The 57,671-nt window shown below is 67.5% G+C and carries 52 protein-coding genes (1 of these 52 running past the window's edge); 28 read left to right on the top strand and 24 right to left on the bottom strand.

Features of this window, described 5'->3' with window-relative positions:
* The 3 genes from DQ384_RS38465 to DQ384_RS38475 form a co-directional block, all read right to left on the bottom strand.
* The coding region (locus tag DQ384_RS38465; protein WP_281274194.1) for a carboxyl transferase domain-containing protein at positions 1-715 on the bottom strand (715 nt) is incomplete at its 3' end.
* A 10-nt stretch (positions 716-725) separates the two neighbouring features.
* Positions 726-1,895, bottom strand: a complete 1,170-nt coding sequence (locus DQ384_RS38470; protein WP_114033822.1) for a type III polyketide synthase — start codon at positions 1,893-1,895, stop codon at positions 726-728.
* Positions 1,896-1,977: 82 nt separating this feature from the next.
* The gene (locus DQ384_RS38475; protein WP_342769495.1) at positions 1,978-3,759 is read right to left on the bottom strand and encodes an MFS transporter; all 1,782 of its coding nucleotides are present in this window, start codon (positions 3,757-3,759) and stop codon (positions 1,978-1,980) included.
* Positions 3,760-4,242: 483 nt separating this feature from the next.
* Here DQ384_RS38475 and DQ384_RS38480 point away from each other — a divergent pair, with 483 nt between their 5' ends.
* From DQ384_RS38480 to DQ384_RS38505, 7 genes are all read left to right on the top strand, one after another.
* Complete coding sequence (locus DQ384_RS38480) at positions 4,243-4,974, top strand: hypothetical protein (RefSeq protein ID WP_114033824.1); 732 nt, start codon at positions 4,243-4,245, stop codon at positions 4,972-4,974.
* A gap of 74 nt (positions 4,975-5,048) precedes the next feature.
* Entirely contained in the window at positions 5,049-6,989 is a 1,941-nt protein-coding gene (locus DQ384_RS38485) for an MFS transporter (protein ID WP_181871655.1), read from the top strand.
* A 189-nt stretch (positions 6,990-7,178) separates the two neighbouring features.
* Positions 7,179-8,042, top strand: a complete 864-nt coding sequence (gene aroF / locus DQ384_RS38490; RefSeq protein ID WP_114033826.1) for a 3-deoxy-7-phosphoheptulonate synthase — start codon at positions 7,179-7,181, stop codon at positions 8,040-8,042.
* Between the two features lie 1,109 nt (positions 8,043-9,151).
* Positions 9,152-9,805 carry a hypothetical protein gene (locus DQ384_RS38495; protein ID WP_220183371.1) on the top strand — a complete coding sequence of 218 codons (654 nt, stop codon included), beginning with the start codon at positions 9,152-9,154 and terminating at the stop codon, positions 9,803-9,805.
* 207 nt (positions 9,806-10,012) lie between these two features.
* Complete coding sequence (locus DQ384_RS40700) at positions 10,013-10,804, top strand: hypothetical protein (RefSeq protein ID WP_147269061.1); 792 nt, start codon at positions 10,013-10,015, stop codon at positions 10,802-10,804.
* Positions 10,805-10,977: 173 nt separating this feature from the next.
* Positions 10,978-11,571, top strand: coding sequence for a hypothetical protein (locus DQ384_RS40705; protein WP_147269062.1), 594 nt, complete (start codon positions 10,978-10,980; stop codon positions 11,569-11,571).
* 195 nt (positions 11,572-11,766) lie between these two features.
* Complete coding sequence (locus DQ384_RS38505; RefSeq protein ID WP_114033828.1) at positions 11,767-12,042, top strand: hypothetical protein; 276 nt, start codon at positions 11,767-11,769, stop codon at positions 12,040-12,042.
* A gap of 3 nt (positions 12,043-12,045) precedes the next feature.
* Here the strand turns inward: DQ384_RS38505 and DQ384_RS38510 are convergent, their stop codons facing one another.
* The gene (locus DQ384_RS38510; RefSeq protein WP_114033829.1) at positions 12,046-12,540 is read right to left on the bottom strand and encodes a hypothetical protein; all 495 of its coding nucleotides are present in this window, start codon (positions 12,538-12,540) and stop codon (positions 12,046-12,048) included.
* An 80-nt stretch (positions 12,541-12,620) separates the two neighbouring features.
* The gene (locus DQ384_RS38515; RefSeq protein ID WP_114033830.1) at positions 12,621-12,824 is read right to left on the bottom strand and encodes a hypothetical protein; all 204 of its coding nucleotides are present in this window, start codon (positions 12,822-12,824) and stop codon (positions 12,621-12,623) included.
* A gap of 227 nt (positions 12,825-13,051) precedes the next feature.
* Here DQ384_RS38515 and DQ384_RS38520 point away from each other — a divergent pair, with 227 nt between their 5' ends.
* The 3 genes from DQ384_RS38520 (at position 13,052) to DQ384_RS38530 (ending at position 15,246) form a co-directional block, all read left to right on the top strand.
* Entirely contained in the window at positions 13,052-13,417 is a 366-nt protein-coding gene (locus DQ384_RS38520) for a hypothetical protein (protein ID WP_114033831.1), read from the top strand.
* A gap of 614 nt (positions 13,418-14,031) precedes the next feature.
* Positions 14,032-14,565 carry a hypothetical protein gene (locus DQ384_RS38525; RefSeq protein ID WP_114033832.1) on the top strand — a complete coding sequence of 178 codons (534 nt, stop codon included), beginning with the start codon at positions 14,032-14,034 and terminating at the stop codon, positions 14,563-14,565.
* A gap of 372 nt (positions 14,566-14,937) precedes the next feature.
* On the top strand, positions 14,938-15,246 hold the full coding sequence (locus DQ384_RS38530) for a hypothetical protein (RefSeq protein WP_147269063.1): 309 nt from the start codon (positions 14,938-14,940) through the stop codon (positions 15,244-15,246).
* Between the two features lie 82 nt (positions 15,247-15,328).
* On the opposite strand, the gene DQ384_RS38535 is transcribed toward DQ384_RS38530, so the two are convergent.
* Together DQ384_RS38535 and DQ384_RS42550 are read right to left on the bottom strand one after the other, a co-directional pair.
* Positions 15,329-15,817, bottom strand: coding sequence for a hypothetical protein (locus DQ384_RS38535; protein WP_147269064.1), 489 nt, complete (start codon positions 15,815-15,817; stop codon positions 15,329-15,331).
* 289 nt (positions 15,818-16,106) lie between these two features.
* The gene (locus DQ384_RS42550) at positions 16,107-16,547 is read right to left on the bottom strand and encodes a sigma-70 family RNA polymerase sigma factor family protein (RefSeq protein WP_220183372.1); all 441 of its coding nucleotides are present in this window, start codon (positions 16,545-16,547) and stop codon (positions 16,107-16,109) included.
* Between the two features lie 1,296 nt (positions 16,548-17,843).
* Between DQ384_RS42550 and DQ384_RS38545 the strand changes: the two genes are divergently transcribed.
* The 3 genes from DQ384_RS38545 to DQ384_RS38555 are packed head-to-tail and all read left to right on the top strand — an operon-like array spanning position 17,844 to position 20,889.
* Entirely contained in the window at positions 17,844-18,977 is a 1,134-nt protein-coding gene (locus tag DQ384_RS38545; protein ID WP_114033835.1) for a bifunctional DNA primase/polymerase, read from the top strand.
* The gene (locus tag DQ384_RS38550; RefSeq protein ID WP_114033836.1) at positions 18,974-20,485 is read left to right on the top strand and encodes a DNA primase family protein; all 1,512 of its coding nucleotides are present in this window, start codon (positions 18,974-18,976) and stop codon (positions 20,483-20,485) included. Before DQ384_RS38545 ends, DQ384_RS38550 begins: the two co-directional genes overlap by 4 nt.
* A 2-nt stretch (positions 20,486-20,487) precedes the next feature.
* Entirely contained in the window at positions 20,488-20,889 is a 402-nt protein-coding gene (locus DQ384_RS38555; protein ID WP_114033837.1) for a DUF6009 family protein, read from the top strand.
* 146 nt (positions 20,890-21,035) lie between these two features.
* Here DQ384_RS38555 and DQ384_RS40710 read toward each other — a convergent pair whose 3' ends face one another.
* The 7 genes from DQ384_RS40710 to DQ384_RS38580 all read right to left on the bottom strand — a co-directional run bounded on the left by DQ384_RS40710 (position 21,036) and on the right by DQ384_RS38580 (position 29,609).
* On the bottom strand, positions 21,036-21,584 hold the full coding sequence (locus DQ384_RS40710) for a hypothetical protein (protein WP_147269065.1): 549 nt from the start codon (positions 21,582-21,584) through the stop codon (positions 21,036-21,038).
* A gap of 999 nt (positions 21,585-22,583) precedes the next feature.
* The gene (locus DQ384_RS38560) at positions 22,584-24,275 is read right to left on the bottom strand and encodes an RNA polymerase sigma factor (protein ID WP_181871656.1); all 1,692 of its coding nucleotides are present in this window, start codon (positions 24,273-24,275) and stop codon (positions 22,584-22,586) included.
* A gap of 537 nt (positions 24,276-24,812) precedes the next feature.
* Positions 24,813-25,211 (bottom strand): hypothetical protein, encoded by a 399-nt coding sequence (locus tag DQ384_RS38565; RefSeq protein ID WP_114033839.1) that lies wholly within the window; start codon positions 25,209-25,211, stop codon positions 24,813-24,815.
* A 407-nt stretch (positions 25,212-25,618) separates the two neighbouring features.
* Entirely contained in the window at positions 25,619-26,629 is a 1,011-nt protein-coding gene (locus DQ384_RS38570) for a tetratricopeptide repeat protein (protein ID WP_114033840.1), read from the bottom strand.
* Between the two features lie 608 nt (positions 26,630-27,237).
* On the bottom strand, positions 27,238-28,365 hold the full coding sequence (locus DQ384_RS38575; RefSeq protein ID WP_181871657.1) for a methyltransferase: 1,128 nt from the start codon (positions 28,363-28,365) through the stop codon (positions 27,238-27,240).
* 259 nt (positions 28,366-28,624) lie between these two features.
* A complete protein-coding gene (locus tag DQ384_RS41905; protein ID WP_181871658.1) occupies positions 28,625-28,771 on the bottom strand; it encodes a hypothetical protein in 147 nt (48 codons plus the stop codon).
* A 31-nt stretch (positions 28,772-28,802) separates the two neighbouring features.
* Positions 28,803-29,609, bottom strand: coding sequence for an SAM-dependent methyltransferase (locus DQ384_RS38580; protein WP_114033842.1), 807 nt, complete (start codon positions 29,607-29,609; stop codon positions 28,803-28,805).
* 310 nt (positions 29,610-29,919) lie between these two features.
* Between DQ384_RS38580 and DQ384_RS41910 the strand changes: the two genes are divergently transcribed.
* The 11 genes from DQ384_RS41910 to DQ384_RS38635 all read left to right on the top strand — a co-directional run bounded on the left by DQ384_RS41910 (position 29,920) and on the right by DQ384_RS38635 (position 43,205).
* Positions 29,920-31,479: an NsdA family TPR-like regulatory protein gene (locus DQ384_RS41910; protein ID WP_181871660.1), complete on the top strand. Its 1,560-nt coding sequence runs from the start codon at positions 29,920-29,922 to the stop codon at positions 31,477-31,479.
* Positions 31,476-32,324, top strand: a complete 849-nt coding sequence (locus DQ384_RS38585; protein WP_181871661.1) for a DMT family transporter — start codon at positions 31,476-31,478, stop codon at positions 32,322-32,324. Before DQ384_RS41910 ends, DQ384_RS38585 begins: the two co-directional genes overlap by 4 nt.
* A 513-nt stretch (positions 32,325-32,837) precedes the next feature.
* Positions 32,838-34,040 carry a helix-turn-helix domain-containing protein gene (locus DQ384_RS38595; RefSeq protein ID WP_114033844.1) on the top strand — a complete coding sequence of 401 codons (1,203 nt, stop codon included), beginning with the start codon at positions 32,838-32,840 and terminating at the stop codon, positions 34,038-34,040.
* A gap of 238 nt (positions 34,041-34,278) precedes the next feature.
* Positions 34,279-35,526: a methyltransferase, FxLD system gene (fxlM, locus tag DQ384_RS38600; RefSeq protein ID WP_114033845.1), complete on the top strand. Its 1,248-nt coding sequence runs from the start codon at positions 34,279-34,281 to the stop codon at positions 35,524-35,526.
* Positions 35,526-35,657, top strand: a complete 132-nt coding sequence (gene fxlA / locus DQ384_RS38605; protein WP_114033846.1) for an FxLD family lanthipeptide — start codon at positions 35,526-35,528, stop codon at positions 35,655-35,657. The genes fxlM and fxlA overlap by 1 nt, the downstream gene beginning before the upstream one ends.
* Positions 35,658-35,736: 79 nt before the next feature.
* Positions 35,737-38,499: a lantibiotic dehydratase gene (locus DQ384_RS38610; protein WP_114033847.1), complete on the top strand. Its 2,763-nt coding sequence runs from the start codon at positions 35,737-35,739 to the stop codon at positions 38,497-38,499.
* Complete coding sequence (locus DQ384_RS38615; RefSeq protein WP_114033848.1) at positions 38,496-39,569, top strand: lanthionine synthetase C family protein; 1,074 nt, start codon at positions 38,496-38,498, stop codon at positions 39,567-39,569. The genes DQ384_RS38610 and DQ384_RS38615 overlap by 4 nt, the downstream gene beginning before the upstream one ends.
* 10 nt (positions 39,570-39,579) lie before the next feature.
* Complete coding sequence (locus DQ384_RS38620; RefSeq protein ID WP_114033849.1) at positions 39,580-40,380, top strand: thiopeptide-type bacteriocin biosynthesis protein; 801 nt, start codon at positions 39,580-39,582, stop codon at positions 40,378-40,380.
* Between the two features lie 276 nt (positions 40,381-40,656).
* The gene (locus tag DQ384_RS41915) at positions 40,657-40,818 is read left to right on the top strand and encodes a transposase (protein WP_181871662.1); all 162 of its coding nucleotides are present in this window, start codon (positions 40,657-40,659) and stop codon (positions 40,816-40,818) included.
* 882 nt (positions 40,819-41,700) lie between these two features.
* Positions 41,701-42,459 carry a hypothetical protein gene (locus DQ384_RS40715; protein ID WP_147269066.1) on the top strand — a complete coding sequence of 253 codons (759 nt, stop codon included), beginning with the start codon at positions 41,701-41,703 and terminating at the stop codon, positions 42,457-42,459.
* 20 nt (positions 42,460-42,479) lie between these two features.
* Entirely contained in the window at positions 42,480-43,205 is a 726-nt protein-coding gene (locus DQ384_RS38635) for an MBL fold metallo-hydrolase (RefSeq protein WP_181871663.1), read from the top strand.
* A gap of 92 nt (positions 43,206-43,297) precedes the next feature.
* Here DQ384_RS38635 and DQ384_RS38640 read toward each other — a convergent pair whose 3' ends face one another.
* From DQ384_RS38640 to DQ384_RS38660, 6 genes are all read right to left on the bottom strand, one after another.
* Positions 43,298-44,428, bottom strand: coding sequence for a cytochrome P450 family protein (locus DQ384_RS38640; RefSeq protein ID WP_245967073.1), 1,131 nt, complete (start codon positions 44,426-44,428; stop codon positions 43,298-43,300).
* Positions 44,413-45,750: a cytochrome P450 family protein gene (locus tag DQ384_RS43460; protein WP_245967074.1), complete on the bottom strand. Its 1,338-nt coding sequence runs from the start codon at positions 45,748-45,750 to the stop codon at positions 44,413-44,415. The genes DQ384_RS38640 and DQ384_RS43460 overlap by 16 nt, the downstream gene beginning before the upstream one ends.
* Before the next feature lie 138 nt (positions 45,751-45,888).
* Positions 45,889-46,464 carry a GTP-binding protein gene (locus DQ384_RS38645; RefSeq protein WP_114033853.1) on the bottom strand — a complete coding sequence of 192 codons (576 nt, stop codon included), beginning with the start codon at positions 46,462-46,464 and terminating at the stop codon, positions 45,889-45,891.
* Positions 46,445-46,720, bottom strand: coding sequence for a DUF742 domain-containing protein (locus DQ384_RS38650; protein WP_245967075.1), 276 nt, complete (start codon positions 46,718-46,720; stop codon positions 46,445-46,447). Before DQ384_RS38650 ends, DQ384_RS38645 begins: the two co-directional genes overlap by 20 nt.
* Positions 46,721-46,797: 77 nt before the next feature.
* Positions 46,798-47,244 carry a roadblock/LC7 domain-containing protein gene (locus DQ384_RS38655; protein WP_147269067.1) on the bottom strand — a complete coding sequence of 149 codons (447 nt, stop codon included), beginning with the start codon at positions 47,242-47,244 and terminating at the stop codon, positions 46,798-46,800.
* 5 nt (positions 47,245-47,249) lie between these two features.
* A complete protein-coding gene (locus DQ384_RS38660; RefSeq protein ID WP_114033855.1) occupies positions 47,250-48,500 on the bottom strand; it encodes an ATP-binding protein in 1,251 nt (416 codons plus the stop codon).
* A 726-nt stretch (positions 48,501-49,226) separates the two neighbouring features.
* On the opposite strand from DQ384_RS38660, the gene DQ384_RS38665 reads away from it, so the two are divergent.
* Positions 49,227-49,862, top strand: a complete 636-nt coding sequence (locus DQ384_RS38665; protein ID WP_114033856.1) for a hypothetical protein — start codon at positions 49,227-49,229, stop codon at positions 49,860-49,862.
* On the opposite strand, the gene DQ384_RS38670 is transcribed toward DQ384_RS38665, so the two are convergent.
* From DQ384_RS38670 to DQ384_RS38680, 4 genes are all read right to left on the bottom strand, one after another.
* Positions 49,859-51,991 (bottom strand): B12-binding domain-containing radical SAM protein, encoded by a 2,133-nt coding sequence (locus DQ384_RS38670; protein WP_220183374.1) that lies wholly within the window; start codon positions 51,989-51,991, stop codon positions 49,859-49,861. The two genes, DQ384_RS38665 and DQ384_RS38670, sit on opposite strands and share 4 nt — an antisense overlap.
* A gap of 85 nt (positions 51,992-52,076) precedes the next feature.
* A complete protein-coding gene (locus DQ384_RS38675) occupies positions 52,077-52,913 on the bottom strand; it encodes an endonuclease/exonuclease/phosphatase family protein (RefSeq protein WP_181871664.1) in 837 nt (278 codons plus the stop codon).
* Positions 52,900-53,052, bottom strand: a complete 153-nt coding sequence (locus DQ384_RS41920; RefSeq protein WP_181871665.1) for a hypothetical protein — start codon at positions 53,050-53,052, stop codon at positions 52,900-52,902. Before DQ384_RS41920 ends, DQ384_RS38675 begins: the two co-directional genes overlap by 14 nt.
* Before the next feature lie 166 nt (positions 53,053-53,218).
* The gene (locus DQ384_RS38680; protein WP_181871666.1) at positions 53,219-53,680 is read right to left on the bottom strand and encodes an aldo/keto reductase; all 462 of its coding nucleotides are present in this window, start codon (positions 53,678-53,680) and stop codon (positions 53,219-53,221) included.
* A gap of 649 nt (positions 53,681-54,329) precedes the next feature.
* On the opposite strand from DQ384_RS38680, the gene DQ384_RS38685 reads away from it, so the two are divergent.
* The 3 genes from DQ384_RS38685 to DQ384_RS38695 all read left to right on the top strand — a co-directional run.
* Positions 54,330-55,196, top strand: coding sequence for an SAM-dependent methyltransferase (locus tag DQ384_RS38685; RefSeq protein ID WP_114033870.1), 867 nt, complete (start codon positions 54,330-54,332; stop codon positions 55,194-55,196).
* Between the two features lie 122 nt (positions 55,197-55,318).
* Positions 55,319-56,119: a protein kinase family protein gene (locus tag DQ384_RS40720; RefSeq protein WP_147269068.1), complete on the top strand. Its 801-nt coding sequence runs from the start codon at positions 55,319-55,321 to the stop codon at positions 56,117-56,119.
* A gap of 1,134 nt (positions 56,120-57,253) precedes the next feature.
* Positions 57,254-57,671: the 5' portion of a CPBP family glutamic-type intramembrane protease gene (locus DQ384_RS38695; RefSeq protein WP_147269069.1), read on the top strand. It continues 170 nt past the right edge of the window; 418 of the gene's 588 nt are visible here — the first part of the coding sequence; the start codon lies at positions 57,254-57,256; the stop codon falls past the right edge of the window.

Raw genomic sequence — 57,671 nt, forward strand, 5'->3', positions numbered from 1 at the left:
GCAGGCCGGAGAAGTCGACGTCCTCGACCGAGTCGGGACGGATGCGGCCCTGGTGGCCGAGCAGCACGGCGAGGCGGCGGGCGTGCAGCACGGCGTCGGTGTCGGTCTTGGTGACGACGTGGACGACGCCGCTGCGCTTGCTGTGCGGCTCGGGGCCGCCGAGCCCGGCCATGTCGATCTTCTCGCCGGTGACGCTGCGGACGACGTCGGGGCCGGTGACGAAGATGCGGCCCTGGTCGGAGAGGATCACGAGGTCGGTCAGCGCGGGCCCGTACGCGGCGCCGCCGGCGGCCGGGCCGAGGACCACGGAGATCTGCGGCACGATGCCGGAGGCCCGGGTCATCGCCGCGAAGACGAGTCCCACCGCGTGCAGGGACTCGGCGCCCTCGGCGAGGCGGGCGCCGCCGGAGTGCCAGAGGCCGACGATCGGCACGCGCTCGCGGACGGCGACGTCGTAGGCGTGCACGATGTGCTCGCAGCCCTCGCTGCCCATCGCGCCCCCCTGGACGCGGGCGTCGCTGGAGAAGCCCACCACCGGCACGCCCTCGACGCGCCCCATGGCGGCGAGGACGCCGCTGCGGTCTTCGGGGGAGATCAGGTGGATCGAGCCCTCGTCGAACAGGGCCGACAGACGTATCAGCGGACCCCTGGGATCGGTCTGGGCGGGAGCGGATGGCGGGGGGTGCTGGCTGGACATCATGACCAGTCGCGTCATTGTCGGTGTCCTAGGCCAACAGGTCGCCGGTCAGCGGGGGCATGGCGGGCGCGGGGTCATGAGAGCCGTGGGAGAGGGACAGCGGGCGGGTGTGGTGCTGATCGGCGAGGGCGTGCATGTCGGAGTGGGGGCTGTGCGTGACCCAGGTACCGATACAGGCCTCGGCGGTGATGCCGGGGCCGAATCCTGCCAGCAGGCATGTGTCGCCGTCGGTGACCGCCTGGTCGTCGAAGGCCCGGGCGAGCGCGTCCAAAACCACGGCGCTGGCGATGTTGCCGCAGTTGGCCAGGGTCTGACGGCTGTAGGTGAACGCCTCCGGCGGGACCTGCAGGTGTTTGGTGAGGTCGTCCAGGATCCGGGGTCCGCCCGCGTGGATGATGTACAGATCGAGTTTGGAGGCGTCCCAGCCGTAGTCGGCGGCGAGTCGGTGAAGTGGCGGGGCGAGGCCTTCCATGGTGCGGGGGACGCGCTTGTCGAGCTGGAAGTGGAAGCCGGTGTCCTTGACCTGGTAGCTGATCCACGATTCGGTGCCGGGCATCAGGTAAGAGGCGCTTTGGTGGATGCGGATGCCGGTGCCGTCCTGGCCGCGGACCACGGCGGCGGCCACCGCGTCGCCGAAGAGCCCGTTGGACAGCAGGTTACCGATCGCGGTGTCGGTGGGTTGATAGCACAGGGAGCACAACTCGCAGGAGACGATCAGCACGTTGGCCAGCGGATGCGCGCGGCAGTAGTCGGCGGCGCGGTTGATGGCGGCTCCGCCTGCGGCGCAGCCCAGCTGGGCGATGGGTAGCTGGGTGGTGTTCAGGCGGAAGCCCAGGTTGTTGATCAGCCACGCGGTCAGCGAGGGCATCGAAAAGCCGGTGCAGGAGACATAGATGATCATGTCGATGTCGTCGGGGCCGAGGTGTGCGTTGGCGAGTGCCTGTAGGACGACACCGGGGACGCGTTGTTCGGCCTGTTGCTGGTGGATGCCGTTGCGTTGCTGAAAACCGGGATGGGTGAGGGTGTCGGGCAGGGGTTGGACCAGGTGACGGCGTTGGACTCCGGTGTTGGCGATCAGTCGAAGTGCCAGGGGCAGCTGCGGGTGGTCGGCGTGGAGGCGGCGGCACAGCTCGAGGGTCTGCTCTTGGGTGATCTGGTGTTCGGGGAGGTGGATGGCCGGTTTGCACAAGATCGCCATGGGAAACCTGCTTCGATGAGGTGGCGGGCCGGGGGGGAGAGGGTGTCGGCGGGGGGCCGACTCGGGCTGTAGGGGGATGTGATCACCCGGTGAGATCCGGTAGGGCTCGGCGGGCGGCCGCGGAGCTGGTTGCGGAGCTGGCGGGGATCGCGGGGGTCTGGGCGCGCGGGTGCGGCGGCGGTGTTTGGGTGAAGGCGGGTATCGCCGTCACCGAGCCGGTCGATCGTGGTCCTTGGGCTGGGCGTGACCGTGCGGGATGGGTTGCCGCTGGCTCGGCGCGGCGTACCAGCAGCAGGCCGCAGAATCCGGCGAGTCCGGCACATGCCAGGCAGCCGAGGATGACGGAGGTGTAACCGGCGGCGGGGCCGGTGAGGACCGGGTGCTGCAGCACCGCTGCCATGCCGGCGAGGCCGAAGGCTCCGCCGAGCTGGCGGCCGGTCATCACGGCGCCGGTCGCGGCGGCGTAGCGTCCGGCACCGGCCGAGAGGGTTGCCGCGGCGGACAGGCTGGTGGCGATCGCGCCCATGCCGGCGCCGAGCGGGATGCTGGCCGGGATCCAGATCGCCGACAGGTGGGGGACAGGTCCAAGGGCGGTGGCCACCCACAGATAGCAGGCCACGACCGCCACCGAGCCGATGTAGATCATCCATCCGGGGCGAAGGTGTTTGCCGGCTCGCCCGACGGCGATGCTGGTCAGCGCCATCGCGATCGACATCGGTGCCATCGCCAGGCCGTAGCCGGTAGGTGTGCGGTGAAGGGTGTGCTGCAGGTACATGGGGATGGCGGTCAGCATGGCGATGGACATCGCGCCGTGCAGCAGCGCCACCAGAGCGGCCAGGGCGAACGCCGGCCGGGCGTACACGCCGGTCTCGATGGCCGGGGTGGGGTGGTGACGGGATCGCCATGCCGTCGCCAGCAACCCGAGCCCTGAGGCGGCCAGGGCGGCTACCAGGATCGCGGTCGGTAGGCGGGAGGCCTGGCTGAGGGCGTATGTGGCTGTGAGGAAGACCGTGGCGAGCAGGGCCAGTCCGGCGAGGTCAGGCCGGTGCCACCGGGTGGCGTTGGACGCGGAGGATGTGGAGGTTGCGGTGGGCAGGCCGGTTACGCCGAGGAGCAGCGTCATGCCGATGACGGCCTGGGGAAGCCACAGCGCTCGCCAGCTCAGTAGGTCGGCCAGCCATCCGCCGCCGGCGTGCATGGCGGCCGCGCCGATGCCTGACGCGGCGTTCCACAGGCCGATCGCGGCGGTGCGGCTGGCGGGCAGGGTGACCAGGATGAGGGCGAGGGAGGCGGGGATCATGGCGGCGGCGCCCAGCCCCTGGGTGGCGCGGGCCGCCAGCAGCCATCCCAGGTTTGGCGCCAGGCAGGTGACCGCGGCGCCGAAGGTGAACACGGCAAGCCCGGCGATGAGCACAAGACGTGGCCCGGCCAGGTCGGCCAGACGCCCGGCTGTGGTGAGTCCGGTGGCCACGGGCAGCGCGTAGGCGGTGATCAGCCATGTCAGAGCGGAGACGGGTGTGCCGGGAAGGCCGTGTGGACTCTGCAGGACGGGGATGGCCAGGGTGGCGGCGATGGTGTCGGCCATGGCGATGGCCGCCGTTGCACACCCGATTAGCAGGATCAGCCGGGCCGGGCGCGGTGAGGCGGACCGGCGGAGCGACGAGGGCCCATGCGGGTGCGGTGTGCGGTTGGGCAGGGCCGGGATGGCTGCCTCCTGAGGGTCGCTAAGGCCCGCCGCGATATGTCGATGAGGCGATTTCGCGGTACGGGCGCGGACGCCGGAAATGCGGGCGGTAATGCTGGGAGGGGAGCTTTGGTGTGGTGCACGGTCTCGGGCAACAAATACGGCAGCGTTGTAATCGATTCGTGATCTGACGCGGTGGCTGCGTGCGGACTCTCAAAGGGTGCGCGTTGATCAGGACGGCCGGGGCGGCGCGGGCTTTCCGGCAGGTACGGCCGTGCGGGCTCGGAGCGGATCGCCTGTGACTCGTTCTGACTGGCCGCCTTGACAGGCACGGAGGCCCCGACTGGTGGGCCCCGCAGCGGTGCGACCACCTGCGGGCCGCATTCGCAAGCAGGCGGCCGGGCCCGACTCTCGCAGTCGATCTACTTAGAAGCCCATATTGGTGTGCATATCGGGCGACATTTGGTTACAGATTAGTCACGGACGTCGTGAAAGCGGGCGAGTGTAGTGACAGTGCGCAAGCCGGGTCTTAGCATCCATCACGTCTTGACAAGCTTGACGCGACACTTGTCAAGATGCTGGTGAGGCAAGTTGGGGCCTGCTGTCCGGGGCGGAATCCCCACCCAGGCTCCCGGGCGGCAGGTCTCCTCTGGAGGGCGAGACGTGAAACCGATCGACGTGATCACACGGGTCGTGACCCGCGCCGTGACCGATCCCGCAGCCAACCTGAGGGTCCGAGCGGACATGAGCGGAGTCACTGTGACCGTGGCCACCTGGCCCGCTCAGCAGCAGGCGCTGCGGGCGCTGATGCTGCAAGGCTGGGACGTCACCACCCGGACGCGGTCGGGCCCCTACCCGCTGAAGGTTCGTGGGTGGAGTGTGCGGCATCTGCAGCACCGGCGGGCGGCGCTGGCCTTGGCGCAGGAACGGCTATCGGGGGTACACGCCACCACGGCGCACCTGGCGATCCAGGCGGCAAGCCGGCACCTCGGCGAGGTGCCCGAGTCCACCTCTGCTCAGCTGACCTCCCATGCCCTGCTGGCCGTGGAGCGGCACCTGCGCTGGCCGCAGTTGCTCGCTGACATCTGCGGCTTGCGCCGGGAGTCAGAGGAACCGCACGTCGCGAACCTGCTGGCGACGATCAAGACCGCCGAGGGGGAGGTCTTGGCCTTGTGCCTGGAACATCAGCACGTCGCCGAGCGCGCGGTCGCCGTCTACCTGCGCTGCCTACGGCACTCCGGGCTCAGCACCGGCACCGCCGAGCAGACCGCCCTGGCAGAGGCCTTGCTGTATCACCAGGCGCTCCAGCGGCAGCCGCCCGCCGCCGCCGGAAGCCATCTCACCTTGATGAACGCGAACGAGCCTGCCCGCACGCTGCCGGCCGGGGCGGCGTAACCATGCCAGCCTCCGGCGCTCCCCCCGTCGCCCCTACCGTTGGCGACGATTCGCCGGCCCCCGGGCATCGGGGCATGCGACGATCGGGATCGCTGCGCCACCGCCGCTCGCGCCACCGGCGCATCGCGGTGGTCTGCGCCGGTGCCGTCGCCGCGGTCGCCTACGATGCCGCCGCGGTGTCGCGGTCGCTGCCCGCCGCAGGCAGGCTGGCCGATCCCTCCGTGCTGTCTGCCGTCTACCTCATCTCGGCGGCTGTCGTGCTCACCATCTCCGGGCGCCTTGCCGATCTCCTCGGGCGACGACGGGTTCTCCTCGCGGGTCTGGCACTGTTCACTCTCTCCTCCGCCGTCATGATCCCTGCGGCGGACACGCCGATGGTGGTCCTGGCACGACTTGCCCAGAGCGTGGGCGCCGCGACGATCGCCCCAGCGACGCTCGGGCTGCTGGGCGTGGAGTTCCCCGCTGAGCGACACGCATCAGGGATCGGCATCTGGAGCGCGGCCGCCACGGCCGGGGCGGCGGTGGGCTATATCGCCGGTGACTGGGCTTGGCCGACGCAACCGGTGCTGAGCGCCGCCCTTGGAGGGATCGTGCTGGCGGGGGCCATCACGATCACGCCCACGCACGCCGGTGGCAGCCTTCGCTGCGCGAATTGGCCAGGCACGGTGCTGGGTGCGGCGGGGCTTTCTATGCTGGCGCTGGGCTTGATGCGGGGGCCGTACTGGGGCTGGCTCTCCCCGCTCACGCTGGCCAGCCTCGGGGCCGGGGTCGCCGTCGCTGTGTTGGCCCTGCTGTTCGCCGTGCCGGGGTCGTCTCGACGCGGCAGACCGGGCCACCGTACCTGGCGTGATCCGATGTGGCTGCGCCTTGGGGGGGCCTGCGTCTTGTCCGGTGCGGCGCTGTTCCCTGCGCTGGTCATCGCGACCCGATACGCCGCCGCGGTCCGAGCCGACGCCGAGCTCGGTGGCCCGGTGGCGATGACCCCGCTGTGGGTGGCTGTGCTGGCGGGCCTTGTTGCCGCTGCCCTGATCCGGCGCCAGGGGACCGGACCGGTGATGTACAGCGGGGCGCTGGCCGTGGTGAGCGCCTGCGTATGGCTGCTGGTCGCGGACATGCGGGCCGCCACGGGCCTGTTATGGCTACCCGGAGCAGTCACGTTGGGTATCGGCGTGGGGGTCTTGGCCACCGGGCTGGTCCTGGCGGTCATCGCGTGGGCACCGCCCGGCCTGGTGGCGACCGCTGCAGGAGCCGGGCTGAGCTTGGTGGAGTTCGGGGCCGTGCTCGGCCTGGCCGTCGCCTCCCCGGTTCTTGAGCGGTCCTGGCAAGGCATGCCCCTTCCCGACGTTTCCTGGACATTGGTCTTGTGCCTGGTCGCAGCAGGGGCGGCAGGACTGATCGGCCTGGCCTGCCGGATCGGACCGGGCGGTGCGGCCGGAGTCGGCGACAACGCGGGCACCTTGGCCGACTCCGCTGCGGCTCCTGCCACAGCCCCGCAACTGTTGCGCGTTCCCGCCGAGGTACTGACACAGCTGACAGTCATGGCCGAGGGGCTGATCGTGGCATCTGACGCCTTGCGACAGGAACGGCGGCAGCAGTGCCCATGCCACTCCCCGGCCACCTCGCAACCGGCCGAGCATCGCTCGATCGGCGCTGCGGCGGGCCCACCGCCTCCCGAACCCGACCTCGATGCCACCACACCCTTTCCCCGCCCGCTTCCTCGACCCAGCACGATGACGGGTCCACAGGCTCAGGCGACGACGCGCCGCGTCGATCCCTACGCCACCCACCGGCATCGACAAGCCCGCCCCCTCTCCGCCTCACCCCCGCATCCGAGCCACACATCCCCACACGCCGGCGTGAGCACCGAACTCACCCCAGGGCACCAACGCTTCGAATCCGCCGCCCTGGCTCTGGTCTCAGCAGTTCAGTCCCTGCTCACCGCCCCTCTCGCCGACCAACCCCCCGTGAAGCCGCGCCGCCGGTCCGACCACAGCAAACCGGCGACCTCGCCATGACCGCGGCCGCCACCCCGGGGCAGCTCTGCGCCACGCCCTCTGCCCGCCACCTGGAGGCGGCAAGCACAGGGTCGCGGCGTAGGCGACCGGTGCCGCGCGGCACATCCGCCGACATGGCATCAGCCACCCCACCAGCGCGGGGCACCGGCGGCCGCCGAGGTTGCTGCCATCGACCGGGCCGACGCCGCCATGACCGATAACGCGTCCCTCCCCGCCCCGTACACGCTGGTGAGCAGGGAGAACCATCCGGAACGATCTACCGTGCGGGTGGCCGGGGTGCCGATCGGGCCCGACACCGTGACCCTGATCGCCGGCCCCTGCGCCGTGGAGACGCCCGAGCAGACCCTGGAGGCCGCGCTGATGGCGCGAGCCGCGGGCGCGACCCTGCTACGCGGCGGCGCGTACAAGCCGCGCACCTCGCCGCAGGCCTTCCAGGGGCTGGGCGAGCCGGGCCTGCGCATCCTCGCCGACGTCCGCGCCGAGACCGGGCTGCCGATCGTCACCGAGGTCGTCGACGCCCACGACGTCGAACTGGTCGCCTCCTACGCCGACATGCTTCAGGTCGGCACCCGCAACGCGCAGAACTTCGCGTTGCTGCAGGCCGTGGGCGCGGCCGGGATGCCGGTCATGCTCAAGCGCGGCATGAACGCCACCATCGAGGAGTGGCTCATGGCGGCCGAGTACATCGCGCAGCGCGGCAACCTCGACATCGTGCTGTGCGAGCGGGGCATCCGCACGTTCGAGACCGCCACCCGCAACACCCTGGACGTCTCGGCGGTCCCCATGGCGCAGCGCCTGTCGCACTTGCCGGTCATCGTCGACCCGTCCCACTCGGGCGGCCGCCGCGATCTGGTGCTCCCGCTCACCCGCGCGGCGATCGCCGTAGGCGCCGACGGCGTCATCATCGACGTCCACCCCCACCCCGAACAGGCCCTCTGCGACGGCCCGCAGTCGCTGGGCGAGCGGGATATCACCGAGCTCGGCCGCGTGATACGGCTCTGGCCGGCCATGATCGGCCGAACCCGCGCCCAAGCGGCACACACGCCCGCCTGAACCCCCGGCACAGGTCCCTATCGACCATGCCAAAAGCTGGCCCCCGAAGCCGACCACCAGCCCGCCGCGCTTCACAGCCTTGCTGGGTAGGCCTCGACACAAGCCTGACGCCTGTGCCCTCCATGCGCGCGGTCAGGGCACCGGCCGCCACACCTGACAAGTGCTCCCCGTGCCCGGCCGTTCGGCAGGCATACCCCGGGTTCACAGACGATCCGCGCTCTGGGGGGTGCCAAGCATCACCCCAATCATCGCCACCAGCACAGCGGCCTGGTCACCGATTCTTGCCAGGGCAGCGTCCACAGGTCCGCGCGCGCAGCTGCAACGTGCACACCCCTCGGCGATCCCCGTCATAACCTGCGTGGGGGCGTCATCGATCGCCGAAACGCTCGGCGCCGTCAATGCAACCCCTTGGCTCGATGAGGTACCGGGCGAACCGGACTCCCGTCGACCACCGCAGTGCTGCGCAGGAACAGTCATCATCGCTCCAATGTGAGGGCCGACCACCACAGCCAGTCAGCAGACCCGGTACCTCTCGCCACCGGCCACGGCGCTGATCGCCGGGGGGCCGCACGACCGGCCCAGTGCCCTCCTGGCCTGCCCGCTCCTGCCGACCACGGGGCCGCGAGTCGCTTCTAACGTCGTAGCGGAGCGTAGACGACCAAACCGCCGCAAACGCTCCCTACGGATCAGGGCGTTGCCGAACTGATATCGACCACTGCCACAAGGGCCCGATCAGATTCCGTAGGCCCGGCAGCGAGAAATCCCGGCATGGCAGACACGGGTCGTTCACCTCCCGGGTAGCTGTCCCACGCCTCTCTCAGTCGCGCCACTGCGCGCAGGTTCAATACTGGGCCCTCGTTCAAGCCGTGAACACCCTGTCTATCAAGGAAGGACGGTGCCTGAACCGATCAGGCTCACGCTTCTCATTCCCATCACGAGATACAAATATGGCTAATATATAGATACCGGTTTCTTGATGGCACTCGAGGTGCCGGTGCGTTTACAAATTCCGATCCGATTGGTCCGGCGAAAACATGACCGTCACCCCCCAGCACCCGGGCCGGGCCACTCAATGGCCGCCCGCAAATCCGAGCCCATCACCCGTTTCCGTGGCGTCCACCAAGGGCGGGTGCCCCGCCCCCTTGTACCTCACGCCACCCTCCACCGCCCTGATCAAGGACGCCATCGCACTCGGGCACCTTGGGATGATCACCACCCCCAAGCAGGGCAACCGCCTGCTCGCCGGTCATCCCTGGTGCGCCGACAACGGCGTCTACACCGGCAGATACCCAGGCGACGAGGCGTACCTGACCTGGTTGAGGCGACTGCGTCCCCTTGCCCACAACTGCCTATTCGCCGTCGCGCCCGATGTGGTTGGGGACCACTTGCGCACACTAACTCGTTCACGCAACATGCTCGTTAAAATCCGCGAACTAGGGTATCCTGCCGCCTTCGTCGCCCAGGACGGCATGCAATTTAGTTCATGGGATCCCTGGGACGAGATCGATTGCCTCTTCATCGGAGGCGGCGACGAGTTCAAACTCTCCCGCGACGCGGCCGAATTGGTGGACGTCGCCAACAGCCTCGGCAAATGGACGCACATGGGCCGAGTCAACTCGCTGCGCCGATACCGATACGCCGCCGCCATCGGCTGCGACTCGGTCGATGGAACCCACCTGACCTTCGCTCCGGACCAGAACCTGCACGAGGTCCTCCAATGGCGGCAGATTGTTGCCGCCAAATCAGCGCAATGCCGCCCATAGCGCTGCCACCTAGCGCCGCCACACCGATCCCGCTGTTCGCCCTCTAGTGATGCAGCCCTCAAAGCGGAGACACCGCACTGGATCGCCTACCCGTCCCGCCCCCAGAGAGCACGACGAACAGGCCCTCAGCGACCGCCCCCAGCGATGGCCGCGACCATCGTGAGCCCCCGGCAGCGGCGCATCGTCCTTTAGGGGCACAATGACGTGGTGAAGATCGACCCAGCGTACGCGCGGCGCGTCGCCGAACGGAATGCCGGCAGAAGTCAGATCACCGAGGAGGAGATCACCACAGCGGGCGTGGCCGAACTCGCCCAGGTGAACTCCGGCACGGTTAGGCGATGGGCCAACAACCCTCACAACCAGTTTCCCGCCCGGCTTCGCCACGGCGTCTACCCTCTGCAGCCGGTACTTGAGTTTCTGAAACGGCGCCAGCTCCCCCAGGAGATCAGCGACCCGGAAACCACTGGTGAGGACGCCCTGCTTTCCCTGTACGACTTCGCGCGGCTAAACGGCCTTGCACCCAAATCGGTGTACCAGTATGCCGACCACCCCTACCTCACCGGCCTGCGCGACCCTGACAACGTCGACCACAAGGGCGTGCAACGGTGGCGCAGGGCAGACCTCGACCACTTCTGGCACGAGGTACGCCCAAGCCCAGGCATGCCACGCGGCCGGCCTGATCCACTGCGGGGCGAGGTTCTGAAACTGGCACGCCAGGCCACCCCCGGTGAGCCGTTGACCGAGGTCACGGTAGCCAAGCTCCTGAAGGTTCCACTCGCTCGAGCTCGGCGCCTTTTGGCGGCCGCCAGCCTGGCTGACGCAGACCCCCACCTGGATCCGCTGCTCGATGAGGCAGCGCGGCTGGCGCTGCGTGTCGAGAAGAACAACGCCCCCCTGACCGCCGTCGTGGTCGCCGAGCGTTTGCAGATTCCGGTGGCGCGCGCACAACGTCTGCTGGCAGCGATCCGTGATCCTGCCTTCGGCAAAACGGCTGAATAGGAAAAGCCAGCCGCCGATCGGGCGGTGCGAAGCAAAGGCCAGACGCGGGACTCCTACCTCGATCAAGATCGCGAAACGGCCGGGTTGCTGCGCCGTACGCAGGCTCACCGCCAAGCTCTCACGGGCGAACAGGTGGCGGCGCACTTCGTATCGGTCGGCGCACCGGCTTTCGCATGCTCGACCTGGCGCGGCGCGAATTACCGAGGCAAGGGGCCAGCGTTGACCGGAAAGACGAGTTGTTGTCCCTATCATCGGCCGCGGCCGCGTACCGAGACCTGCTGACCCCCTCAGCGGCCAACCTGCACAAGATGTACCTCCTCGACAACCCGGCGCCCATCGTGGCCAGGACGTACAAGCGGATCACTCACCCTCGCCCAGGGGATCTCGTCGCGGTCCTGGACATCGGTCGATGCGCCACCCGGACCGGCGGATGCGTGATTTCGGCATCCTGTTGGAACACCGCACGGGCCCCCCAAGCCGCCGATGGTCTCACCGACGCGGAGAGGGCCGATTTCGCGCACCGTCAGGCGCTGCGCGAGGTCCAGGGCGTCGGCCGCGAGGCGAACAGGCGCCGCGCCGTCTCTCCGGAGACAGCGAGCCCATACGACAAGGTCGCTGACGCCGTGCTGACCGCGATCGGTGACGTCCCGGTCCGGGCCCTCGGCTCTCCCGAGTTGGCCAACGAACTGCATCGGCGCGGCACGCGGGCCCGCGCTCCAGGACGACCCGCCGGTCGCGCCGCAGGAGTGGTCCAAGGACGCCATTGACCTGGTGCCACCGGAGTCCAAGCCCGTCGACCCCGTTGAGTTCGTCGATGAGCTGTACGGCCGCGCGTGGCGGGCGGGATGGGAAGCCCGCGCCGCCACGACAACGGCTGAAGACAATGGAAAGGCCGCCACCCCTTGCGTTCCCGGGGTCGTCGCCGAGAGCCTGGAAGGCCCGGTGAAGAGAGAAGGAACGTCATGGATTCTGAGGCCCGCCGTTTCGCGGCCGAGTTGCGCGCGCCCGCCCCGGAGGTCCCCGTGGGTCAGGCGGTGGTGCTGCTGACCAAGGGGGAGCAGGCCAAGCTCATCACCGCGATTCACCCGGTCACGGCGCCGCTGGTCATGCCGGCGGCGCGGATCGCCGGGCAGGCCGGCCTGCCCGCCGGGGAGTTGTCCGGCCGGAGGTTCGCCGTTGACGTCGTCAGTGAGGAAGACGCCAACGGTTTCACGCTCCTGGACGACCCGCGCCTGTGACGGTCACCGGCCGATGCGTGGGCGTCCGGTCCTGGCCTCCCAGTTCCTGCCGAACTCCAGGACGCTGGCGAGGGTGAACACCGGCCCCATGCTCAGCCGGGCGACCGGCGCGGGGAAGTCGTCGTGTTCCTCGGCGAGCTCGCGGGCGCGTTGGCGGCTGAGGGGCTTGCCCTTCATGTGCCCGAGTAGCGCTGCGATCTCGGTGTATCCGACCAGTTCCGGACCGCGCGGCGCGGGATCGTTGTCGCCGCGTGCCACGCGGATACCGACGTATGGCACCACCTCGCCGAGCGTCGTGCGCGCTACCTCGGCGAACCGCGCGGAGGCGGCGCGCACGGCCTCGGCCTGCGTCTTGGCGTTCACCGCGACGCGGACGCTCACGGTGCCGGTGTCCTGGTCGTAGGTGAACGCCGCGCCGACGAGGGCCTCGGCGAGCTGGCCTAGCTGCTGGTCGTCAAGGTGTCGGGGAGTAATGATGATTTCGACCTGCCAGGTCATGATGGTTGTGTCCTTTCCTTGTCGCCGTCGTTGATGAGGTCGGATGGCCGGGGGCCGCGCCGTCACGCGGCCCCCGGTTTTCACTCCCCGCTGTCCGGGAAGTCCAGCCCGGCTCCTCGCAGAGCGCCGATGAGGGTGATCCACTCGCTCGCGTCCACGGGGGTGCGAGCGCTGGTCACCGTGATCGGGCCCCGGCGGAAAAACCACACGCCGCGCTCGTTCTGCCAGACCTTGAAGTGCTGGCGAACGGCCGCTGCGATGAGCTGGTCCATCCTGTCTGCCATCTGATTCTCACCTCCTTTCCTTGTCGCCGTCAAGGATTATCCTCTCATAAATCCTTGTCAGTGACAAGATTTTTTGGTGAGATGGACAGCCGGGCGGCTTGGGTAAGAAGAGTGAATAAAGTCTTGTCAGTGACAAGGATTATGCGTCATAATAGACGTGTCGGGACGGGGGGTCGGATCCCCGGACCGACAGTCAGTTGACAACTCCAGAGCGAAAGGCAGGACCGATGGAAGATCGGTTCGCGGAGCTGATCGGCCACTGGGTGCAAACCTATTGGCTGATCGCCAAACTCCTCCAGCGGTGCGGGATCACCATCCCGCAGGCAAACGCCCAGACTGCCCCCGGCGTCACCCGCGCGGCGGTCAAAGAGGCGGTCGAGGAGGTGAAGGGTGACCCTGCCATCCCCAAGGCCGCTCGGGCGGCAGTGACCTCGGCCACCGTCAAGTGGCTGGCAACGGCCGAGATCCTCGACAACTTCGAGGACGACCCGGCGGGCTGGCGGGAGGAAGCCATCCGGCGATTCCTGGTCGAGATCCACCTGGGCAGCGAGTACGCCCACGAGGAGCTGAACAAGAGGGACCAGGTCAACTGAGCAGGAAGCCCCCCGGCACCCAGCCGGGGGGCTTTCCCGCTTTACGAGACCGGCCGATGGGACGGGCGCGAACGCCTCAAGTCGGATGCCCCACCGGCCGCCAGTCGACAACCCCGCCATCGTACCCCGGCCCCGATCAGCCTCACATGGACGACAGTGACTAGTCCCCATGCGAACGTAGGGCAATGGTGCCGACGTCACGGTCCCCTTTCCCGCGGGGGGCTCCGACGTCACGGTCTGGTCGCTGGCGTGCGCCAGCGACCAGCACGACGCGTGCCCCGCGGATCAACGCCGATCGCGGCTGTTCCGGCGAACTGATCGCAGCCCGGGAGAAGGGCCCCGGCATGACCGGTACCGCCAAAATGTGCGGAATCGGCCGCCGAGGAAGCAGGAAACCCGCCTCATTGACCTTCAGCCGGGCTAAAGCATTCGCGCGCCCAGGCGGTGAAGTATCAGATCTTTCATCGGACATGGCGGCATCTCGCCCGTAGTGCATTAACCCGCGCGGGAAACAAGACACCACATTTCAAGCGTGCAATTAGTGGTTAAATAGATGTCAGAGGCCCGGTGGCACCCGAGCCTCATGTCCCACCACCGATCCGAAGGACACGTCAATGCCAACGGAACACCTCACCGACGGATTCTCCGGCCACAGCCTCAGCCCTCAGCAGATCGCGGAGGAACTCCTCCGCACCCTGCGGCTGATCCGCCAGGCTGAACACCCCTACTTGCGCAACAACACCGGACGTCTGGTCAGACTCGCCTATCTCGACGCCCTATCACACATTCCGGGCCTGCTTCTGGCCCGCGTCGCCGACGTCGCCGCGATGACCACAGTGGAGGGGATGAACCTCCCCCTCGCGCTCGCCCGCGCGGCCGAGATACCGACCACGCCCGCCATCACCACGGCCGAGGTCGAGGCGGCGCAACCCTTCACCCCGGCGCGCGGTCCTGCCTACAAGCCGGGGGACTTCCAGCCAGGAGACGTGGCACGATTCGCCTCCCATTGGTACCGGGTCACCGGAATCAGCAAGACAAAGGTCATCATCACCCCGGCGCAGCACGGAAGCGACGGAAGCTTCCCCGTGTTCGCGTCCGACATCACCGAGGCGCGGCGGCCCTCGCCGAGCGCTGAGCAATCCGACTAGCCGCTAGATCTCGGCGGTGTGCCCGCACCTGGTGGGCACACCGCCGAGACCCCCACCAGGGGACGCCGGTTCAGCACGGCAACCCATCGCGGCGGCTTCGGCGACTGATGGTGAGGCACCGCCGGACAACGCGGGCGTCCCCGTCCCCACCTACTCACTGAGCAAAGAGCAACTTGGGAACACCAAGACGCCTCCGCCGAGCGAATCACATGCAGGCCGCCGCCGTGCAAGCCACTGAGGCCGGTCCTCCCTGCCCACCGCGACAACAGCGCACTTAGAGGTAAAGCGTAAGCGGGCAGCCGAAGCGGATGGCATTCCGTCTCGACAACCCGATCCACCGATCCGAAGGCATACCCAATGCAGCGTCCCCCCGTGGCCCGGCATCTGCGCCGTGCCCACCAGCGACTCGTCGAGGTCGCGAGTGCCTACCGTTTGCATTACCTGCGCCTGAGCGAGGAGTACGCGAAGGCCATTCCCCTCAGTCGCCGCCGCCGGCGGCTACGCCGAGAGCTGCACGCGGCGAAGATCCAGTGGCGCACAGCCAGGGAGATACTTGAGGCGGACATAGCCAGCAGCCTGCCCTATGCGACCGCGCCTCAAGTCGCCACCAGAGCTCGCCAGCAGGTCGACGCGATGATCGCACGTCAGGCGGCGCCGATCGACCCGCGCAGGCAGCGCTAGCCCTCTCTGGGAGGGAACCGGAGCCCGTAGCCTCCGGCTCCCTCCCAGCCCACCATCATCGTGCCTCAGCGCACGGAACGACTCAGCCCCAGGCCCCTCCACCGGCCTGGGGCGGGTCGCTGTTGCCTGCCCCCTCCGGTCGCTTTGGGCCAGCATCGGCGCCGGCCTCGCCGGAGCCGGGGGATTGGACGCCAGCCGGGTCCGGCACGGCTTGGCTCGGCTGGCTGGTACGACGCGGGCGGCGGCCTCGGCCCGCCCTGGACGGCTCGGTCAGGGCCTGTTCGGCCAGCACTCGCTCGGCTTCCTTGACCATGGCCCCGTCCGCTACCCGCAGAGCCTTGCTAATGACCGTCGCCGATTCTGCGGCCTCGCCGAGAATCTCCTGGAGAAAGGCGGCAGCAGCCTCGGCCGACCCCAGCACATTCGCCAGGGTCGCAAGGGCGACGTCGTAGTCGGTGGTAACGGACGCCAGTCGATCTCGCGCGTCGTCGAGCCGTTCTCTGCCGCTCAAGACGGCGGTTACGGCCAGTTCCTTATGCCGTGCCTCCCGTAGAGCCCGCTCTTGCAGCATCCTCCGCAACTGGAGTCCTGACATATGTCTCACAGATTCAGTCATGCAGTGATTTCAGACCATCAGCGACTCATTGAGCAAGGCATGGTCATGAGATCGAGACCTACAGCTGTCAGCGAGAGTCGAGCAGAGATGGACAGGGCAGCGATCCAAGAGCGATACGGAGCACAGCCACAAGTCAGTGCTAAGGTATCGTCACTTCGCGACGATACGTCCACACCCGCGCACGCTCTGTAGAGCCGAAAGCGGACCGCGCCGTGACCCGACCGGCGCCCTCGTTCCGCAGCCCTTACGCCAGCCGTCGCCGACAGATTTCCCGGCAGCAAGATGATGGATAAGCCGGTCTTCTCGGGGCCCCAGCGCCGACTGAGGCGCGGGAGCGGCACGGTCCACCCCCGTTTCCCCTCGCCCGTTTCGGCGCCGTCAGTGGCCACCAGCGCGACGCGCCCGCGCTCCTGGCGGCGGTTGTTGAGCGCCAGGAGAACGCCAGCAGGTGCTGGACGGCGACGATGAGCGCCAGCTCGATCGTCTCCCACGCCACCACCGATTCCTGCGGGCCCTCCGGGAGCATCCGGTCCGGGTAGGGCTGCAGGTAGCGCACTTCCGAGCCCGCGCCCGGCAACTGGGCAGGCACGAGTGTGCGGTCGTTGCGTTTCTCCAGGAAGTCGAGGCAGGCGTTCGTCGCGATCCGGTACAGCAGCGAGGTGAAGCCGATGCCGCGCTCGCGCATCGTGCCGCTCGGCGTCGGCGGGGGTAACGCCGGTCATGTCGCGCTTGGGCATGGCTAGGAGCTCTCCTGGTCTTCGTCGGGAATGGTGTCTCCAGGACTTCGAGCACCTGGAGGCAGCGGGCGGGAAGGATGTGGGAGGCGTCGATGTCGTAGCCGGTCCACCAGGCGTCCCGGTTGATCGGTCGTCTGGCCCGCCCCACTGGTGCAGTACGAGCTCCTCGCCGACCGTCCAGCGGTGGCCGCGGGCGGGCCAGGGTCGTCGGGGGCGCCGGTGGTGGTCTCGGCGATGACGCGCACCCGGGCGGTGATGTGCCATGCCAGTCCCGGGCGGCCTTGGGCTTGGCGTCCTCGGCGGCCTCGCACGCGGCGCGTTCGGCGTCCTGGCGGGCCTGGCGCTCAGCCTCGATGGCGACCAGCTGGATCGCCGAGACCCAGGCGGGCCGGTCGCTGTGGCCGTCCCGGCCGCCGGTGGCGGGGCTCAGCGTCTCAGCGGGCACCGGGAGCCTACTCCGCAGGCCATACCCGGCGGGCGGCACGAAGTAGGCGTCCGGCCGGTCCGAACCGGTGGCCCAGCCGGCGCCGACCACCACGGCGGTGCGGCCGTCGGGGAAGGTGACGACGTCGCCGGGCGCGGGCACTGTCAGTCCGCCGCGGTGAATCCACCAGCTAGTAGTGCCCGAGGAAACGGGATGTGGTGTGGCTCTTCGGTCTCGGCCTGCCAAGCCAAGCTGACAGCTACTGAGGAAAATGTCGGTCGCTGTTGCTCGGTCGCTGGCAAACCCCCAGGTCTGAGGGGGGAGACAGGAAAGTCAGCGACCAAAGCGACTCCAGGATGAGACATATGACGAGCTCTCCCATGCGCACGGGCGCGTGATAAGTGGAACTCTTGAGTCGCTTCGGTAGCTGCTGGGTGCGGTGAACCGCCATGACCTGGGGTCCTTCAGGCGCATCGGTACGAGCGACCGAAGCGATTGCGCGCGGACATCCCGCCACGGACATGTGATCCCACGCCGTCCAGAGGATCTCCGCTAACCTGTCCTCGCCATGTTCCAAAGCACAGTCGCTTCGGTAGCTGCTGGGTGCGGTGAACCGCCATGACCTGGGGTCCTTCAGGCGCATCGGTACGAGCGACCGAAGCGATTGCGCGCGGACATCCCGCCACGGACATGTGATCCCACGCCGTCCAGAGGATCTCCGCTAACCTGTCCTCGCCATGTTCCAAAGCACAGTCGCTTCGGTAGCTGCTGGCGGGAATCGGCCTCTCGGCCCGGGGAGTTGGCAGAGGCTGAGTTCCGTATGGCAGGCCCGCCCGGGACGAGAAGGGATGACGTGTCGCCGCCCCACGTTGAGGTTGACCGTCCCGCTACGCACGCCCCTGGGTCGCTGGCTATCGCCCGCTGGTGCGCTGCGCAGGGGTGGCCAGTCCATCCGCTCGCCCCACGGGGCAAGACTCCCGCGGGAAACTGCCGGGCATGTCGGAACGATCGTGACCATGTCCCGGCCGGCTGCCCGTGCCTGGCCGCTGGTCGCTGGTGCCATGGTTTCCACGCCGCCACTACCGACCCTCAGCTCATCGCCCGGTGGTGGAGTGCGCGGCCGGACTTCGGCGTCGGGATCGCTTGCGGCCCGGCCCGGCTTGTCGTCATCGACATCGACGCCCACCCTGGCCCCGTCCCCGCCCGGGATCGGATCCTGCCAGGCATCCCTGTCGACGACCGGGTCGACCTCAACGGGCTCGCCTCAGGGTTTCACACCCTTGCGCTACTCTCTGCTTTGCGGGGCGCTCCTGACCCCGCCGGGGATGAGACGACCATGCGCGTGCGCACCCCTTCCGGCGGCCTGCACGTGTGGTACCGCACCGGCGCTCCTACCTACCTGTGTTCCACCGGGTCGAGCTCCGGCCGGGCCCTGGCATGGCAAGTTGATGTCCGCGCCGCTGGCGGCTACATCATCGCCCCCGGTACCCAGACCAACGCGGGCACCTACAGCGTGCTCGGTAGCTGCCGTCACCCCGCGCCGTTGCCGGACTGGTTGGCGCAGGAGCTGACACGCACGGGACACCTGGCCACCGCAGCGCCGGAGCAGGCCGCGGCGCACAACCTGGTGCCCCCCCGTGCCCGTCAGGCTGTCCTCAGCGTCGGTGGTGGCCGCACTGCGGTCGCCCGAGCGCTCGACACCGTCCTTGCTGAGGTCCTGGCCTGTGCCAGCGTTCCCGAAGGCGCCGGCTTCACCGGCAAACTCAACCGCGCCGCCTACACCGCCGGCGGGCTTATCGCCTCCGGACACCTGCAGGAGGACCAAGCCGAGCAGCTTCTCACCCAAGCCGCCGCTCACGCCCGCCCCGGCCAGGACCGGCGCTGCGCTCAGATCATCCGCAACGGCCTGATCGCCGGTGCCCGGCGGCCACTCACCCCTCAGGGACGCACATGAACGTCCCAACGGGACACGGCGGCTTCGACGCCAGGGCGACCGCCCAGCAGATGCTCGACCTATCCCTCCCCACGGCCCAGCCGCAACCGCCACCGCCTCGCGCTTCCCTCGAGACCATCACCAGCCATGGCCTGCTGCCTGACTCGCTGTCCGACCGAGGTAACGCCAAGCTGTTCGTACGCCTCTACAGCAAGGACTTCCGGCACGTTCCGGGACTGGGCTGGTACCGCTGGGCTGACCACCGCTGGCAGCTCGACGACAGCGAGACCGTGGTGTGGTCAGCCGGGGAAATGGCCGAGAACCTCGCGCTCAAAGACCCCCGCGGTCACTACACCGACACAGACCTGCGCCGGCACCGCCGCCGCTCGTTGTCCACCTCGGGGATGAACGCGCTGTTGATGCAAGCCAAGGCCGCTCCTGGCATGGCCCTCAACGCTGCGCAGCTGGACGCCGACCCTTATGCATTGTGTACCCCGGCCGGCGTCGTCGACCTGCGCACCGGTCTCCTCACCCCGCCGGATCCGACCCGGCATTTTCACTCACGCTCGACAACCGTCGCCCCGGCGCGCATGGACACCCCACGCTGGGAACGCTTCCTGGGCGACATCTTCGGCAGCGACCCCGAGGGCCGACAAACCCTGAACTTTTTGAACCTGCTGCTCGGCTACTCCATCACAGGTGACGTCGGCGCCCAGGTCCTGCCGTTCCTCTACGGAGAAGGGAAGAACGGCAAGTCGGTCCTGCTGGAGGTGATGCTCCAACTTCTGGGCGACTACGCAGACGCCGCTCCGCCGGGCTTCTTGATGGCCAAAACCTTCGACGGTCACCCGACTGATTTGGCAGAGCTCCACGGCAGGCGCATCATCGTCTGCTCGGAGCTCAAGCCCGGCGACAAGTTCGACGAGGCCCGGGTCAAACTACTGACCGGCGGCGACAAGATCAAAGCGCGGCGAATGCGACAGGATTTCTTCTCCTTCGATCCGACGCACCACCTTTGGCTGCTCGGCAACCACCGGCCCGAGGTCACCAGCGGCGGGTTCGCCTTCTGGCGACGGATCCGGCTCATCCCATTCACGCGCGTCGTCCCAGAAGAACGCAAGATCGACAATCTGGCGCGTGTTCTGGTGAGCGAAGAAGGCCCGGGTATCCTCGCCTGGCTGGTCGACGGGGCCCGCCGCTATCTGGCAGGGGAGAAAGATCTGAGCGGACCAGAGAGGGTCCTGGTGGCCACCAACGCCTACGCCGAGACGGAGGATCACGTGGGACGGTTCATCGCCGAGGCATGCAAACTCGATCCTGCCCATCGAGAAGAGCAAGCGCACCTCTACACCGCCTACACCCGATGGTGCGGCTTTGAGGGGGCCAATCCCGTCTCCGCCCGAGCCTTCGCCGCTCGTATCCGTGAGGCGCTCGGATTGGCCTCACCCAAGTCGATGGTGTTGTCCAACTCGCGTAAGTACTACCCAGGGATCGGCTTGATCCCTGGCCTCGACCCTCAGGAGCCGTAGCAGTGAGCGCGTTGATCGAACGGGCCGATCTCGTGCATGAGACTGAAATCGTCTGGCTGGAGGACATCGACTGCCTGGACTATGTGCGCCAGAGCTTGGATCGGCTGCCAAGCCGCCGCACCAGGCCGGCCTACCATCGTGACGGTCGCATGGTCGGTTATGCCATCTTGGGCAAGCAGGCCAAGGCCTCAGTCTCAGGTACCTTCCGTCGACGGGTGTTCTGGCTGCTGCCGCACGACCGAGATGAGCAGCCTGATGGTGTCTACGCGACCGGCGCTCCCTTGGAGGCCGTGGACCCCCGCACACTGGCCCCGAAGGTGGAAGGCCACAAGACCGAGCGTTCCCAAGGAGGGCCGCCGTCGCAGGCCATGGTCGAACTCGGGATGACGCTGCCTAAGTCGTGACCCGGCTCGGCTACGGATGCCGGCGGGTTGTCGACTGAGCGTTGCACATCGTTGGAGCTACAGCGGGGGTCCCCCGGCGAGTGTCCATTGCTGTCGGGATGGCCTGAACCCGGTCCGTCTTATGCCAGGGCGACCGGTCCAAGCCGTCAGGTCCCGGCTACCAGCGGCCCCCATCTGGCGCCCTGCCACATCTGCCATTCCTGTCGTCCTGCGACGCGCTGGAGGTATCGCACGGTGGCCAGCCGTTCTTCGGGTGTTCTGGGACAAGTGCGAAGAGGGAAATAGAGGATCGTTCCCTCGTGACGCAGGCGTGCCAAGGCGCCGCCACGTGCCTGGCATTTGGACACCATGCGATTCACCAGGTGCTCCTCCATCAGATCGGCGAGCACCTGTTCGGGAGTCACGCGACCGCGTTGTGAACGGCAGCGGCCGGTGAATGTGTGTAAGTCTGCCCAACCGAATCGGTGTGAAATCGGCTCGAAGGACACATGGGATCGCGGTGGCGTGGCCTGCACGTTGCCGCTGTGGGGGTGAATCGGTAGAGCGTCGTTCACCGTTACCCGTCCCACCCGGCGGGTGTTCAATCGCAGCACGCCGATATACCTGTCACCGTCACTGCCGTGCACGTCAAAGCGATGGCTGGTGATCCGCAGCCGCGTGTGGGGCACTTCAAGGTCGGTGTGGGGGAGCTTCATGGCGGCGGCGGCGGAACGGATGGGCCGGTCTGCGGCGGCGCCGAGGATGAGGGCGGGGGCGGCGGCTCGGTAGGGCCGGTGCCCGGCGGAGTAGGTGAAGCCGTCTTGGGTCGCCGCCGCGGCTGCGGTGAGGGCTTATGCGAGGGCCTGGTCGATTTGCTGGTATATCGAGGTCGAGGGCTCATGCGGCGAGCTGGCGTCCGGAGCCGGATGCTGACCTGGCTGCGGCTTACCTGCGGGCGCGGCGCGGGCGAGGAGGCCACGGGACTGGGCGAGGAGGGCGCAGGCAGGGGAGAAGCCGCTCGGGAAGGCTGTGGCGGTGGCACCTCCATCACCGGGCTTGGAGGCTCATCGACGGCTGCTGGGACCGCGGAGGACGGATCCCCGGCAGCGGATTTCGGTGCCGGGCCACCGGCCCAGCCGATCGCAGCCGCAATCGCAGAGGCGACACCCACGGTCGCGACGATGCCGATGGCCACCCGGCGAAACCCGCTTCGGTGTGCACCGGACGGGCCGCCTGCTCCGGTGGGCTTCGGAAGATCGCGAGCAGATTCGGCTGTCTTCGCAGGCGGGGAGTACGGTCTTTTCCGTATCGCGGCAGAGGACGGTTCGTTGGTCAAATCCAGCAGGTCGACTGCGTCTAGATCGTCGTCACGCCGATCCATGATCAGGGCCCTCCCCGGGGTGGAAGCGGTGCGGCGTGACCGGGGTCGGCTCGCTCGCGGCACCGCACTGTCGCCGCGCACCTTTCATGCCATTTCCCTTTGAGATCGGCGGGACAGAACCGCTAGGAGAGTGATCTACACTGTAAAGTACTGCGATTTGGTGCCAGAAATTTTTAAGGGCTGGTACACGCGGATCAGCCACTGATGTATGAGTCCCCGTAGCCAAAACCGTCCCTTGTGATGCGCCCATGACGTCCTCCCTTGCTTGTTTAGCGCGAGAAACACGGCCCATTCGCGTTTGTGAAGTCGGCCCAAACGTGATGTCTCCTCGCTGCTAGAGGGGATTGGGACAGTGCTTCATGTAGGTGATGGTCACGCCGACGGCTCCAGAGCCCTTGGTGCCTTTGTTGTCACCGGACCATGAGATCGACATATAGGTGCTTAAGGGCTTGCCGCAGTCGCCCACGTCCCCCGGGCTCACCTGAAGCGAGAAATCGATGGTCGAGCTCTGGCCGCTGTCGAGGGTTCCGCTACTGGGTGACGCGCTGACACCCGAGCCGCCGACACGCCAGGTGATCGACCCGGTCTGGCTGCTCACGGTCACCGAACCCTGCCGGCCGGTCCCCAGGTCGACCGAGGCGGTGGACGCAGAGAACGAGGGAGGCGGAGGGGGGGAGGTACTGGTCGGCTTGGACTGCGACTTCGAGGTGTGCTCGGGCGAAGGCTTCGGCGGCGAGGTGTTAGGCGGAGGAGGAGGGGTGTTCGGGCCGTTGTCGGCCGCTGGCGGGCCGGAGCGCTTCGGCTTGGCGACTGGTCTGCTGGAGGGCTGGGAACGGTGGGGCCGCGGCGACGCGAGCGGCACGGAGTCGCGGGGCCGGATGGCCGCACGCTGGGTATCGTTGGGTGCGGCGGCGTCGACGGGACCACGAGCGCCCGCTGGGCTGTCGGTGCGCGGGGGAGGCGGAGGGGGTGGCGAGTCGACCAGGGGCGGCAGCGAGTCATCGGCCGTGAGGCCGACGATCGTGTCTCCGGCCGCCTTCATGTCGATCGGCTGTTTGCTGCTGGAGTTGAACAGCAGTGACCAGATCACGGCCGCCGAAGCCACCGACACCATGGTGACCAGGCCAACGCGCCCCCAGCGGATGCGGCTCTCGGGATCGGCGGCCTCCGGGTCGGGCGCCCAGAAGTCCGTGGGCGGCTTTTGCCCCTCGGCTCGATCGGGCGCGAAGCCCTCCTCCACCGTCAACGGCGACTGTGGGGGCGGAGGGTCCTCCAGCGCGTCGGGTTGCACGGGGAAACCGTCCGGGTGCCAGCCCTCACTGCGGGTCTCCGCGGCAGTGACCGAGGCATCCAGGCCAGCGGAAAGCCGTTCCGACGGAGCGGGGCTCGCCAGGATGGGCATGCGTGACAGCAGGGTGGTGATGGATCGCTTCGGTGGGGCGTCCTGGCAGTCCTTGCAGGCGCGCACGTGTCGGCTGATGTGCGCGCGTAGCAACCGGGTCGGCGATTCCACCCAAGACTTCACCAGGTCGGCCAGCACCGAGCACCTTGGGGTAGCGCTTCTGGCGCCCATGACGGCGGCCAGCCACTGCTCAGCGTTGTGCCTGCCCAAACGCGCTGCTGACTCCACTGCGTGCACCGGGATATCGAGTACCCGGGCCATTTCATCCGGCGAGAGGCCGTGGCGCAGGGCCAAATCGAGAATCTCGCGCTCACGCGGCTCTAGGCAGGCCAGCACCTCGACCGCCAGCTCCGGGCGTCCGCCGCGTCCCTGCCGGGCATAGGAACCAGTGCGCGTGACGCTGGCCAGCCTGGCCTGACACTCGGCGCGGGCCAGGGAGTACAACCAGGCACGTAGACGCCTGGCGTCGTACAACCGGTTGGCGTGGGTCACCGCCCCGTAGATGGCGCCCACCGTAGCCGACAGTGCATCGTCGTCGTCCAGCAGGGAACGACAGTAGTCGTAGAGACGATCGCCATAGTCGCGGCACAGACGCTCCAGGGCGGCGGGATCACCCCTCAACACACAGATCAGCGCTCCTGCCGTAGGTCGGTCGGACGACAAAATCGGGAAAGCGGCTTGAGCCGTACGGGTTGGCCCCAAATACGGCGACGAGCCGTCCACATTGCAACAGAGCGGTGGGCACGGCGCGTCGTGCCTTGAGGGATCGGCGCCGACGGACTCACGACAAGGCGATCACCTTGGTCGCCGGGACCGCGACCGGTGATGCGGGCGCCGTCTGCGCCAGCGAGCGCTGCAGTCGCGGCGATCGCGGGGCCGCATATTTCCACCTGAGTGCCCTCACGGACGGTCCCATCGGCGGCGGCCGAGAGCCGGCCTGATGGTCGAGCCAGTTCCTACGGCGCCGATGACCGCCGACTACCGGGTGCGGGGAGCAGCAGCCTCCATCCAGACTGCAAGTGGCTCCCAGACCCGTGAGGCAAGGCATCGTGATGACCGCGCCCTGCGCGTCACGAAGGATCACCCTCAAGTACAGCTGCCGTGCGGAGCTGGCCGAGTCCGTAACGCTGAGCGCAGTCGGCTGCCACATTGTCACGGTGATCACGGGCGGGGCGCCCCTTCGGGAACCCATAGCGCGCCGTCCAGACTGCTCCAACAGGCCAGCCCATCAGGATGCTCGGCGTTGTATGCGGGGGTCCACCAGCGGCCTTTGACACCGACCTTCTCCCGGAACTGCCGGATGTGCTCCTCCCAGTCGCCGCCTGGGACGACATGGTGGTAGTACTCCTTCACTTCCATCTGCCGTCGCAGCATGGTCGCGGCGTCGGGCCCGGGCTCATACCAGCAAGGCCGGGGGCGGTTCTGGTCCCGTTTGCTGTCGCGGTTGTCAGCGATCTTGCCGACCGGGGGCGCTGATGCCTGGTCCCGGGGGATCGGGACGGCAGCGCTGGTTGAAGTGGCCAGGAGCGAGAAGATCACGATCGCCGTGAGAGCTCTCATCAGATTCCTTCGCAGAGGACGGCAGCAGGGGGTGAGGGCTAGCGTTCACCCCATGGAGGTCAGAGGCCTGCGAACCTAGGACAACGGTGACGAGCTGCGCCCAGGGGCGGTGTAGTTCTGTCATCGAGTTGTGATCGAAGGTAGCCGGCGAGTTCATCTACCAGCGGCGACGCGGATAGCCCGCCCTATTTTGGTGGGCCGTAGTGGGAGTAATAGGTGGTACCTAAATGGTCGCCCGTTGCTGTGAGGCCAACCGGTGTTGGCCGCTGCCACGGGAGGAGCGCCGCTGGCGCATCCTCGCACTGGATGGTTGCCGACCGACCGTGCTGTCGCCCGGCGGTCCCCAGCCATGGCGGACCGGTGAGTGCTCAGCTCTGACCGCCACGGAAAGCCTTAGGTCGAGCAGGTCAGGCCGGGGATAGTTCCTCCAGCAGCATCTGGACCTCGTCAGCCTGAGGAGAGCCCATCTTCGTCAGCAACTGGCAGGCGTGGGATAGATGGCGCTGCGCCTCGGCCCCCTCGTCCAAAGCGATGGCGATCTTGCCCAGCCACGCCGAAGCGGTTGCTTCCATTGCGCGGGCGCCGACCAGATAGGCGTATTTCGCCGCGGTCTCCAGTTGGATCTTTGCCCGCTGAGACTTGCCCTGCACCGCAGAAACCTTGGCCCACTCGAGCAGCACACCCGCCTGATTGAACAGGTCGTTGTCCTGCGCGAAGCTCTGGAATGCTTCGAGCAACATGGTGGTGGCCTGCTGGTAGCGACCCGCATCGCCCAGCGCCGCGCCGATCCGCCGCGTGATCAACGCTTCACCCTGGGGGTGGCCTAAGTAAGCGAACATGGCGTGCGCCCGCTTAAACACCTCCAGCGCCTCATTCACCCGTCCGAGTTCCACAAGGGCGGCACCCAGGCCCTCCAGCGCCAAGGCTTCGCCGCGCAGATAGCCGGCGTCGTGCTCCAGGCACGCGGCCTGCTCGTACAACGCCGCCGCGTCGGTGAAGCGGGCCACCCCCTGGTAGGCCGCAGCCAGTGCCCGCATCATCTGCGCCAACGCTCGCGCGGACGTGGACAGATGGGCCGACTCCAAGGCGAGTTCATGGGTGCTCACCCAGACGCCGTAAGCGGGGCGGTAGAGCAGAAGTGCGCCCAGAGTCTCGCACAGTTGCCAGGGCAGGTGATGCATGCCTTGCTGATGGGTGAGGTTGATCATGTGCTGGATCGTGGGCAGGTGCTGTTCGAGCCAGTCAAGAGCCGCTGTCGCGCGGTCGAAGGCTGGCCGCTGGGTGTGCAATGCCGCGTAGGCAGGACCGAGGTGCTGGCGGTGGGGCATGACCACCAGGTCCGCGCGTGCCGCGTCACGTATTAGGTCCTGCGCTTGCACGGGGAGCGGACGGGCGTCGGCCTGGGGTGCGTCGTTCATTTGCTCGTTCCCTTGTGGTCGTCGCGGCGTAAGTAGGTGGCGGCAGGGGTAATGACCCGTGGCTATGCAGGCGAGATCGAGCACCGGATGTTGCCCACTTCCGGCACCGCTCCGCGATCTCGCAGCAAGATCAATGTTGGCGAGCTTGGGCACCACCGCGTCACCCAGCTTCAAGCGGCAGCGACGAGAAGCGTAGAAACGCGCCGCGACCATCGGCCGGCCGAGTGGTGCTCGAACTCATCGACACCACCTCGCGGCCGGGCAGGGTGGTGTCGGCACTCACCAACATCTGGTGCCCGCACTCGGCGACGAAGCCAGACCCGTCAGTGTGGCGTGTCGACGAACAGGCGCGCATCCTGCTGCTTGCGGATCGACAAGACGGACGCTGGCGCCTGTCTAGGACGAATCAGTGATCGAGAGAGGACAGGTCAGGCGCCTTCTCGCCACTACCTGCCCGGCCGGTTGATCCTGACCCGCTACATCGGCAGTCGTCGTCGGGCGGCGGACGACTCTGTCGCGGGAATCGGCAAAGCCAGCAACAGAGGGGTCACGGTGTGTGACATCGGTCGGGGATCCGCGACTCACCGGGTGACCATCCTGCGGGTATCTCATAGGGTCATCGTGATCAGCTGCAGGCCGGTGCGGTCACCAACATCGGTGATCTGCACCGTCGCACCCACGCGTTGTGCCAGGGCCATGTAATCGCTGTGAGTACGCTCCTGTCCGCCCCATAACATGACCGCGCCTTGCATGTCCGTGGCCAGGACCCCCTCGGGTATGAGCCGGTCGACCAGTACCGCGATGGCGCCCGTACCACGAAGGTGTCCCAGCAAACGCAGCACAGCGGCGCCGCCCGCGTGGCTACGGATGGCGCTGCCCAGCAGATAGACCCCCGCGCCGCGAGGGCTGAGGGCCATCAGGTCACCGCCGGCCACCCGCACGCGATGGGCCAGCTTGCGGTACCAACGGCGCGTGGAGAGCATCTCCGGCCGATCGACCAGCACTGCGCTAAGGGACTGCTGAACCTGCAGGATGTCGGCCAGCAGTAGGCCACCGCCGCCGGTGACATCCACCACGGTGGTGGCGGCCGCGAACAGCGATGACTGTCCAGCAAGGCGAGAGGCCCCCCGTTGTGCCCACCTGGCCATGTAGTGACCGGCCAGCACTCTGATCACAGGGTTTCGCAGCAGGTCCTCGTAGGCGAGGCCGTAGCAGCCGCCCAGCGGGCAGACCCGGATACCCGTCGCTGGGGGAAGTCCCCTCACGGCCTGCTCCCATCCCGGTGCACCAGCGACCAGCACGGCCGGGCGCATCCGATGCCCGCCTGAACTGGCTGACGTGCTCGCCTGTCCCAGCGGGCCCAGCGTGTACCGCTGCCTGATACGGATGAGGACGCCCTCCGGCAGTTGCCTGAGTGTCCGGGTCAGGGACGACTCGGTTACATCGCACCGGTGGGCCAGTTCCGACGCTGTCAGCGGACCTGCGGCCAAGTGGTCGAACAGGCCGACATGCGTGCAGGCCAGCGCCGCAGCGAACTGGTCGACGATGGTGGCCCGCTGCGTCGTCAGCTCACTGGCCGTCGTCAGCGTGAGGCGCGAAGGCGACCACGGTCGCACCATGGTCGTCGCGCCCGCAGTGCCTGCGACGGCACCACCTACTGCGGGGGAGGGCCTCAGGGGCGTCGCGCCCTTCCCGCAGCCACGTGCGAGCGTTGACAGCTCATCGTTGAGCTCCATGCAATCTGCGCCTTTCATTTTCCGGCAATTGGCGTCAATATCGCGGCGGCAGAGCGGCCCAATACCAGACCAGTGCAGCTGTCTACCGGGCCGGTGTCAGGCGATGACCGGGGGGAGCGATACGGCAGCAGATCAGCGACAGGCCCCAGGGCAGTGGCTGGATCGCCAAGTCGAACCGATAAGCCGGCGGACTTTAGCAGCGCCGTGTACTCGTCGGTGGTCTTTGCCCTGGCATCGAACACGGCGAGCATGCACAGGGCTACATCGCGGGGGGATGGAGCTGGTCGCCGCTCGGCAGCAGCGAGTCGCCCAGCCACAGGCGGCCGTGCGGTGCCCGCATCGGGAACGGGAGGTTCTGCGCCTCTTCTCTTGCCGGTTTGACCGCGGCTCCGTCGAGTAGTGGCACGTCCTCAGTGCTCTCTGCTGCTTGTGACCCATCACGCGGCCGGCCTGATCTCCGCGACACCGCCCAGCAGATGCCACCGGCCCGAACTCTCATCCCCCTGGCGAGCGCGGTGCGGATGCCACGATGACACCTCCACCACTCCAGGCCCGAGCAACCTTGTGCCGCCGAACAGATGGCGGATCTGCTCGGCGGACCTGAGATAGAGGGGACTCGACGTCTTGGCGTACACGGCTGCGGCCGCGGAGGCGTCCTTGGGGTGTAAGCCATCACCACACAGATGAGAGATCACCAGGAAACTCCCGTCGGGCATCGCCGCACACAACTGCTCGACGATCGCGCCAGGATCCTCCTGGTCGGACAGGTGGTGCAAGACCGAGGTCATCACGAGACCGACACCAGAGCCTGGTATCCACTCGGACAGCAGACGCGCCGCCACCGAGGTAGGCTGACGAAGATCAGCCTCAACGATCACAGCCGAAGGCTCTCTGAGGAGCGCACGGCCGTGCACCAGCACTATGGGGTCGTTGTCGACGTACACCGTGTGAGCGGACGAATCAACTCGCACGGCGACCTCATGGGTGTTGGTCCCATCGGGCCCGGGCAATCCCGAGCCGAGATCGGCTATCAAAGCGGTGCCACACGCGACAACATGCCTTACCGCGGCGATGACAAAGGCTCGACCGGCCAGCGCGACCTCTGCCGCGTTCGGGGCGATTCGCAGCAGTCCAGCCGCTGCGGCTCGATCAACGGGGAAGTGCTTCTTACCCCCTTGCAACACTTCGCACAGTCGGGCGCTGTGCGACCGATCCACCTGGAGCAATGGCCCTGTCGCCCTCATATCACCTCAGCCCCTGCCTGCTCTGCGACCAGTGACCGCGAGCAACCGGGACTGGGTCACGAGTCGCAGCTCCATGCCTTCAAAACCGGCCATGCGTTGCATCGCTCGGCGGATTCCGTTCTCTGACCTTGACAGCATCGCCGGAGGCGAGGACAGAGGCGACTCCCAATTCGGTTAACATCAGGGATCGTCACTGACCTGGATCAATACTGAGGAGATCGTGCTCAAGTGACCTGTTAGGGTCTACTACACCAGGCGGAGCAACAGGCATGGATCGCCGCACCGATGGGCAGGAGGTTGAATCGCGCTGATGTCGGTTAATTCACGCGATCGTGGCCGTCGCTCTCAAGAGCTCATCAGCCGGGGCTTTACCCGGGAGCAGGTTGCCGCGATCTGGGAGGCACAACACCCGAACATCTCCCCTCGTGTTGCTTTCCGCTGGGCGCACAACCTCACCCAGGAGCAAGTGGCAGACCGGTGGAATGCGCTCGACCCTGGCACTGTGACGATGACCAAGGCCCGGATCAGCCACTTTGAATGCTGGCCGGAGACCAGCACTGGCCGCCGCCCGGCCGTCGCCCAGCTGGACATGCTCGCCCGCATCTACCAGACGACAGCTCGGCAGTTACTCACCAGCAAGGAGTATGACCTTTACGGCGCCAAGAGCCAGGCGGCGATCAACCGGATTGACCATCGGCCGCTCGGCGATGGCCGAAGATCCCATAATCCGCAAATCGAGCCGAACAACGTCCCACCCAGCGAGCCGGTATCCGAGCTGTGCGATTTGGCAGGGGATGGAATCCTCGCCGCCGTGAGACTCTCTGCTGAGGGAGAATCCCCGAGACTAGAAGAAATCCTCAGGACCTGGGATGAGACTATGCGGCGACGCGACCTTTTCACACTTACCGGAGGCATGGCGGCGACGTTCCTGACCCCGGCCGCACCGGCAACGTTCTCGTTGCCGGAATTCGGTCCGCAGCTATACGCGATGTGCGCGCAGTTGACGGCAACCTACCGTCAGATGGACAACATGCTGGGGCCCCACGCCGTGTACGGACAGGCCGTAGATCATCACAAACAGCTGATCAGGTGGCTCCGGTACGCCGAAAGCATCAAGGTGCGGAAGCATCTCAGCGCGTTGGCCGTCGATGCCGGCGGCTTGGCCTCGTGGCTGTGCCTTGATCTGGAGCAATACGACCAGGCGTTCCACCTGGCCCGTCAGTCTGCCGCCATCGCGCAGGAGCACGATCATGATGTTGGCCGGCAGGCTTACATGGTCGGACGGATGAGTCGCATCCTGTCCGAGTGCGCTCGCTTCGAGCAGGCGTTGCAACTGGCTGACGAGGCGATGCGGCTTGCCGGCAGCAAATCGGCCGCGGTACTGATCTCATGGCTCGCAGTCACTCGCGCGTTCATCCACGCGTGTCTGGGGGATGATCGGTCATGCCGAAAAGACCTGGATACGGCTGCTCAGTTTCTGGAGCGCGCGGAAGGGCAACCTGCGGAGAACTACCTCGCGTTCCATGATCAAGCCCATCTCCTCAAGATGCAGGGACTCTGTCTTCTCAAACTCGGCGAGCACTCATCGTCGATGGTGACGGAGGGGCGGCTGGCGATTGATCGGGCGTTTGCCACATGGCCGGCAACGGCCGTTCGCGCCTCAGCGGAGGTGTTGGCCGCTCGAGCCTCAGCGCGTATAGCGCAACGCGAGATACCGGAGGCCGCATCCTTGACCGGCCAGGCCTACAGAATCGCCATGCGAACGCAATCACCTCGCAACCTGCGCGCCGTCGCTCATCTGCGCCTTCGACTGCGTCCCTACCGGCATACCGATGCGGTCAGGGACCTGGACGACCAGCTCGCTCTGTGAGTAGGCGAGATGGGGTCTTACTGGTTCTGCTCGGCGCCATATGGGGGGCTATCTACCCGCTGACCGCTGTCGTGCTTCGCGACCTACCCGTTTCGGTGGTCGTCATCGCTCGTACTGGTTTGGCCGCGATAGTGCTGACTCCGTTGGCCCTCCGCAGCGGGGCGCTGAAGGCCGTGCGGGGCCGCTGGAGGGCAGTGTTGGTCGCAGCACTGGTACAGGTCGCCATCCCGTTGGCCTTACTGACTGGCGCGCAGCAGTACGTGTCCGCCGGGCTGGCCGCGATTCTCGTCGCCACCCAACCGGTTTGGGCAGCAGTATTGAGCGCCACTTTCAATAACGCTGTACGAGTACGGCAGATGACCGGTGTGCTGATCGGGTTGAGCGGGGTGATCGTGCTCTTCCTTGGCGACATCGACATTGGCAGCAGCAGTGGGTGGGCGGCAGTTGCACTTGTGGCCGCAGCAGTTTTCATCGCCGCAGGCGCGCTCTGGGTTGAAAGAACCCTTTCTGATGTCCCTGCGCTAGGAATCGCCACAGCTGCCATGGCAATCAGTACCGTGGTGATAGCACCATTTGCGGCCGTGGTGACAATCTCGCCGCCACCGCCATCCACGCTCGGATTACTGCTGATTCTTAGTGTGGTGTCCACCGCTGGAGCGCTGGTGCTCTTCTACACTTTGATCCGTCGCATCGGCGCTGTACGTGCGAACCTCGCCGGATATTTAGATCCGGGATTCGCGATCGGCTACAGCATAATCTTTCTTGGCGACCGTGCCACCCCGACCGCACTCATCGGCTTGTTCTTCATCCTTGCGGGCTCCTACATCGGTGCCATGAGCCGCTGACCTCCAGGAGCAGATGAGTGCACATGCTGGCGCGCCCCATAGACCCCACCGTCCATACTCTGCTGGGCGGCCCACGCGGCAACGGCGTGCTCAAGGTGGCGGGCTGGACGCGGGCAAGGTGACCGCGTTCATGGTGGAGCATTACCGGGACCGCAACAGCTGGTCGGCGAAGGCGATGGTGACGTCGCTGCGGGCGTTCCTGCGGTTCGCTCACGCGACCGGGCGGACGGCCCCGTCCCGCTGGCGGGCGCGGTCCCGGCGGTGGCGTCCTGGCGGCTGGCGTCGCTGCCGCGCGGCCTGTCGGGGGCCGAGGTGGACGGGCTCGTGGCGGCGACCGACCGCCAGGCTGAGGTGGGCGGTGCAGTGGGCCACGGAGGCGAGGTCCGCGGATAGAGCATGGGTTGAAGCCGTTCTGTACGCCTCGTCCGCATACTGGGCATGAACGGGCACGCGCCTTCTGGACAGGGCGAGCGCCGACTACGCCGGGCATCCGGCGGGAGAGAGGGCCGAGCAATGACCCGGTGGAGCGACTATACGACTGGCGAGCGGATCAAAATTCTGCGCGCGGGGATGACCCAGGAACAGCTCGCCGAGGCGACTGAGCTGTCGGTCGCGACGATCCGCAAGGTTGAGCGAGACCTGGGGGGTGGGTTGCCGTCGCTCTTGAGGATCTCGGCCGCGCTGCACACAGACGTGTCGGTGGTGCTCGGCCAGCAGGAGCCCCGTCGAGCGATGCGCCGCGACGACCGGGCAATGTTGCGAGAGCTGTCGCGGGCTGTCCACGACACCGCGGCCGGGGTTGGCGGCGACCTTGAGCCCGTGTCCGCCGGCGAGGTGACGGCCGGGCTCGCGGCGGCATGGGACCGATACCGCGCCGGGCAGTACGCCACGGCGGGCGCGTTGGTGGCCATCGCCGTCCGGCAGGCCGCGGCCGTCGCCCATACGATGCCTGTGGGCAGGGAAGGAGCAGCCGCGTCGGTGATGGCCGACGCCTTCCGGCTGGCGTCCTACGTCGCCAATCAATTCGGCGCCCGCGACCTGGCCTACGCCGGAATCGGGCATGCCGCCGTACAGGCTGAGCTCGCGGGCGATGAGGTGCGGTCGGCGATGGTTGCTTCGGGAAGGTCGTGGATCTACCTGCGGGACGCCCGCCTCGACCAGGCGTCGGTCACGGCCGAACGTTCCTATCTGATGATCGAGCCCCGCTACAGCGACAACGATCCCGAACTTTTGGCCACCTACGGGTGGCACGTGACGTTCGCGGCGGTCGTGGCGGCCCGCGATGGGGACGTGACGCGGGCCGACGACCTGCTCTCCCAGGGGCACGCGGTCGCGGCGAGAATCGGCCGGGACGTGTCGGTCAACGGGACAGCGTTCGGCCCGGCGACCGTCCAAGCCCAAGCCGTCGGCCTCCAGGTGTCGACCGGACGGCCCGGCAAGGCCCTGGAAACCTACGCCACGATGGGCGACACCTCCGCCCTCACCCCCGCCGCCCGCAACCGGCTCCACCTCGACGTCGCCCTCGCCCTCGCCGAGACCCGCCAATGGGACGCCTCCCTCGACACCCTGCTGGATGTATGCACCGCCAGCCCCGACTGGGCCCGCCACCAGGCACTCCCCGACGTCATAGCCCGCCGCGCCCAGCACGCCAACCCCACCGCCTCCCGCTACCGCAAACTCGCCGCGATCCTTGGCACCTCGCACACCGGCCACTGACAACGGTCTCCGGTTGATACGCCCCGTATCACTTTCACCCAGCGTGATCACATCAGTGACACATGGCGTGCCTTCACGCTCGCGACCGGCCGGCTCATCGTGGGGTCAGGCCGAGTCGTTCGGCTGAAAGCGGTTCGCCGGTCGGGCAGCATGAGAGCCCGCCACCGGGATGACTCCCGGGGCATCCGGGGGCCGCCTGCGCCACGGCGGCCCGTACGCATCGTGAGAGGGCATCCTTATGAGCGTTGGCACGATCGCTAGCGAGAGTCTCCGCAACGAGATGGTCGACCGCCTGGCAGCCGATCATCATGCGAAGGGTCTGGCCCTGCGCCCCGAGGTGGAGGCCGCGATGCGGACCGTCCCCCGCGAGCTGTACACGCCGGGTATCCCTCTGGAGGAGGCGTACGAGAACACCGCGATCATCACCAAGCGGGTCGGTGAGGAGAACATCAGCTCGGTGTCGGCTCCGTTCCTGATCGCGGAGATGCTCGGTCAGGCGGCGGACGCGCTTGGCCGCATGGAGGGCCGGCATGTGCTTGAGGTTGGCAGTGGTGGTTACAACGCGTCGCTGCTGCGTGAACTCGTCGGCCCCGCCGGGTCGGTCACGACCGTCGACATCGACCCCGACGTGACCGACCGGGCCGCCGCCTGCCTGGAGGCGGCGGGCTACAACGACGTCATCGTGGTGTGTGCGGACGCCGAACAGCCGATCGAGCCGGGCCGCCGCTACGACCTGATCATCGTCACGGCCGGGGCGTGGGACGTGGCGCCCGCGTGGCGCGACCAGCTTGCCGAAGACGGTGTGCTCGTCGTGCCGCTGCGTACGTTCGGGATGACCCGATCATGGGCGCTGCGACGCTCAGGGGACCATCTGGTCAGTGAGAGCCACCGCCAGTGCGGGTTCGTCTCCGTACAGGGTGCCGGAGCCCACGAGGTGCGATACGTCGACATCGCCGACGGTGTCCACCTGCGGCTGGATGAGGGCCAGCAGATCGACCCCGCCGTTGTCGCTGACATCCTCACCAAGCCCCGGGAGGAGGCGTGGGCCGGACTGAGCCTGCCGCCCCGCACCGTCCTGGCCGACCTGAACTTGTGGCTGGCGACCCACCTCATATGCGAGGTGCAGGAGTTCGTGGTGCTGTCGGCGCAAGAAGGGGCCGTCAGTTCCGGCATCGTCGCCCCCTCGTGGCGGTTCGGCACCCCTGCCACCCTCCACGACGGCACGTTCGCCTACCGGTCGGCCCTGCGCTGGACCGGCAGGCTTTTCGATCTCGGCGCATACGCCCACGGGCCCGAGGCCGCCCTGGCGGCCGGGCGGATGGTCGAGCACATGCGCGCGTGGGTGGACGCGGGCAGCCCGTCTCCGGTGCTGCATGTCCTTCCCGCGCCTGCCCCCGACGGCGACTTGCCGGACGGGGTGGTTCTGGACAAGCGGCACAGCCGCCTCGTCCTCGCCTTCACCCCCGATGAGAAGGGAACCCGCTGATGGAGTATGAACTGAACCTCCGCCTGGTCGACGCCGGGCCCGCCGCGAGCGGTTACGCCACCAGCACCGACGACAACTGCGGCTCGGGCGACACGGGCTCGGACGCCTGCTCGGGCGACGGCTCCAGCTGACCCGCCCACCCATCGGGCCCGGCCTTCAGAGGCCGGGCCCTCCCCTTCCTTCTGCTAACCCCGGAACGCGGTGCGAGAGATGTTCCAAGCGGCGGAGGCGGCGTTGATCAGGGCCGCCTCCTACCCTCGAGATCTGACGCTGCCCGCCTGGCCCGACCTGACCACCGACCAGCCCAAGGAATGGCTGGAGTGGCTGCGGAAGGCGTGGGCGCTGCCGGAGTTCGCTGCCGCCGTCGTGCAGGCCGCGCCGCAGCTGGCCGCCCAGATCACCCGCGCCTTGGCCCACGAGCCGATTCAGACGCGCAGGCTACGGCGCCTGGTGGAGGCGACGGTCCGGTATCTGCTGAGGTGGACGACCCGCGCGACCCCATTTGGCAGGTTCGCCGGCGTGGCTCCGGTCGAGCTCGGCCCCCGCGCGGTGGTCCGTTGGGGGGAGCGGCACCACGACGTGGCCCGCCCCGACGACCACTACATCGCCGAGTACACGGCTGCGGCCGAGCGGGACCTGCCGACGCTCCGCACGGTCGCGGTGGTAACGAACGCGCTGGGGTACGCCCGGGGCGGGATGTGGGTGCTGCCCTGCGCCCGCGCCAGCGACGAACGGATATGGGATGTCGAGATCGACCTGACCAGCCCGGTGCGGTTGGCGGTCGAGACGGCCAGCGCCCCGATCGCGTTCGGGGACCTGGCGGCCAAGGTGGCCGAGGAACTGGCCACCGACACCTCGGCCGACACCCCGGCGGCCGAGGGGCTGCTGGTCGCGCTGGTGAACGCGGGGGTGCTGCTGTCGGCGGTCCGGCCGCCGATGACTGTGACCGACCCGGCCGCGCACCTCGCCCGCAACATCGACCTCCCCGATCCCGGCAACAGGATCGCGGTGGATCTGCGGGTCGACTGCTCGGTGACGCTGCCCCCTACGGTGATCCGCGAGGCTCGGGCGGCCGCCTCCGCGCTTGCCGCCGTCGCATCGCACCTGCCCGGCTGGGCCGCCTACCATCGCGCGTTCATCGAACGGTGGGGCCCGGGCGCGGCCGTACCGCTGCGCGACGTCTTGCGCATTCTCGGGTTCCCCGCCGGGTACCGGGGCTCCCCCCGCCGTGACCCGGCAGCGTTCACCGCCCGCGACACTGTTCTCGCGACGCTCGCCCAGCAGTCGGCCGTGGACGGCTGCGCCGAAGTGGTACTCGATGACGACCTGATCGAATCGCTGCGCGGCGACGACGACCGTCCGCCGATCCCGCACACCGAACTGCGGTTCACCCTCGCCGCCGGAACACCACGAGACCTCGATCGAGGCGCGTTCATGCTGACGGTGGTGAGCGGGGCCCGCCACGCGGGCGTCGCAGCCACACGGTTCCTGCACCTGCTCACCCCACCCGAACTGGAGCGTTTCCGCCGCGTCTACGCGAGCCTGCCAACCGCCATGCCCGGCGCGGACACGGTGCAGTTGTCCGGGCCCCCACTCGACACTCGCCTGGCCACCGTCGCCCGCACGCCCGAACTACTGCCTGTCCTGCCCGTCGGCGACTTCCACCCCGATCCGTCGTGGACGCTGGAGGACCTGGCGGTGGCCGGCGATGGTCAGCGGCTGTGGCTGATGTCACGCACCACCGGGCGGCCGGTCGAGCCGTTGCTGGTCAACTGCGTGCTCCTGCCGACCGGCCAGCAGCCGCTCATCCGGTTCCTGACGGAGATCTGGACAGCGTGGACGGCTCCGTGCAGTCGGTTCGACTGGGGGCACGCCCGCGGTCTGCCGTTCCTGCCACGGATCCGGCGGGGCCGCTCCATCCTGCACCCGGCCCGCTGGACCATCCCCGCGACCGCGCTCCCCGCCCGCACCGCGACGTGGCCGCAGTGGCGGGCCGCCTGGCAGCGGCACCGCGAACGGCAACGGCTGCCGCGGGTGGTGCTGATCGGCGAGAACGATGTGCGGCTGCGCCTCGACCTGGACGAGAACGCCCACCTGGCGGTGCTGCGGAGCCACCTCGACCGGCACGCGAGCGCCGTCCTCGTCGAGGCCGGCGGGCCGTCAGACTGGATTGACGGCAGACCAGCCGAACTCCTGCTCACCCTCACCCGCACCCCACCGCGCCACCGGCCGCCGACCCGACTGGTCCATCCCGCCAGCACCCTTCAGCATCGGCCCGCCCTGTCGCAGTGGCTGGACGCCCGCCTTTACGGCCGATCCGACGACGTCCTCGCCCGGCTTGCCGACCGGCCCGCGACCGAACTGCCAGAGGGCTGGTGGTTCCTGCGCTACCCCGACCCCGAACCCCATCTGCGGCTACGGATCCCGCTGCGCGCCACCCGGTTCGGGGACGCGGCTCACGACCTCGCTATGTGGGCGGAGCGGCTACATGACGACGGACTGCTGCGCGACTACACCTTGCACACCTATCGGCCCGAGACCCGCCACGGGACCGGGCCAACCCTTGCCGCGGCCGAGGCGGTGTTCGCCGCCAACTCCCGCGCCGCCCTTCAGCGGCTGTCCGGCGACCGGCAAGCCGCCACGGCCGCAGGGATGATCGCTATCGCCGACGCCTTCACCGGCGATGGCCTGCGCTGGCTCTCCGAGCGCGCCCCCCGCCGCAGCGGCCCGCGCCTGAAAGCCACCCAACTCGCCGCCGCCCGCCACCCTTACGGAGACGACGATCTGCGCACGGCGCTGGCCGCCTACCGGGCACTCGCCGACCGCGACGGCCTGGACACCGACCAGGTGCTGGCCGACCTGCTGCACCTGCACCACGCCCGCATGATCGGCGTCGACACCGCGTCCGAGCGGCACTGCCTGCGCCTGGCCCGTGCTATCGCCCGCGCCGACATCGTTCGGGGGACGTCATGACGGCAGGCCAGTCCCTCGCCGACGGGGCGGCGGGAATCGCCCTCCTCCACCTGGCAACCGACAGTTGGGAGGCGACGTACGCGGCGCTGGAAGAAGCAGTCGCCGGCGGTGTCAGCGTCGCCGGCGGCGCCAGCCTCTACTACGGCGCTCCTGCCCTCGCGTTCGTCCTCGCCTCTTCCGACCAGCCCAGTCTCGCCCGAGCGCGAGCGACCGCAGCCGTCGGCCTCAAGGCGGTGACGCGCCATCGCCTTGAGGCCGCCCACCGCCGCATCGACCAGCACCGGCAGCCGGAGTACGCCGAGTACGATCTGATCCGCGGTCTGACCGGACTAGGCGTCGCCCTGCGCCGGGCCGGCGATCTCGATCTGCTCCGCGAGGTGCTGACCTACCTGGTACGCCTCACCGAGCCGATCGGGCCGCTGCCCGGCTGGTGGTGCCGCCACGGACCCCACCGCGAGGACGTGCCCGGCGGCCACGGAAACTTCGGGATATCTCACGGCATCTCGGGCCCTCTCGCCCTCTTAGCCCTCAGTCACCTTGATGGCGTCCACGTCGACGGCCACGCCGAGGCGATCGGACGGATACTCCGATGGCTGGACTCCTGGCAGCGCCAAACCGACAACGGCGCCGCGTGGTGGCCGCAGACCATCACCCTCACCGACCTCGAACGCGCAGAGTCCGCCCAGGCCGGCCCGCTACGCCCATGCTGGTGCTACGGCACCCCAGGCATCGCCCGCGCTTGCCAACTCGCCGCCCGCGCCATCACCGACCCCGCACGCCAGGAAACCGCTGAAGCCGCATTCGGCGCGTGCGTGAGCGACCCCCATCAACTGGCCCGCCTCACCGACCGGGGCCTGTGCCACGGGACCGCGGGACTCCTAGCCACCGCCCGTCGCATCGCCGCCGACGCCCGTACCCAGATCCCCCTCACCCTGATCGAGAAAAACCACCAGCACACGCCGGCGGCCTCCGACGAACCCGCCGGACTCCTGAACGGAACAGCAGGCATCGCGCTGGCCGAGACCGCAGAAGCCGCCACCGGCTGGGACGCCTGCCTCCTTCTCATCTGAAAGGCCGACCATGGACGACGCCACGGACGGCACCGGCACCCGGTGGCGGCAGATCAACATCACCTACCCCGGCAACGGCCGCGACCGCGAACAGCACGCCTCCACCCACCTGACCCGCATCCTCCCCACCGCCGAAACCGCCGGAACGATCACCGCATGGTGGTTCATCCGCAAAGGCCCGTGGCGCATCCGCTACCAGCTCCCCGACCCGACACGGCCCGACCCAGTGCGCGGCCTACTCGCCGACGGCATGCGGTGGACGAGCGATATCTACGAGCCGGAGACCCACGCCTTCGGTGGCCCCGACAGCATGAACACGGCTCACGCCCTGTTCCATGGCGACAGCCGCCACCTGATCGACTTCCTCTCCGGCGACGCGCCCGACCGGCGGGAACGCTCCCTCATCCTGCTCACCACGCTCATGCGAGCCGCAGGTCTGGACTGGACCGAACAGGGCGGCGTGTGGGCACAGGTCGCCGAGCAGCGAGCGCCCCTCCTCAGCCAACCACCCGACCCCACCACATGGGCGCAGTTCACCAGCGGCGTCCGCCGACTCCTGCTCGGCACTGCCCACCCGGGCGCTCTCCCCGACAGCTGGCTGGCCGCGTTCCAGGAAGCGGGCGGCGCGCTACGGCAGATCAGAGAACGCGGTGATCTCACCCGAGGGATCCGCGCGGTGACCGCCCTGCACGTGATCCACCACTGGAACCGGATCGGGCTCCCCGCGAGGGGTCAAGCCATGTTCGCACAAGCCGCGAAAGAAGCAGTGTTCAGCGCTGCACGTCGGCCGGAAGGTGTGACAGACAGCTGACCCGATAACCTTTCAAGATCACCGCTGCCGCCAATTTCTGCATTGAGAATCCGGTCTTGAAGGCCGAAGGCATTCCGCAGGTTCTGATAGCCGGGACTACCAGTAACCTCGCGCTCCATCGTACCTGCAACGGCCGCGAGACCTTCCTCCTACAGCGGCTGCAGAACAGGACAACCGCGCACTGAGGTGCCCCGGGTCGATTGGAGTCTCCCAAGACTGGAAGGATGGGAGCCGTGCCCGCAGTGCCCCCAAGAGCTTCGTGATCGTGCCGTCAAGATGGTGTTCGAGCTGCGCCAGGAAACCGGTGAGAAGACCGGGGCGATCGCGCGGGTGGCCGATCGGCTCGGCATTCATCGTGAGGCGCTTCGCACCTGGATACGGCAGGCGGCAGTCGACAGCGGGCAGCGGCCGGGCACGACGACGAGCGAGGCACAGTGAATTGCCGAGCTGGAGCGGGAAGTTCGTGAGCTGCGCCGGGCCAACGAGATTCTGAAGGCGGCCTCCGCGTATTTCGCCCGCGAACTCGGCCCGAGGCTACCGCGCTAGTCGAGTTCATCGACCTGCATCGGGATCGGTTCGGTGTCGATCTGATCCGCGCGGTCCTGGATTTTGCTCCATCCACCTACCACGAGAGAAAACGACGCGAACGTGAGCCGTCCGCCCGCGAGCTTCGCGACGAGGAATTGAGAGCCGAGATCATGCGGGTGTGGGATAGGTCATGCGCTTGCACGGGGAGCGGACGGGCGTCGGCCTGGGGTGCGTCGTTCATTTGCTCGTTCCCTTGTGGTCGTCGCGGCGTAGGTGGGTGGTGGCAGGGGAAATGCGGCGGGGGAAACCTTAATCGGCTCAGTCGAAGAGCCCCTTAATCAGGAAGAGCTGCGCTTCGTCCGGGCGACCGCCCGCCACCGGCGCGCACTGCTCCCGCGCCTACGTGGAAAGGACGGGCGCGCGTGCGTCGCCCGACTCGTCCGCATCACGATCTGATCCTTGAGGGACAATCTCGGTCGGCTAATGCCGCCGGTCGTATCTCTGGTACTCGGTGAGCACAACGAGGCGGGTACCGCGCGGCAACAGCATGCTCAAGGTGGCGGGATGGGCGCCTCGCTGCCGCTCGTCGTGAACGGCGTTGCGTGGGGCGGGGAATTGCGTAATCACGAATGACACTTAGCCCGACGGTATTTAACAGACCCCTGGTTCCGCTCATCGGAAATATGTACTGGCTACGCGACATTACCTTTTCCCTATTGAAAGGGCGGCAATATCCGGAGCGGACTCGGCATCTCTATGTGATCGCCGGTCAGTTGTGCGGGCTACTCGCCAGTGTGCAGTGATCTTGGACATTACGAGGCGGCTGACACCCATGCCCGTGCGGCGTGGCTGTCTGCGGAATTATCTGGGCATGACAAATTGCGTGCCTGGATACTTTCCACCCGTAGTCTGATCGCGTTCTGGGATGGCCGTATTCGCGATGCCGCCCGGTACGCTGAGCAAGGAATTAGTTTCACTGCATTTGGTGTGGAATTAGTGCGACTTCGAAGTCTGCAAGCGCGGGCCTATGCCAAACTCGGAGATGAGGCTCGTGCTCGATGCTTTTTCCAGGGAGCCGAAGAAGCGCGGCAGCATGTGCAGGACGAGCACCAGTACGAAGGTATGTTCGATTTCTCGTTGGGAAATCAGGAGCGGTGCGCAGGGAGCTCGTATCTATGGTTAGGCGTTCCCGCCCTGAGCGTGGCCTCTCTGGAGCGGGCTTTGAAGTTTTTTGAGCATGAAGCCCCTGCCACGGGAAAGGTACCGTCATACGCCCACACCATCGTGACTCGGCTGGACTTGACATTGGCTCACCTGCACAATGGTGACTTGGATGGTGCGCTGGAGGTCGTCCGGCCAGTTATCGGGCTGCCCCCTGACCTGCGGCTGGCTGGCGTGGTGCGTCGCACGCATGCCCTCAGCCGGGTTTTGGCCGCGCCGGCGCTGAGGTCGACCCCTCGAGCTCAGGAGTTCGCTGAACAGATGGAGGATTTCAACGTCCACAACGCGGCCCGTCAGCTAACCAACAGCAAGCGGGAAGAAGTCTCTTGAGCGTTCGCCCTCATATGTCCATGTCGTTGACTGTACTGGGGTGTCAGACTCCCTATCCGAAGCCCGATCAACCCTGTTCGGGATATCTCTTGCGGATGGGGCCGAGCATCGTATGGGTCGATGCCGGGCCCGGGACCTTTGCTGAGCTCCAGCGGCATGTGGGGCTCGCCGATATCGACGCCATCTGGATCAGCCACCTTCACCCTGATCATTGTGCAGATCTGCTGTCCGCCTGGAATGCCTTCGTCAATACGCCCTCTCTCTCAAGGCCTGTGGTATTCGGGCCGCCAGGATGGGTTGAAAGGGTGGACGCGATGCTGGGTCAAGACGGAGCGGTCGGCAGCGTCTTCATTACTCAGGAAGTGTGCGACGGAGACGCGTTACGGATCGGATCTGTCGACGTCTCCGCCTGGCAGGTCGAGCATAGCGTCCCGGCTTTCGGGCTTCGAGCCCAATATCGTGACCGGGTCTTCGCTTACTCGGCCGACTCAGGTCCTTGCCCGCAGCTGGCCGACCTGGCGCGGAGCGCACATGTGCTCGTGATTGAGGCAGGTGCGGATACACCTCAGCCGCACCATTGCACACCCGAGGAGGCTGGTGATGTCGCCACCGCTTCGCAGGTGTCGCGCGTCATCTTGACCCATGTCTCACCTGGGGTGGCGCCCGAGCACGCTCTCTGGCGTTTGCAAACCCGGTTCGCCGGATCCGCTGACCTTGGCCGGTCAGGACTGACCGTCCCGGTGTGACCGTCGCATTCGGAAAGAGGAAGGTCACGTTGCCGCACTGCGGCAACGTGACCTGTTTCGCGGCGTCCTTCCGGCCAGGGACGGCCTGTGGGTCAGTTGGCGGAATGACCGAGAAGGACCGGCAGGGCGCGGTGTCCGTTGGAGATGAAGGACTCGAGTGGCGGGAGCCGGTCTGCGGGCTCGGCGAGAGCGAGGCCGGGGAAACGGTCGAACAACGCGGGAAGAGCGATCTGCGCTTCCAGGCGGGCCAGGGGAGCGCCGAGGCAAAAATGCGGACCGTGCCCGAACGACAGATGCTTGTGCCGGGTCGGGCGGCCGATGTCGAACCGGTCGGCGTCCAGGCCGTGCAGCTCAGGGTCACGGCCGGCGGCGGCGTAGCCGATCATGATGGCGTCTCCGGTTCGGAACACCAGTCCGCTGGCTGTGTCGACGATGTCCTCGATGGCGAAGCGCATGATCAGGTTGGCGACCGGTGCCTCCTTGCGGAGGGTCTCATCGATCACATCTTGCCAGGAGGCTTGGCCCGCGTGGACGAGGGCGAGCTGGTCGGGGTGGGCGAGCAGGTTCACGATGGCGTGGTCAAGGAGGTTGACGGTCGTTTCGTGTCCGGCGCCGATGAAGAGCAGAAGCGTGTCCAGGAGCTCCTGCTCCGAAAGCTCGGAGTTGTCGCGGTCGTCGCGAGCGGAGATCAGGGCGCTGGAGAGGTCGTCGCCGGGGTAACGGCGTTTGGTGGCGATGAGGTCGGTGAGCATTGCGTAGATCTCATGGGCGTTGGCGGTGGCCTGTTCTTCGGTGAGGTTGGTGGCGAACAGGCCGCCGACGGTCCGGCGGAACCCCTCGTGGGACTGTTCGGGAACGCCGAATAGCTCACTGATCACCTGCAGGGGCAGCAGGTAGGCGAACCGAGCCCGCAGATCGACGGTGCTTGCGGCCGGGACGGTGGCCAGGTGATCGAGGAGATCGCTAGTGATCTTTTCGATCTTCGGGGTGAGTGCTGTGGTCCGGCGCGCGGTGAACGCTGCGGACAGCAGGCGGCGTAGCCGGGTGTGCTCATCACCGTAGGCGGTCAGCGCATTGTGGACTTGTACCCAGGGTCGCAGGGGCCAGCTCTGCGGTATGTCCCCGTTGACGAACGCCGGCCAGTGCTGGTGGGCGTCTTTGGACACGCGGGAGTCGCTGAGCAGTCTCTTGATCAGGCCAGGGTCGGTTACTGCCCACGCCACCACGCCACCAGGGAGCTCAACCAGCGCCGCGGGCCCTTGGGAGCGGAGGGCGCGGGCTTCGGCGTGGATGTCGCGACCGGTGGCGTCGAGGCGGTACGGAGGGGCGGGGGAGTGCTGGGGGTCCATGAGTCTCCTGACATCGCGACGGGCGGGAAGACGACAGGCAGTGCGGTCCAGCCGCTGTGGAAGGTGCCGGGCCGGCGGCCGAGCTGCTGGGCGGGACAGGCGAGCTCCAGGCCGGGCAGCCGGTCCAGGATGCGTTCGACCGCGACCTCAGCGATCACGCGGGCGAGGTCGGGCGCGGGGCAGCGGTGAGCGCCGGCGGAGAAGGCCAGGTGTGCCTCGTTGCCGGCCCAGTGAGCGTCGTTCAGGCGCAGCGAGGGGTCGGTATTGGCCGCCGCGAAGGAGATGAGGATGGGGACGCCCGCGGGAATCAAGATGCCCTCGTAGATGGTGTCCTGGCGCGCGTAGAGGGGGCTGTAGTTGGCCATCGGCGGGTCGTTCCACAGCACGTAGTCCAGTGCCCCGCCGACGGACTGGGCCCCGTCCAGAACCGACCCGGCGAAACGGTCATCGGTCAGCATGAGTGTGAGGGCGTTGCCGATGAGATTGGTGCTCGGCACGGTACCGGCGCCGATCAGGAGCAGGATCTGCTGGATCATCTCCGCATCGGTGAGCTGCGCCGGATGTGCCAGCAACCAGGAGGTCATATCGGCGCCCGGGGTCTGGCGTTTCAGCTGCGTCAGCTCCAGGCATGCGCCTTCCAGTTCGGCGTTGGCGGCCGCCGCGTCCTGCGCGGTGTCGAAGAGCTTGTCCAGGCTGGTGACGATCCGATGCCCGATCGGCCCGGGACAGCCGAATAGATCGAACAGGATCGCCATCGGCAGGCGGGCCGCGTAGTCGCCCACCAGGTCGGCGCTGCCACGGGGGGCGATGACGTCGATCAGGCGGTCGGCGGAGCCGGTGGCGAGCCCTCGCAGGGCGTGCAGGTCGACGCCGAGCAGGGTGTCGCTGATCGCGCCACGTAGCCGGGTGTGCTCCCAACCGTCCTTCCACAAGGCGTTGTTGCGTTCCATCATCATCATCCGGGCGGGGCTGTCGGCGGGTACCTCGCCGGCGGCAAGCGCTCGCCAGTGCTGGGGGCTTTTGGCGAACTGGCCCGAAGTGTTGCGCAGCAGGTGCAGCGCCGCGGCGTACGTCGTGGTGATCAGCCCCTGTACGCCGGGTGCGATTTCCACGGGCGCGATGCCCCCTATGGAGCGCAGACGCCGGTACACCGCCTGCGGGTCGGCCGAGAAGGCCTCCCCGTACAGCCGCACCACAGATCCGGCGTCCTCGGAGGCCTCCCGCGCCGATCGGGTCCCGTGCTCTGCCCCGGGGGTGACGGGGCAGCCGGGCGGCGGCGCGGAGCCAGTGGCAGGAGGGGGCGTGGGGGGGTGGGTCATGCGCTTTCCAATGCATCAGAGGGTCATCAGGTACTGCAGCAGGGCGGTCAGGGCCTGGGCCGCCGACCGCTGGCTCAGGGCATTGCAGGTGACCAACGGCGTGGTGGCCGGCAGGTCCAGTGCCTGGCGCAGGTCGGCCTCGAGATAGGAAGGGGAGTCGGGAAAGTCGTTGATGGCGACCGCGTAGGGCAGTTCCATCTCTTCCACCAGTCCCAGAGAGTCGAACGATTGCTCCAGGTGACGGGTGTCGGCCAGGATCAGCGCGCCCCAGGCCCCGCGGGCGGTCTCCTGCCAGATGTGCTGGAAGCGTGCCTGCCCCGGGGCGCCGAACAAGAACAGCACCAGGTCGTCATCGATGGTCAGCCGGCCCCAGTCCAGTCCGACGGTGGTCGTGGACTTGTCCGGCCGGCCGCGCAGATCGTCCACTCCGATGCTGGCCTGAGTCATCGGTTCCTCCGTCCGCAGCGGGCGGACCTCAGACAATGTGGCGACGAATGTGGTCTTTCCGACACCGAACGCCCCGCCGATCACGATCTTCGCCAACTGGGCGCCGCCGGCCAGGTAGTCGCGGTCAGAGGGCTCTGAGCGCATCGATCACTCTTTCCAGCAGCTCTCGTTTAGGGACGTTGGCCCTGGCTGCGGGCGCGCGGATCAGCAGGTGGCCGCTGTCGACCAGATCGCAGACCAGCACCTTGGTGAGGCCGATCGGCAGTCTCATGGCACCGGCCACTTCGAACAGCGGCATCAGTCGCTGCTCGCACAGCTGTACCAGCTGCCGGTGCTCCGGTCCCAGCCCTTCGACCGACAGTTTTCCCGGCGCGTGGAGCACCGTCAGCACATCGAACATCGGGCGGCTGGGACGGGTGCGGCCTCCGGTCGCCAGATAGGACCGCACCAGCGGCGACCGGCTGCGCCGGGGCACCGTCACGACCCGCTACCGACGTCCTGACGTGCCGGGCTGTTCAGCACGTGACCCACCGACTGCACCAGCTCCTGCGCCCACTGACCCACCCGCCCAAGGTCGGCCCCCTCTCCGGTGGCAATCCCCAGGTAGGTGCCCTGACCCGCGGAGACGACCAGGACATACCCGTCATCGAACTCCACCATCGTCTGACGCCAGCCACCGGCCACGTCCTGCTCGGTGGTGATGAGCTCACCCATTCCCCTGCTGGTCGCCTGTAGCCCCGTGCACGCGGCGGCCATTCGCTGCGCGGTGTCCAGTTCGGGGGCGTGTCTGGTCTGGGCACGCAACAGCCCGTCGGAGGTCAGCAGGATCACTGCGCGGACATGCGGAATGCGCTGCACCGCCTGGTCGAGCAAGAAGTCGACGCTCCCGAAGTTGAACGTATCGGGGTCGAACACGTCGTTCATGTCCTTCACCTGTCGTAGCTGTCGGAGGATTCATCGCCAGCCCGGCGCCCGGCGCGGGTACCTCTTTGAAACGCGCCCAGACGATCGCCCATCTCTTCGGGCGCCCGACGCGGAGGATCCTGCAGATCGTCTAGCTGTGCGGCAGCCGGCAATGGGCTGGCCCTGCGGCGGCGCTGCGGCAATCCCGACGAGCCGTTCACTACCGCAGGGGTCACCGCCGCTGCGCGGGAGGCGTCTGGCCGGGTGCGCTCGATGGGGGTGGTCAGCAACGAGGAAGGAACAAAGATCGTCGCGCGCAGGCCTCCGGAGGAGGATCGCCCGTCCAGGTGAGCGGAGAACTTGTACATGCGCGTCAACGCGGCGATGGCCGGGAACCCGATCCGTGGTGGATCCCCCAACCGCGTGATGTCAACCGGCCGCACCCCTGCGACCAGCTCACGCGCCACAAGCAGCTCTTCATCGGTCATGCCGATCCCCGCATCCTCGACAGTGATCGACAAGCCGTTGTAGGCCCCCAACAAGCTCACCCGCACCGGCGCATTCGGCTCAGACCTGCGCGTGGCATTCTCCAGCAGTTCCGCCAGAGACAGGACAACCGCCTCCACCACCGGCGCGGCCACGGCCACATCGTCGTTCTCGGTGTACTGCACCCGCGAGTAGTCACCGATCGTGGAAATCGCACCGCGCACCACATCGGTCAAGCTCGAGGCGTCCCGCTGCCGGCCCACCCACTTACCGCACAACACGGCCACGACCTGAGCCTTCCGGCCCATCCGCGCGTTGAGGTGGTCCAAGGTGAGTAAGTCATGCAGCACATCGGGGTTCTCGTGCCGATGCTGCATCGCCCTCAGCGCGACCTCCTGCTCGCCGACCAGGGCCTGCACCTGCCCCATGATGCCCCCCAAGGCATCGCGGACCGCGTGGTCGGCCTGCTGGCGGAACCTGCCCGCCGCGGACGCGTACACGCTCATGACCTCTTCGATGTCCCCGGCGAACCGGGTACCCAGCAAACGTTGATCACGCAGGCCTGGTACCGGTTCCCGCCGCGCCGGCTCCGGGGTGCTCATGAGCCGCGGCAGGCGATCGGAAACCAGGTATCTCAGCTCATTGTCCCGGGCATGCAGACCGGCCTCCAGTAATGCCGCCCGTCGGCGGACCCGTTTGCTGATCTGCCACTGTCGCACCAAAAGCATGAACAGTAGCAGGCATACAACAATCAAGAGGCTTATCACGACGGCGGATGCCTGTTGTGTCATATCAACCTTCATGTGGAGCGACGGCAATCAGGAAGACCACCCCAGGGGCGCCGCCTTCTTCGTGCGGCACACCTCGGACCTGACCTACGAGGAAGCCGGCGACCTAGCTGCAAGGACATTCCCTTTGCGCTGGAACGAACACCTGAAATCGTGTCGCCTTGCAGATCAACCGACTTGTCGGATCGGACAGCTCCTCGCCAGATACCGCTTTTGACCTTGACGACCCTCACAAGGGTGACCACATCCGAAGCTGATGGCGACTCCCATCTTGGTTAACACTTCGCGCTGGCTCTGAGCTGCCCGGACATCGCTGACCGCCTCGGCTAGTCACCGGGTACGGTATACAACATGAGTAGCCCGAAAGCGCCTAAGGAATGCCACGGAGGTCATAATATAGACAAACCATGACAAGTGACTGATAATCGGTACGGCAGTGGATGTCGGGGACGTATCTGTCTTCGCGGGCAATGGAGTGGCATCCTGCGAGAGAAGTCCAGCACGGTTTTACTGCCGGGCTCGGCACAACACTGCGTGGCCGGGAACCCGACCAGGCAGTGGGGGGAGTTTTCTGAATTGTTCACTTTCCGGGCCACGGTTGATCTGGCGACGGGCAAGGAGCTGCCGACAGCAACGAGCATGGTGTGCGGATCAGCCAGAGGTATCGGCGCGTCCGCCAATTACCGAAACTGCCATGGCAGACGACGACCAAACGATTAATCTGGCACGATGACTGACCCAAACAACCCGGCAGTAGGCCAGCGAACGGCGTTAGACCTCGATGCCATCCTCGCCGCGAGATGGGCCGATCCCGAGCAGTTCCCTGCCGATGAGTGGATCCGGGCCGAGCGGTTCTGGCACGCGCGCCGGGCCGACGACGAGCGGCTGTTCGAGATCCGCGCGCAGGCAGCCGGGCTTCTCGCCTCGTGGAGCGGGCGTGAGGCGCGCGATGTCGGTTCCTTTGGCATCCAGGTGAACCTGGAGACCAGCGACCTGGACCTCGGGATCGGCTACCCGGTCGATGACCATGACCGGCTGATCGCCGCCATGAAGCCGTACACCGAGTACGTCGGCGAGCGGTACACCCGGTTCGACACCACCCGACTGATCTTCGTGTTCGATCACCGGGACGTCAGGATCGAGGTCTCGGCGCTGACGGAGGCGGACTTCGTCGTGGCGTGCCGCATGCTGGACGAGATCGGCACCGGGATGACCGAGCAGGAGCGGATCGCCCACACCTGGGTCAAAGAACTGCTTCGCGTGGCAGGCCGGATGGAGGAGTACTCGGCCTGGAAGCTCGTCACCTACGCCCGGTACTGCCAGGAGTTCAACTGGGTGCCGATCCCGGAGCGGTCCGCCGACTAAGTGCCGCAGGGATCGGCGGCGTTGATCAGCTGCCAGCCTGCCGAGGCCGCCCACCGGCCGTGCTCGTAGCGCAACCGGTGGGCGGCCTGCGGCGGCAGCACCGCCAGCACCTGCGGGACGTTGTCGCCGATACGGGCGCGGAGCTGCTGAAACGCCTCCTCCAGCATCGCGTCCAGTTCCGCGGTCAGGTGGGGGCCCGCGGCCGGGGCCGTGCCCCGGCCGATGATGCCGATCATGCGAGTGAGTACCGCGAACGCGGCGTCCTTGATGACCACACGGGCCGCGCGTACGCGGCGGCGGGGCTCGCCGTCGAGGATCTTCTCCAGCGACTTCAGGGTGTAGTCCAGCGCGAAGTTGCGGTCGACCCACAGTTGCGCCCGCTCCGAGCAGGCGCCGATGCGCAGGTCTGCGAACGTGGCGTCGACGCGGCCCATCGACGGACGCACCGTACCGGTAAGGCCGGCGGCGTGCACTTTGCGGGTGTAGGCGGCGCCGATCAGGCATTCCATGCTGACCAGCATGTAGGAGACGCCGGTGTAGAACGGGCGGCCTGTGCTGTGCTCGGCGACGAAGCGCGGGTCGCGGACGCCGTCGACGATCTGCTCGGCGGTGAGGTGCGGGAGTGGGCGCAGCAGCAGATCAGTGCGGCCGAGGAAGGCGTGCGTGGCCCGCAGTTCCCCCAGGGGCATCAGGTGGTCGAAGGTGATGTAGGTGTACCGGGTCGGCACACCGAGCGCAGACAGGGTCTGGATGCCGAGGGCGTTCTGGTCGGCGTCGGTCTCCTTGTTGAAACGTTCCAGAATGCCTTGAACTCCGGATTCCACGCCGAACAGGCAGCTGCGTAGCCCGTCGCGGACCGGCCTTCGCCACATGTGAGCGCGCTCGATGTGCCAGTCGCGGTCGTGGCCGGGGTGCGCGACCTGGTCGATCCGGCAGGAGGTCTCCCACTGAAAGCTGGCCTTGGCCATCTCCGCGGCGATCGCCAAAACGCGTGGTACGGCGTCGTGGTCGCGTCCGATGGCCTCCTCGTCCACCAGGTACACGGTGCGGGAGATCTCCGGATGGCGCCGAAACTCCTCGTCCAAGGCCGCCAGCATCCACGGGAGCTGGGCGGGCGCCCCGCCCGCCCAGGTGCCCTTGTGTCCGCGAGGGCAGAACGAGCAGTTGCTGGTGCAGCCTCGTGTCGTCTCCAGCTGCGCCACGCCCTGGTGTTCGAACGTCGAGCCGAGCAGGTCCAGTTCGGGGAAGAAGTCGTCGGCGTCGCGGTTGGGCAGCGTCGCGGTGCGGCGCCGGGTCAGCACGACGGCGCCGCCGCGGGGGGCGCCCACATATCCGATGCCCCGGATTTGCTCACGCTCCAGGTCGCCGTGCCAGTGCGCGATGACGTCGCGGATGGTGGGCTCGCCGGCGCCGCGGGCGATGAGCAGCCGCGGATAGCGCTCCAGCAGCAGCGCCTCGTTGCGGACGGTCAGGCTGCCGCCGGCTAGGACCAGCGGCACCCGATGTTGGACCTGGTCGAGCAGGCGGGTCATCAGCTCATGCTGGCCGAAGGTCGCCGAGACGCCGAGAATGTCGGGGGCCTGCTCTCCTACGGTCTCAAGGATGGTGTCGAGGGTGACGCCGAGCTGCATGTCCATCAGCGTGACCTCGCCCGACAGGGTGGAGCGGGCCGCCCGGGCCAGGTCAGAGATGGCCAACGGAAACCGCGGCAGCGGGAAGTACTCGGGCCGGTACAGCGCCACCAGCAGGACTCGCGGGCGCGTCAGCCGCGTGACCGCCTCCGGGGTCAGGTCGGCGTAGCTGATGAAGGTGTCCCCGGTGTGCAGCCGCAGGTGGGTGGCGGCCCAGTCGGGCCAGGTGCGCGTGCTGTGCGGCTGCCCGGACAGATCGGCCAGCAGCCAGGTGCCAGGCTGCTGGCCGGTAGTGATCGCGAGCAGCCGCCGCTCCAGGGTGCCGGTGATGACGACATCGTGGCCGGGAAGGACGCCGGCTATGGCGTCGCGCAGCGCGGCGGGCCGGGTGCGCGGGACCGCGCGCACCGCCTGCTGCTGGTCGGGGTGGAGTGTGGCCAGGCGGCCGATGGCGTGCAGGAGCAGGTCGTGGCTGGTGGGCACGTCGCTGGTGAGCATGCGGATCTCCGTGTGGACGAAAGACGGCATGGCGACATCGCCCCGGGGCGCCGTTGAGGCGCGCAGGGGCGGGTGAGCGGCGGTGCTAGCTGGCGCTGGAAGTGACGGCGATGGTGGCGGTCATCGCGGCGTGATCGCTGAGCCCGATAGTGCGGGGTTCGTGGTCGTAGCCGCAGTCCAGGGCCGCCTCGACGGGCCTACAGAAAATGTGGTCGAAGCGGTACCCTTGACCGCTGCGCCGGCCGTACCAGGAGTGGTCGGCCAGGTCGAGGTTGCAGTGGCGGAACGCGTCGCCGTACCCGGCCGCGGCGAACGCTCGGTAGAAGTCGTACTCCCAGCGGCCGAACACCGCGTGGTGCGGCTGATGGCCCGGTTCGACGACGTTGAGGTCCCCGGCGATGGCGACGGGGCCGGTTACGGCGAGCGCGCCGGCGAGCGCAGGCAGCTGCGCCGTCACCGCGTCCTGGAACAGCCGCTTGTCGACGTTGCGGCGTGCGTTCGGGCCCCGGGAGGGCACGTACAGGCCGACCACCCCGACGCTGAACCCGTCGTCCAGATGCAGTCGGACGGCGGCGCAGCGGTGGGGGAGGTGCGGCCAGCGGATTTCGACGGGTTCCGCCTGGCCGATCCTGGTGGCGATGAGGGTGAGGTAGTCGGCGCCCCTCCCGGCGCCTCGGTCGTCGGTGCAGTGCACGGCGAAGCCGTGTTCGCTGAGCGCCTGAGTCAAAGCAGCCCCGCCTGCGGCGACTTCGGTCAGCACGGCCACGTCGGCGTCTTGACCGGCCAGCCAGGCGGCTTGCTTGTAGGACCGCGCGGGGCTGGCGTGCTGGGCGTTGAGGGTCATCAGCCGCACCCGGCCCGGCTGGGCCTGGTGCTCGCCGGCGCCGAGGAAGCTGAGCTGGCGCGCATCAGAGCTGGTCATCGGTTTCCCTGAGGGTTTCGTCGACGAGCACCTCCCCTTGCTCATCCAGCCGGGCCTGCACCTGCCCCATGATCAGGCGAGCCTGTTCGATCACCTGCGGTTGCGGCGGCGCCCCGAGCGCGGACAGGTTCCTTTCCACCTGACGGGAGTTGGTGAACCCGACCAGGACGGCGGCTTGAGAATAGCGATCCAGGCACGCCCACAGGGCCAGCCTGATGAGATCCTCCGGGCGCCACCCGACCAGCTGCTGGAGCTCCTTCAGTCCCTCGTCGATGATCCCGATCGCGGGTGGGGTGAACCACCGCTTACGCAGCCGGTGATCCCCCCTCCCCGAAGGCGGGCATCCCGGCCGGGTCGTAGGTGCCGGTCAGCAGGCCCTGCGCGAGCGGCTTGTTGATCAGCACGCCGACGTTGTGCTGCTCGGCGAACGCGAAGATGCCTTGGGAGCTGGCCGCGGGGGACAGCAGATTGTCCCGGACCGCGAGCACGTCAGGGTCGACGGCCTCGAACACCGCGCGGAATCGGGCGGTCTTGTCGCCGCGCTGGCCGGGCGCGACGGCGAGACGGTCGAGTGCGAACCGGTGCGGGCCGCGCATGCCGATCGCACCGATCAGCCCTTCCCCCTGGAAGCCGCGCATCGCCTCCACGGCCGGGCCCAACCATCGGTCACCATCGCCGAAATTGGAGTGGTGCAGGAAGTACACATCCAGCCGGTCGGTCCCCGCGAATACGTCGAACCCTGGGCGCAGGCACCCGGCTGAGGCCACGGTTGAAGACGGTGACCTCCCATCCACGCCGTGCCGCCTCCACCACGACAGCGCTGCCAACGAACCACGAGCCACCAATGACCAATATCCGCACCTCAACATCATCCCCCTGATACTGAGGGGGTGGCGAGCCCCAATCAGACCAGTGGCAGATCACGCGACATCAGGGCAACGGTTACCGCTGACCCCGGTAGTAGCCCACTGCCGCCAGTAGCACATGAACAGCCAATCAGCATCTGCCAATACCGCGAACACCGAATCCTGCAATTACACGAGGACGCGCATCAGAGAACGGTGTCATCTCAGAGAAAACGATCCACTCAGGGAAAAACGCGAGCATTGAAATCTGGCACGACACCGGCCCCGCATCCTGGACCTACTCCAAGGCGTCGGATGTCACAGTAACGAGAACATGTAGACCACGGCCGGTGACCAGACGACGACACCGGCGACATCGTCCCAGGTCAGCCTGGCTGCGCCTTGTTAACCCAACTGGGAGTCGCATCCAACCTCAGATGTCGCAATGATCATCAGACGTTGTCGAGGTCGAAAAGCGGAACCCGCCGAGGCGAGGCATCACCTGGCGGGCTCCTTGGTCGCAATGGAGGTTACGACCCATGGGGCACATTACATTGGCTGGTGCGCCGTGATGAAGGGCGAGCAGACGCCGCCATCGGTCAGGGTTCCCTTGGATCAGGGGAGGTCAGGAAGCAACAGGGCCGACGGCCGTCGTCCAAAGATCGACATCACCACGCCACACGTGGCGCGGATGTACGACTACTACCTGGGCGGCAAGGACAACTACCGCTCCGACCGCGACGCGGCCGAAGAAGTGATCGCCAAGTTCCCCGAGGCGCGTCAGCTCGCTCTGGTGAACCGGCATTTCCTGCGCCGCGCCGTCGCGACCCTGGCCGGACAGATGGGCATCGCTCAGTTCCTGGATCTCGGGTCGGGCTTTCCCACACAGGAGAACGTTCACCAAGTCGCCCAGCGCATCAACCCGGCCGCGCGGGTGGCGTACGTCGATCTGGAAGATGTCGTGCTGGCCCACGGCCAAGCGCTCCTGGCCACCGACGAGCGCACGATCATGGTGCAGGGAGACATCCGGGAGCCGCGGACCATCCTCTCGAGCCGTGACCTGCAAGCCCATCTGAACTTCGACGAGCCCATCGCCGTGCTGCTGATCTTCGTGCTGCATTTCATCAAAGACGAGGAACAGCCACAGGAAATCATCAGAGACCTGATGCAGGAGATGCCTCCAGGGTCATGCCTCGTCATCTCCCACGCAACACCCCGTGATGACCTGATGCAAGGCGTCAAGGCGTACGACAACGCCAGCTCCCCGGTTTCACTGCGCACCGAGCCGGTCATCCGAGCATTCTTCGACGGGTTGGAGCTCGTAGAGCCGGGCCTGGTCCCCTTGGCCCTATGGAGGCCTGGATGGCCTCAGTCAGAACTCCCCTCTAAGGACCTCAAACTGCCGGCCCTGTGTGGCCTGGGGCGGAAGCCTGCATGAGCGCGTCGATGTCCGGTTGTACCTACCGAGCCGCAAGCTGGCCTCCACAAACGAGCACAGGAGCAGGCACCGCAGGAGAGACCACTTCACAGTGCTGCGCCGTATCTGGAGAGTCTGTCGCTATGGCTACGAACGTCTCGTTCGACGAGTTGCCGGTCATGGTGAAAGCTGCCGTTGAAGCACGTATCGGGCTGATCATCGCAACACGGCCGATCCCCGGGGGGCCCAACAGCGTGGTTTCCGCGTACGTGAAAACCAGCGGAGGGGACTACTACGTGAAAGGGCGCCCTGACGACCATCGGCGAGTTTGGACGCACTCCACCGAGTGGAACATCAACCCGTTCGTCGTTTCCGTATCGCCACGTCTGGCATGGCGCATCCGGATCGATGACTGGGACCTTCTGGTCTTCGCATTCCAGGATGGCCGTCATGCGGACTATTCACGGCCCGCCGATCAGGCCATGGTCACTGATCTCCTGCGGCAGCTCGGACGACTTCCTCTTCCTCGTGACGCGTCGGCGAGACGGGCAGAGGAGCGATGGGCGATGCACACCGAGACGCCGGAGGTGCTGGCAGGAGATCATCTGCTGCACACGGACTGGAACCCCCGACACGTCCTGATCGATGAGAAAAGGGCACACCTGGTCGGCTGGAGCTACCCCACTCTGGGAGCGGCGTGGATCGACCCCGCGTGCTGGCTTGTCTGGCTGATCCAGGCCGGCCACAACCCGTCCGCCGCCGAGCGCGCCGCCGCACGCGCACCGTCCTGGGACACCGCCTCCCGCGACGCCTTGGATTCCTTCTCCGCGACGCAGGTCAGCTTCTGGACCTCGCTCGCCCATGAAAAATCTGACCCACGAGCGAACCAGCTCGCCGCGGCCGCCCGGCGCTGGGCGTCGCACCGGCAGCAGCTCAAGCGCTGATAGATCGCGCGGCAGCGTAGTGATTCCCCACATCATGCGCTGCCGCGTCAAGCCGTCCCGCTCCGTGGGAAGCGGGACGGACCCGGCCGCGTGGCTCGTCATGCTCCTGGCTGAGCCCGGCCAGCGCGGTGGCTCTAAGGTCTGCCGAACTGCGGAGCCACCGCACGCGCGTTCCGGTTGACCAGCGACCGACAGCGGAGACCCCCTTTCCCGCCGTTTACTTCAATCCACTCAAAGACCAATACATGCAGGAAAAGGTGTATTGAATCCGTAGAGGGGACCTTCCATGATTGGCGCGCGGCCGTCCGGCGCTGGGCGTCTCACCGGGCAGCTATTTCGCGCGCTGATAGATTGTGTGGCAGCGTGGTGATTCCCATATTCTGCGCTGTCGCGTCAAGCGTCCCGCTTAGCGCGGAGCGGGATGGACTCGGCCGCGTAACGCACGGCTATCTGACCTTGCCGGGATATGGCTAGCTGAGTTCTGACGATGCCGTTTAACGTACTAGGAAGGGTGATCAGGAAAAGTGGTCATCACAGGCGAGACAAGTATTTCTGTGCGAACAACAGCCATCACAACTGTGCGGGGAGGGAGTGTACGTGCCCGTGTCACACGGCTAAGCAGAATAGGGGTAATGAGCTGGCCGGGCAGGTCCGAGTTCTTGAGGCGCTGACAATGGCCTTCGCCTAAAGATCGTGACGCCGGGCTTCTCATGGAGGAAACCCGGCGTCGTTACCCATGAGCTGGGCGGCGGCGCGGTGACCACTCCCATCCGCGCTGCCGCCCCCTTGAAAGAATCATTCATGTCTGCTTCTGCTGACACCGGCATGGGCGTGTCGCCGGGTATATCTCCGGCTGGCTCTGCTGGTTCGGTTCGTGCTCGGTATCCGCTGTCTGCGTATGCCGTGGTGTTTGTGGTGCTGTTTTGCCGGGGACGGTCCGCGCGGTCGTGGACTGGGCGGGCGGGGGCCTGCCGGGGCCTTCGTGGGTGGTGCAACTACTGGAGACGCTGGCGTTACTGGCGGTGGCGCTGTGGTGGGCGTCGGAGGCCGAGGGGCGCTGGGTGGTCCGGGGTGTCGTCGTGCTGGCGGCGTTCGGGGGTGACCTGGCTGCACACGCGGGTTCCGGGGGTGTGGGTGTATGCGCTGTTCATGCTCTCGACGTGCGCTGTGGTCGCGTTGCTGGTGCATCAGCAGATGGGCTGGAGACGGGTCCGGGGTCCGGCGGTGGGCCGGGGGCTGGTGCTGGTACTGGCGGCGGTTCGGGCTCTGTTCGTGGCGAGCAAGGTCATGGGGGTGATCCTGTCGGTTGCGCCGCTGGCCGGTGGCCGGACCCAGTTGGAGGCGTTGGGGGTCACCAGTGTCGGGGTGTTCGTCGTCAGGGCGGTGCATGCGGGGATCGTTGAGGAGGCGGCGGGGGCGTTGCTGGTGCGGGGGCTGGCTGGCCGGGGTGTGCCGGTGTGGGGGATCTATCTGGTGGGGGCGGGTCTGCGGTGCGTCTATCACCTGTATCTGGGCTGGGGTGCGCTGTCGGTGGCCATTATGACGGCGGGGA

Origin of the sequence: Sphaerisporangium album (assembly GCF_003323745.1) — a bacterium.
Lineage (GTDB): Bacteria > Actinomycetota > Actinomycetes > Streptosporangiales > Streptosporangiaceae > Sphaerisporangium > Sphaerisporangium album.

Excerpts from the sequence above, each read along its gene's own strand:
- DQ384_RS38485 (WP_181871655.1), top strand. The coding sequence starts at position 5,049 with ATGCGACGATCGGGATCGCTGCGCCACCGCCGCTCGCGCCACCGGCGC.
- DQ384_RS41910 (WP_181871660.1), top strand. The coding sequence starts at position 29,920 with ATGTCGGTTAATTCACGCGATCGTGGCCGTCGCTCTCAAGAGCTCATC.
- DQ384_RS38620 (WP_114033849.1), top strand. The coding sequence starts at position 39,580 with ATGGACGACGCCACGGACGGCACCGGCACCCGGTGGCGGCAGATCAAC.
- DQ384_RS42550 (WP_220183372.1), bottom strand. The coding sequence starts at position 16,547 with ATGCGCGAGCGCGGCATCGGCTTCACCTCGCTGCTGTACCGGATCGCG.
- DQ384_RS41915 (WP_181871662.1), top strand. The coding sequence starts at position 40,657 with ATGGTGTTCGAGCTGCGCCAGGAAACCGGTGAGAAGACCGGGGCGATC.
- DQ384_RS38610 (WP_114033847.1), top strand. The coding sequence starts at position 35,737 with ATGTTCCAAGCGGCGGAGGCGGCGTTGATCAGGGCCGCCTCCTACCCT.
- DQ384_RS38675 (WP_181871664.1), bottom strand. The coding sequence starts at position 52,913 with ATGACCAGCTCTGATGCGCGCCAGCTCAGCTTCCTCGGCGCCGGCGAG.
- DQ384_RS38575 (WP_181871657.1), bottom strand. The coding sequence starts at position 28,365 with ATGGAGCTCAACGATGAGCTGTCAACGCTCGCACGTGGCTGCGGGAAG.
- DQ384_RS38545 (WP_114033835.1), top strand. The coding sequence starts at position 17,844 with ATGGCAGGCCCGCCCGGGACGAGAAGGGATGACGTGTCGCCGCCCCAC.
- DQ384_RS38550 (WP_114033836.1), top strand. The coding sequence starts at position 18,974 with ATGAACGTCCCAACGGGACACGGCGGCTTCGACGCCAGGGCGACCGCC.
- DQ384_RS38685 (WP_114033870.1), top strand. The coding sequence starts at position 54,330 with ATGAAGGGCGAGCAGACGCCGCCATCGGTCAGGGTTCCCTTGGATCAG.
- DQ384_RS38515 (WP_114033830.1), bottom strand. The coding sequence starts at position 12,824 with ATGGCAGACAGGATGGACCAGCTCATCGCAGCGGCCGTTCGCCAGCAC.
- DQ384_RS38655 (WP_147269067.1), bottom strand. The coding sequence starts at position 47,244 with ATGAACGACGTGTTCGACCCCGATACGTTCAACTTCGGGAGCGTCGAC.
- DQ384_RS38615 (WP_114033848.1), top strand. The coding sequence starts at position 38,496 with ATGACGGCAGGCCAGTCCCTCGCCGACGGGGCGGCGGGAATCGCCCTC.
- fxlA (WP_114033846.1), top strand. The coding sequence starts at position 35,526 with ATGGAGTATGAACTGAACCTCCGCCTGGTCGACGCCGGGCCCGCCGCG.
- DQ384_RS38570 (WP_114033840.1), bottom strand. The coding sequence starts at position 26,629 with ATGAACGACGCACCCCAGGCCGACGCCCGTCCGCTCCCCGTGCAAGCG.
- DQ384_RS40705 (WP_147269062.1), top strand. The coding sequence starts at position 10,978 with ATGCTCGACCTGGCGCGGCGCGAATTACCGAGGCAAGGGGCCAGCGTT.
- DQ384_RS38470 (WP_114033822.1), bottom strand. The coding sequence starts at position 1,895 with ATGGCGATCTTGTGCAAACCGGCCATCCACCTCCCCGAACACCAGATC.
- aroF (WP_114033826.1), top strand. The coding sequence starts at position 7,179 with ATGACCGATAACGCGTCCCTCCCCGCCCCGTACACGCTGGTGAGCAGG.
- DQ384_RS38660 (WP_114033855.1), bottom strand. The coding sequence starts at position 48,500 with ATGACACAACAGGCATCCGCCGTCGTGATAAGCCTCTTGATTGTTGTA.
- DQ384_RS38520 (WP_114033831.1), top strand. The coding sequence starts at position 13,052 with ATGGAAGATCGGTTCGCGGAGCTGATCGGCCACTGGGTGCAAACCTAT.
- DQ384_RS38645 (WP_114033853.1), bottom strand. The coding sequence starts at position 46,464 with ATGCGCTCAGAGCCCTCTGACCGCGACTACCTGGCCGGCGGCGCCCAG.
- DQ384_RS38510 (WP_114033829.1), bottom strand. The coding sequence starts at position 12,540 with ATGACCTGGCAGGTCGAAATCATCATTACTCCCCGACACCTTGACGAC.
- DQ384_RS38650 (WP_245967075.1), bottom strand. The coding sequence starts at position 46,720 with ATGTTCGATGTGCTGACGGTGCTCCACGCGCCGGGAAAACTGTCGGTC.
- DQ384_RS40720 (WP_147269068.1), top strand. The coding sequence starts at position 55,319 with ATGGCTACGAACGTCTCGTTCGACGAGTTGCCGGTCATGGTGAAAGCT.
- DQ384_RS38665 (WP_114033856.1), top strand. The coding sequence starts at position 49,227 with ATGACTGACCCAAACAACCCGGCAGTAGGCCAGCGAACGGCGTTAGAC.
- DQ384_RS38670 (WP_220183374.1), bottom strand. The coding sequence starts at position 51,991 with ATGCTCACCAGCGACGTGCCCACCAGCCACGACCTGCTCCTGCACGCC.
- DQ384_RS40710 (WP_147269065.1), bottom strand. The coding sequence starts at position 21,584 with ATGAAGCTCCCCCACACCGACCTTGAAGTGCCCCACACGCGGCTGCGG.
- fxlM (WP_114033845.1), top strand. The coding sequence starts at position 34,279 with ATGAGCGTTGGCACGATCGCTAGCGAGAGTCTCCGCAACGAGATGGTC.
- DQ384_RS38635 (WP_181871663.1), top strand. The coding sequence starts at position 42,480 with ATGTCGTTGACTGTACTGGGGTGTCAGACTCCCTATCCGAAGCCCGAT.
- DQ384_RS38535 (WP_147269064.1), bottom strand. The coding sequence starts at position 15,817 with ATGCTGCAAGAGCGGGCTCTACGGGAGGCACGGCATAAGGAACTGGCC.
- DQ384_RS38595 (WP_114033844.1), top strand. The coding sequence starts at position 32,838 with ATGACCCGGTGGAGCGACTATACGACTGGCGAGCGGATCAAAATTCTG.
- DQ384_RS38565 (WP_114033839.1), bottom strand. The coding sequence starts at position 25,211 with ATGAGAGCTCTCACGGCGATCGTGATCTTCTCGCTCCTGGCCACTTCA.
- DQ384_RS38525 (WP_114033832.1), top strand. The coding sequence starts at position 14,032 with ATGCCAACGGAACACCTCACCGACGGATTCTCCGGCCACAGCCTCAGC.
- DQ384_RS38505 (WP_114033828.1), top strand. The coding sequence starts at position 11,767 with ATGGATTCTGAGGCCCGCCGTTTCGCGGCCGAGTTGCGCGCGCCCGCC.
- DQ384_RS38580 (WP_114033842.1), bottom strand. The coding sequence starts at position 29,609 with ATGAGGGCGACAGGGCCATTGCTCCAGGTGGATCGGTCGCACAGCGCC.